Origin of the sequence: Raskinella chloraquaticus (SeqCode), assembly GCF_021731865.1 — a bacterium.
In the GTDB taxonomy this organism is placed as follows: domain Bacteria; phylum Pseudomonadota; class Alphaproteobacteria; order Rhizobiales; family UBA4765; genus Raskinella; species Raskinella chloraquaticus.
This window is the reverse complement of sequence record NZ_JAKFWN010000002.1, coordinates 1-57,423: the sequence shown is the minus strand read 5'-3', so window position 1 is coordinate 57,423 and position 57,423 is coordinate 1. Positions and strand designations below refer to the sequence as shown.

Below are 57,423 nucleotides of genomic sequence, written 5' to 3'. Positions count from 1 at the left end.
ATGGCTGGTCGCCGTCGGCGCCGATGGTCGCGGTTCCCAATCCGCTGCGGGCGGGAAATTTGCGGCGCGGCGAGTCGTTGCTTGCCGGCAAATTCACGGTTGCCGGCCGGATCATCGAGAATGAAGCGAGCGAAGCTCTGGCGCTCGCCCCGCCGACTGCCGATTGGGCAAGCTATATCCATGGCTTTGCATGGCTGCGCGACCTCGCGGCAATCGAGGGCGGCGAGGCGGAGAGCATGGCTCGCCTTCTCGTCGACAGCTGGGTGCGCATGAACGTCCGCAGCAAGGCGTGGACATTGCCGCTCGCGTCAACCCGCCTGATTGCCATCCTCAGCGACGCGCCCCTCCTTCTGGGCGGGGCTGACCGCAGCTTCTATACGCGATTTCGTCACATGATCGCCGATCATGTGGCCTATCTGCGCAACGGGGTTTGGCTTGGGCTTGCAAGTTCAAGCCGCGACGAGATTCTGGCGCTTGTCGCCGTCACCCAGGCACACCTCGTCATCGACCCCCTGCCAGCCTCGCTTGCCTATTTCAGCAAAAAGCTCGAGCGTGTGCTGGGTCGCGATCTCTATACCGATGGCGGTCATGTGTCGCGCAACCCCGAAGCAGTGCTGGAGTTGCTGGTTGCCCTCATTCCCCTGCGCGATCTTTATGTGACACGCGAAGTGCCGCCACCGAGCGGGCTGCTGCTGGCGGTCGAGCGCATGCTGCCGATGCTGCGTTTCTTCAGCCATCCCGATGGGGCGCTGGTGATGATGAACGGCATGGGGCCAACTGACAGCGAGACGCTCGCCAATGTGCTGGGAAGCGATGATGTAGGGGGGCGCCCGGCGCTCGAAGCGCAGGGTTCGGGCTATCAGCGTCTGGAAGCACCCGGCGGTGCCCTCATCCTCGATTGTGGCTTTACGCCACCGGCGCGCAATGCGGCGGAGGCGCATGCCGGCACGCTTGCCTTCGAATTTTCAGCCCAGGGTGAAAGGCTGGTCGTCAATTGCGGCATTCCCGCTTATCAGCGCGCGCCCTGGCGCCATTTCACGCGGCGCACAGCCGCCCATTCGACATTGACCGTCGATGACCGGACCTCAAGCCGGATCATCCGCTTCGCCGGGCGCGAAATTCTTGACGCCGGTCCGACCCATATTCCCGTCGTCAGGGCCAAGGATGGCGAAATCACCATGGTGTCGGCCTCGCATGATGGCTACGCCAAACTCTTCGGCCTCATTCATCAGCGCACCCTGTGGCTCGCGCAGGACGGGCGGCGGCTCGATGGCGAGGACCGGCTGGAGGCGCTGAACGCCTGGTCGGGACGAAACACCCATCCCTTCGCCATCCGCTTTCATCTCCATCCCGATATCCGTCCAAGCCTCGCTGATACCGGTGACACGGTCATTCTTGCCACGCCTGGCGGCAGTTACTGGGCGTTCAGGGTGCCTGGCGGGCGGGTGGAAATCGAGGAATCCGCCTTTCTCGGTGAAATGGGCCGCGCGCCGCGCAGTGCCCAGCTGGTTATTCGTGGCGAAAGCGGGCGCGATGTGGCGATCTCATGGTTTTTTGCACTGCTCAAGGCCGGATCGGCGAGCTAGCTGGCAGCAGCCGGGCGCCCGGTTTGCAACCCGATGACAGCGTGTTAGCGACACAGGATTGGTGAAAGAGGTGGTGATGGCTGATGATTTGGTTGCGCTCAGGCGGGCGATCTTGTCGGTGTCCGACAAGAATGGCCTGCTGGCATTGGCGCTGGGTCTGTCGCAGCGGGGAGTCGAGCTGGTATCCACGGGGGGCACGCGCCGCGCCCTGATTGAAGGCGGGCTCAGCGTTGCTGATGTGAGCGACCTCACCGGGATGGCTGAAATGATGGATGGACGGGTGAAGACCCTGCACCCGGCGATCCATGGCGGCCTGCTGGCAAGACGCGGGCAGGCCACGCATGAGGCAGCGATGGTGGACCACGGGATCCGCCCCATCGATCTGGCCGTGATTGATCTTTATCCTTTCGAGGCGACGCTGGCACGGGGCGCGGCCTATGACGACATCGTCGAGAATATCTACATTGGCGGGCCGGCAATGATCCGCGCCGCAGCCAAAAATCATGACCATGTCGTCGTTTTGACGGATATCGAGGATTATCAGGCACTGCTAGTGCAGATGGATGCCCATCATGGCAGGACGAGCCTCGTCTTTCGCAAGGAGATGGCCGCCAAGGCCTTTGCCCGCACCGCCCATTACGATGCGCGTATCGGCGAATGGATGCATGCGGCGCTGGGCGTCACAGAGCCTTCGCGCCGCGTTTTCGGCGGGCCGCTGATCCAGAAATTACGCTATGGCGAAAATCCCCACCAGCAGGCAGGCTTCTACCGCACTGGCGAGGTTCGCGCCGGGGTGGCAAGCGCCATCCAGCTCCATGGCAAGGAGCTGTCCTACAACAACCTCAACGATACGGACGCTGCGTTCGAATGCGTCGCTGAATTCGACGCTGCCAGCACTGCGGCGATTGTCATCGTCAAGCATGCCAATCCGTGCGGCGTGGCGCAGGGTGCTACTTTGGCGGAGGCCTATCAGCGGGCCCTTGCCTGCGATCCGGTCTCGGCCTTCGGCGGCATCATCGCCGCCAACCGCCCGCTCGACGGCGCGGCGGCGAGCGCCATGATCAAGATTTTCACCGAGGTCATCATCGCGCCGGGTGCTGATGAGGAAGCGCGGCGCATCATTGCCACCCGCAAGGATCTGCGCCTTCTGATCACCGATGCGCTTCCCGATCCCGCCGCCGCCGGCACAAGTTTCAAATCGGTCGCCGGCGGCATGCTGGTGCAGACGCGAGATCATCTCTCGGCGCAGGCCGATGGGCTTAAAGTCGTGACGAGGCGCGCGCCAACGACCAGTGAAACGATCGATCTTGTGTTTGCTGCCCGCGTCGCCAAGCACGTGAAATCGAACGCTATCGTCTATGCGAAGGACGGCGCGACGGTCGGCATCGGCGCCGGGCAGATGAGCCGGGTTGATTCGGCCCTGAGCGCCGTTCGCAAAGCGCGCGATGCGGTGAGCGCGGCTCGTGACGAGGCGTTGTCAACGCGCGGGTCTGTTGCCGCATCCGACGCCTTCTTCCCCTTCGCCGACGGGCTTGATGTCCTCATTCAAGCGGGCGTGACAGCCGTCATCCAGCCTGGTGGATCGATCCGCGACAAAGACGTGATCGCTGCTGCCGATGCCGCCGGGCTTGCCATGGTCTTCACAGGCACCCGTCACTTCCGGCATTGAGCTGACCCGGTCGTGTCAGTTCCCGGCGAGATCCCCCAGCAGACCGGCGGCGACAGCAAGCTTGGCGACCGACAGATCGCCGCCTCCGGCAATGTCGCTCACGGCATTGTGGGTGCGTTCGACCGCCGGGCCGGTGCGTTTTGCCCAGCCTGCCATACCGCCGGCTTTCAGCACCGCGGCCGCGATGCGCCGCGCGGCGGTTGAGAGATCCGACAAAGCGCGATCAAGCGCCAGGCGGCTGTAGTAATCCGGGGTCGCCAGCGTTCCGGCGCGGGCAGCGATCTCACCCAGACGGAAATGGGCGCTGACGGCAAAGAACGTGCGCGCGGCCACGTCCAGATCCTTGCGGGTTGCATCGGCAACCAGCACGACGTCGGGCATAAGGGCAAGGTAGGGCAAGGCGGCGAGCCGTGCAGCGAGCACGGGCGGCACGTGATAGCCGACCAGTTCCGCCTTGCGGGCACTGAACCGCTCGGCATCCGCCTCGGGCAGAATTTTCGCAAGAAAACCAGCGCCCGCATCAACCGCCTTGCCGAAGCGGTCGATCACAATCGTCAATCCCCTGTCGAGCGCAGCGTTGCGCAGGAACCAGACGATGCGATCGATCATGACGCTTTGAATGTCGGCATAAAGGCCGAGTTGCAACTGGCCGGGGATGATCGTGTCGAGACGATCAATGTCGGTGTTAAGAGCCGTGAACTTGAAGGAATCGCGCACTGCAGCGAAGGCTGCGGCGATATCGGCAGCGCTGGCACCGGTCTGGTCGACGATCCGCGGCACCAGCGTTGGCCCTCCGCGATTGATGATCGAGTTCGACAGCATGGTGGCGATGATTTCGCGACGCAGCCGGTGACCTTCAATGAAGCTTGCGTAGCGCTGCGTGAGGTCAACGGGAAAATAACGCGCCAGCTCCTTGCCAAGATAGGCGTCATCAGGCACCGGGCTATCCAGCAGACGGTCAAAGAGCGATAATTTGGCATAGGCCAGAAGCACCGCGAGTTCAGGCCGCGTCAGCCCCTTGCCCTGTCTCGCGCGCTCATCGATCACCCAGTCCTGCGGCAGGTATTCAACGGCCCGGTCGAGCCGTCCCTCCTGTTCGAGATTGCGCATCAGGCGGCGGGCAAAGCCAAGGTCCTCTGCACCACGCCGCTCGGCCAGGGAGAGCGCGAGCGATTGCAGGTAGTTGTTGCGCAGCACCAGCGCGCCAACTTCATCGGTCATGCTGGCCAGAAGCGTGTTGCGGGTCTTCTCGGTCAATTTGCCCGCACGCACGACCGCTCCCAGCGCGATCTTGATGTTGACCTCGACGTCGGAGGTGTTGACGCCGGCTGAATTGTCGATGGCGTCGGTATTGAGCCGGATACCCTGACCTGCCGCCTCGATGCGGGCACGCTGTGTCATGCCGAGATTGGCACCCTCGCCGATCGCCTTGCAGCGCAAGTCAGTTGCAAGGATGCGGATCGCATCATTGGCGCGATCACCCGCTTCCTCATTGCTCTCGCCGGCGGCACGGATGTAGGTGCCGATACCGCCAAACCACAGGAGGTCAACGCGGGCGCGCAGGATGGCGGTCATCACCTCCTGGGGGGTCGCCTCCGCCTTGGCGATATCAAGCAGCGCGCGGATTTCCGGCGACAGCGAGATTGATTTGGCGCTGCGCGGAAAGATGCCGCCGCCCGCACTGATGAGGCGCTTGTCATAATCGGCCCATGAGGAGCGCGGCAGATTGAACAGACGCTGGCGCTCGGCATGGCTTTTGGCCGGGTCGGGGGACGGATCGAGGAAGATGTCGCGGTGGTCGAAGGCGGCCACCAGCCTGATCTTGGTTGACAGCAACATACCGTTGCCGAAGACGTCCCCCGACATGTCGCCCACGCCGGCGACGGTGAAGGGTGTTGACTGGATATCGACATCGCCTTCACGGAAATGGCGCTTCACCGCTTCCCAGGCGCCACGCGCGGTGATGCCCATTTTCTTGTGATCATAGCCAACCGAGCCACCCGAGGCGAAGGCATCGCCCAGCCAGTGGTTATAGCGCGCCGAAATGGCGTTTGCCGTATCGGAGAAGGTGGCGGTGCCCTTGTCGGCTGCAACCACGAGATAGGGATCATCGCCGTCCCAGCGGACGATATTGGGGCGGACAACCGTCTTGCCGCTGACATCGATATTATCGGTGAGGTCGAGGAGGGCGGCGATGAAATCCTGATAGGCGCCCGTGCCCTCGGCAAGCCAGGCCTGGCGGTCCGAGGCTGGTGGCAAATGCTTGGGAACAAAGCCGCCCTTGGCGCCGACGGGAACGATCACCGCGTTCTTCACCTGCTGGGCTTTCACCAGCGCCAGGACCTCGGTGCGGAAATCCTGCGGACGGTCGGACCAGCGGATGCCGCCGCGGGCGATCTTGCCAAAGCGCAGGTGAACGCCCTCGACGCGCGGCGAATAGACGGAAATCTCCACCAACGGGCGCGGGGCTGGAAGCTGATCAAGCTTCTGCGAATCGAGCTTGAAGGCAATCGTCGCCTTGGGCAGGCCGTTGTCGTCGAGCTGGTAGTAATTGGTGCGCAGCATCGATTGAATGACGTTGAGGAAGCGGCGCAGGATGCGGTCCTCGTCCAGGCTGTCGACATGGGCAAGTCGACCCAGAATGCGCGCCGTGATCGCCTCCTGGCGGGCTGAGCGGGCGTTCAGGCTGGCGCCGGGCAGCGGCCCGAAGCGGGTTGAAAAGAGCGCGACGAGATCGGCCGCAACGACCGCATGCTTGACCAGGGTCGCCCACATATAGTCCTGAGAATAGAGGAGGCGTGCCTGCCGCAGATAACGGGCAATGGCGCGCACAAGCGCAATCTCCCGCCAGGAGAGGCCGGCTGTCACCACCAGTTCGTTGAAGCCATCACTTTCGGCGCGACCCTGCCATACAGCCATGAACAGGGCTTCGAGCTTGTCATAATATGGCGCGAAGTCGCTTGTCTGGTCGCTGCCGCGCGACAGGCGCACATCGTGAAGCGTCACCGGGTCCTTGGTGTCGCCCTGCGGCATGATGTCGACCGAATATTCCTCGATTGACTTGAACCCCATCGCTTCGAGCAGCGGCACGCGCGTTGACAGCGCGATCGCCCCGCCGCGATGGAAAAGCTTCAGGCCAAGCTCGTGGGCAGGCGCGCCGTCCGGCTTGTAGAAGCTGATCGCCAGTTCCCTGCCCTCATGCAGACGCTCGAGGATACGGATATCGTCGACCGCTTCAGCGGGCGTATGGATATCGCTGTAGGCGGCACCGAACGCATCCTGATAGCGGGCGCGCAGGGCGCGGGCCCGGGCTGGCGGGTATTGCGCCATGAGATCGTCGGCGAGGCTGTCACGCCAGGTTTTAAGGATCGCCGAGATCGCCGTCTCAAGTGTACCGGCATCGCTGGTGGTGAACGGCACATCGCGCCGGCCGATAATGAAATGCAGTCGGGCGAGCGGGCCTTCGGGATAATCGGCCGTCCACGATGACACGCGCCCGCTCAGCCGTTCTGCCAGCATCTTGCCGATCTCCAGGCGTGTCGTTGTCGTGTAGCGGTCACGCGGCAGGTAGACGAGGACAGACTGGAAGCGGTCGAATTTGTCGGCACGCAGCAGCACGCGCACGCGCGGGCGCTCATCGAGCTGGAGAATGCGCTGGGCGAAGGTCGACAGCGTTTCCTCGTCGATCTGGAACAGCTCATCGCGGGGAAATTGCTCGATAATGTTGACCAGCGCCTTGCCCGAATGGCTCTGCGGATCAAAACCGCTCTGCGAAATCACCTTCTCGACCTTGCGCCGCAGATAGGGGATGGCGTGAGCGGCGCCGGTATAGGCGGTTGAGGTGAAGAGGCCGCAGATACGCAACTCGCCGGTGAGATTGCCCTTGGGGTCGAAAAGCTTGACGCCGACATAATCGAGATGGGTGCGGCGGTGCACACGCGAGCGCAGATTGGCCTTGGTGATGATGAGCGAGCGCGGCTGGCTGAGGAAATCACGCAATTCAGGTGTCATCGTCACCGGTTCGCGGCCCCGTCGCAGCAGGCCGACGGCTGGATCGCGCAGCAGGCCAAGGCCACTATTGTTCATGGGCGCAAGCTTGCTGCGCGCACCGCGGCCATCGACGACGTATTCGCGCAGACCAAGGAAGGTGAAATTATTGCCGATCAGCCATTCGAGAAAATGAATGGCCTCGCTCAATTCGCCGACCGGCAAGGGTGGTGGTACGCGTTTGAGTTCTTCAACGACGCGCTGGACGCGACCCATCATCGGCTTCCAGTCGGTGACGACAAGGCGCACATCGCGCAGCGTGGTTGCCAGCTCATCGCGCAGGCGCGTCAGCGCCGCCTCGTCAAGGCGCTCGATATGGAGATGAATGAGGCTTTCCTGCCGGATATCGGGCGTCTCGTCATCGCTGCCGGCAAGCCGCTTCAAAACGCCTGATTCGCTGCGTCCAACGCGCAGAATAGGATGCACAACAAAGCGGATTTCATGGCCTGCTTCCGTGATCTCGGCCATCAGCGAATCGAGCAGGAAGGGCATGTTGTCGTTGAGGATCTCGATGACCGTCACCGCCGCGAGCGGGCTGCCCTCGGCTCCGGTGTTGAAAACGGAAATCACCGGCTTTCCAGCCGTGCGCTTCTTGAGATTTCGCCAGCTGGTGGCGATGAGGGAGGCGAGGTCCTGCGGCGAATAAACCAGGATGTCTTCGGCCGCAGCTCTCTTGAAAAGCGTTCGGACAAAGGCTGGCGGGGCGTCGCACAGCTTTGCGGCCAACTTGCTGCTGTCGGCGATCAGTTTGACCTTGCTTGCTTCGTCGTCCCGCATGGGAGCCTCCCCTGATATGGCCGTGCTCGCTTCGACAAATGGCGGCCTTCTGCTAGCTCTAGCCGAGAAAGACGGCAGCGGGGAGAGGAAGATGACGGATTCGCAGGATGTAATTGCCCTTGAACTTGGCGGCCAGGCGGCGCTGGATGCCGACATGGAGGGTTATTTCGCCAAGTGCCAGGAGAAACTGGGCTTCATTCCCAATGTTCTGCAGGCCTATGCCTTCGATCTGCAAAAGCTGAAAAATTTTGTCGCTTTCCACGACGAGCTGATGATCGGCCCATCGGGCCTCAGCAAGCTGGAGCGCGAAATGATCGCGGTCGTCGTATCAAGTGCCAATCATTGCTATTACTGCCTGACGGCGCACGGGGCTGCAGTGCGGCGGCTGGCCAAATCACCGGCGCTCGGCGAACAGCTGGTGATGAATTATCGCGCCGCCGACCTTGAGCCGCGCCAGCGTGCCATGCTCGATTTCGCGTGGAAGCTCAGCAAATCACCCGAGTTGATCGAGGAAGCGGATCGCCAAGCGCTTCGCGCTGCCGGCTTCAGCGATCGGGATATCTGGGATATGTCTGCCGTCGCCGGTTTCTTCAACATGACCAACCGTTTGGCAAGCGCAAGCGACATGCGCCCGAACAAGGAATATATGACGATGGTGCGTGATTGAGACAACGCGGCCGCCACGGCGCGGTTGCCTTGGCGGCGATAGACCTCTAATCAGTCCCGCCGTCTTGCCGGGGCTGAACGGGATTTTTGCTTGAACGCGCCTGACCGCCAGATCTCACCGCCCCTCACCCGCGTGGAAGCGGCACGGCAACGTTGGGCGCAGCCCATCGACAGCCCGGGGCGGCGTATCCGCGCCTGGCTCAGCCTGACATTCGCTGATCATGGCTTCATCCGGCCCGTCTACTGGAATGTCGCCAAAGTAGGCGACAAGGTTGTCCGCGGTCCGCAGCCCAACCCCGTGCAGATAGCCTATCTCAAATGGCGCTATGGCATACGAACGATCGTCAATTTGCGGGGAGCGACTGAATTTGGCTCCTACGCGCTTGAGCGGGAGGCCTGCGAGCGGCGGGGCATCAGCCTCGAGAACTGCATTCTATGGTCGCGCGACCCGCCGACCCGCGAACAGATTCATGCCTTCAAAGCGATCATCGAGCGGATTACCTATCCCGCCCTCTTCCATTGTAAATCGGGGGCGGATCGTGCCGGTATCGCCTCGGCGCTTTATCTGATCCTGCGCGAGGGAGTACCGGTCGCAGCCGCAGCGCGCCAATTATCAGGAAACGGCCATATGAAGGCCGGGCCGACAGGTGTGCTCGATGCGTTCTTCGCGCGCTATCTCAGCGACACGCACGAGCAACCGATGGACTTCATGCACTGGGTTGACACCGTCTATGATCAGAAGGCGTTGAAGGCCTCCTTCAAGCCAGCCGCCATCGGCAGCTTCATCGTCGACAAGATCCTGCGGCGTGAATAGGCGTCAGTCGATGCGAAACTGCAGGCGATGGAACGCCGCGTAAGCGCCATCGGCGGCAAGCAGCGTCTCATGCGTGCCGCTTTCAACCACCCTGCCCTCATCAAGCACGACGATGGCATCAGCATCACGTATCGTTGCCAGACGATGGGCAATAATGAGCGTCGTGCGCCCGGCGGTCAGTTTCTTCAAGGCATCCTGCACCAATTGCTCGGACGCAGCGTCAAGCGCTGATGTCGCTTCATCGAGAAGCAGGATCGGCGCGTCCTTGAGAATGGCACGGGCCAGCGCCAGCCGCTGACGCTCGCCGCCTGACAATCGGGCGCCGCCCTCGCCGAGCGGTGTCTGATACCCTTGCGATGATGCCATGATGAAATCATGGGCTGCCGCGGCCCGTGCGGCCGCTTCGATATCCGCCATCGCCGCGCCCGGTCTGCCGAATGCGATGTTGGCGGCGATGGTATCGTCGAAAATCACCGCGTCCTGGCTCACCAGCGCAATCTGCGAGCGCAGGGAGGCAAGGGTTACCGCCATGACAGCCTGTCCGTCGATGGTGATCGAGCCGGCGCTTGCATCATAAAGGCGGGGAATAAGATTGAAGATCGTTGATTTGCCCGCGCCCGACCGACCGACGAGGGCAAGCGTGGTGCCGCCTGGAACCGCAAACGACACATCATCGAGTGCCTGCGTGTTATCGGCGAAGCGATGCGAGACGGCGGAGAAAACGAGGCGTCCGTCGCTGATCGCCAACGGTCGGGCGCCTGGCGCGTCGGTGATGGCTGGCGGGCGATCAATGAGCTGGAAAATACGGTCAAGCGCGGCACTGCCTTCCTGCAAAACGGCGTTGATCGACCCCAAGGAGCGCATGGGCTGGGCAGCGATCAGCAAGGCAGAGACAAACCCGGTGAATTGTCCGATCGTCGATCCGCCTGACGACAGACGCCAGCCGATGAGAATGAGGATGCCCGCCACCGCAAAGCCGCCCAGCGCCTCAAGTATGGGCTCGACGCGTCCAAACTGATTGGCGGCGCTCACGCGCAAATGATGCAGAGCCTCGAAGGAATCGCGGGCACGATGATCGACATAATCCTCCAGCTGGTAGGTTTTCACCATGCGGGCGCCGGACAGGCTTTCGCCGATGATCCCGGCCATCTCGCCCATGCGTTCCTGGGTACGCCGCGCGGTGCGGCGCAAACGCCGGCCGATTTCCGCGACAGGCCAGGCGGCAATCGGCAGGATGAGCAGGCCGACAAGAGATAATTGCCAATCGAGCCAGAACATGGCGCCAACGAGCCCGATGATCATCAGCACGTCGCGAACGAGGCTGGTGATGGTGCGGCTGACGGCATTCTGCACAAAGACGAGGTCGGTCGAGAAGCGCTGGGTCAGGGCGTTCGTCCCCTCGTGGCGCAGATCAAGCAGGTCAGCGCGGATGAGATGCCCGAACATGGCGATCTGCAGGTCACGGACAACGCGGGATGCAACGAGGTTGGTGAGCGCGTTGTGGGCGTAGAGGCTGATGCCCTTGCCGCTCGTCAGCATGATCACCCAGAGCGGCGTGAAGAGGAGGGCTGACGCATCAGCCACGGCGACGCGCTCGAAGGCCCAGTTGATCAGCAGCGGATAACCCGACGTGCTGGCGGCGACACCGGCAATGGCCACCAGGTTGAGAGCAATCCACCCGGAATAGGGTTTCAGCCAGCCATGCCAAAGCCGGCGCAGGGGCGCAGTGGGTGAGGCTTTGTCGGCGGCTGTCGGCGTCATCGCTGCAGGATGCCCTCAAAGGTATAAGGAAGCACGCGCTTTAGCCGAAGCGGCGCCAGCGAACAACCACGCCAGCGCTGGAAAGTGGCGATTGCAACGCATTTGAATGAACGGGTTAGATCAGCTTTAGGGCGCAGCTGGTTTAACCAGGGCTTCAACCTGCGCTTTTCCGCAAGGAAGGATACCTTGTGTCAATGCACCAGATGGATATGACGCGCCTGACGCTGTTGGCGATTGCCGAGGCCGACCAGCTCGGATCCTCGGCGCTGGCAACAACGCCCCCGTTATTCGATACACCTGCCGCAACCACCGCCATCCATCAGCTTGACGCTGCCGGTGCCATCGATATCGTTTTGCATTCTGACTGGGATGGCAATCGCTCGTGGCGTGTCAGGCACATGACCGACCCGGGGCGCGAGGTGGCGCGGCTTATCCGCGACCAGGTTATCTGGAATCGCCTCAAGGTCGATTTGTTGCGATCAGGCGACCCGTTCACACTGCTTGTGAATACCTACAGCGATAATCTCGCACTCACCATGGCCCCCTGACGGAAGCAATCGCGAGGCCTGGCGTCCGATCACCGACCTCAGCCGCCATGGCAAAAACTAGAACGTATAGCCGATCTTTACGCCGGCATTGTTGATGCCGACATTGCGCCGGCAGAATCCTGCATTCGAACCGTGATCGAAGGAGGCGACAACTTTCCAGTTATCGGCAAATTTGTAGGTGAAGGCGAAGGATTCACGAAAAAGGAGACTGCAACCCAGGGCAAGCTGGTTTGATCCGACCCCGGGATTGTTCGGCCCGTCATGGACGAGAGCGTTCCAGCCCAGTTCAAAGGCAAAACGATCATTGAAGTCGAAGGTCCAGACGAGACCGGCATAAGCCTGATTGCGGAAACGGTCGAGGTTGATGTTGCCACCGGCGACGAGGCGCGGGCGAATGACAAAATCAAGAAAGGGATTGCCGGAAGCGTTTCCGTAGCGCGGGCTGAGGATTTCGAGATTGATGTCGGCGCTCTGCTCGGCGCGGTGCAGCAGGGAATGCGCGATACCGCCGAAGCGGGCCTCGAAGCCGGAAAAGGGCGATAGCGCGACTGGCGCCGCCGGTGGCGGCGCAGGCGTGGTGTTCAGAAGGTCGGCTGCATGAACTGGGCGCCCAAAGACCATCAGCTGGCACATCAACAGAACCGCAAAGGCTGTCTTTTTCATTGGTTGCGTATCTCTATCCTGAACTTTGGCCCTGAACCTTGGCACGACGACAAACCAAATGCGGTGATCCGGCTGATCCTTTGCTCATGAAAAAGCACTTTTAGTAGATCGCGCCGGCAACGCAAGAGCAATATGCGCTTTAGCGCCTTCACGGTATGCCGGTGTCGCTGTCAAGCAACACGCCGCTTGAGATACGGCCAGGCTGACCAAACAGCCGGGCTCCGGTCGCGATTTGCCGCCCTTTTTGTTGCGCCGAAGGCTCGATTCATTGTGCTTATTTTGCAACAATTCGCACAAATCTTCCGTTACGTCATAGGTGTGGCATTTCTTGCGCGCTCAATTTACGCTCGTAAGTTGTTATAAATTCTTCAAACTTTTCATCACTTCGACGTTGACGACGATTTCAGCAGTTTTTCCGCGCCTGCCCGGGCGTTTACAATTTCGTAAGAAACGAGGCAATTTCCCCGGATTGGAGTATGGATTTACGAAATTTGTATGCGATCCGATCCATTGCGGTCTTTTTTGCAGGCCGAGACGGTTTCGAAGAGTTTTGAAATGTGTCGATCCGCTTCATCCGGAGTTTTGGTGGTCATGGTGATTGCAAATTTCAGGCAGGGTGGGGGACGGCGCCGGTTCGGTCACCGAAACTGGCTTGTGGCCGGCCTGTGCGCCGTTGTTGCCACGATATCCTCTGCGCAGGCGCAAACGGCCACGGCCCCGCCATCGCGCGAGCAATACGAACAACTCTTTCTGATCACGCTGAAAAACCCGTCGGATCTTGACGCGTCGTTCAGGTTTGCCCAGGTGGCCGCCGCGCTTGACGAGGACGAAGCGGCGATTGGCGCGCTTGAACGCCTGCTCTTCTACAATCCGAAATTGTCGCGCGTGCGGCTCGAACTCGGCGTTCTTTATTACAAGCTCAAAGCCTACGGCCAGGCACGCGTCTACTTCACCAGCGCGGTCGAGGGCGAGGGCGTGCCGGAAGAAGTGCGCGCGCGCGCCCAGGCCTTCATCCAGGAGATCGATCGTCGCGATAATCCCAGCCAGTTTTCAGGCTATTTCCAGTCTGGCGCGCGCTATCAGTCCAACGTCAATGCCGGGCCATCATCGCTGAACGTCAGAGCGCTTGGCTTTGATGCCGTGCTCAATCAGCAATTCGGCCGGCGCAATGACTGGAACAGTTTTTTCCTCGGTGGCGTGCGCCATGTCCAGACCATCGAGAACGGGCGCGGCGACACGCTCGAGACGACAGTGTCGGGCTATATCTCACGCCAGAACCGCAACCCTGAATTCGATATCGGTCTGGTTGAGATTACCTCCGGGCCACGCATCAATGTGGCACCCGATGTTTTTCCCGGTGTGACGGTGCGCCCCTATGGGCTGGTGAATGTGACAAGTCTCGGCCGCACGGGCTACCAGACGGCGACCGGCTATGGCGCGGCCATCACCATCCCGACGCCCTGGGTGAGCTTCGAAGCGGTGGGTGATTCGCGGCGTCGCGCCTTTGAGAATTCAAACAAATTCCCGGTCGCTGGAGAGCAGACGGGCGTGCTGTCGACGGGGTCGCTATCGGCTCTCGTTCCGGTCGTCGACGGGCTCAGGGTGTTTGGTCGTATCGCTTATGCCGATAACGCGACGAATTCGCTCTTTGCCTATAATGCTTTTGTCCAGCAATCCTATGATATCGGCATTCAGTGGGAGTTCCGCGCGCCGTTTATTGATGCCCCCTTGCGCTGGACATTGACACCGACTGTCGGCCAGATCTGGACACGATACGGGCTGCCCAACCAGCTGATTGATCCGGCGACCAACCGTCGGGATCGCGAATTCCGCGTCGGTCTGTCGCTTGATGCGCCGCTTACTGAAAATCTCGGGTTTGCGGCTCAGGTCTTGTTGCAGAACAACGCCTCCACCCTGCCCAATTTCCGCTACCACAATTGGACGGTGGTGGTCGGTCCGACGTTACGGTTCTGAGGGGAAAGACGATGGCAAGCTCATCCATGATTAAAACCCGTCACGCCGTTCTCCTGATGGGGGCGAGCGTGTGTGCGCTTGCCAGCAACGGGTTGGCACAGAATGTCGGCACCACCGGCGCGGTCAATCCGCTCACCCAAAGCACGCCGCCGGGCGGTGGGACAAAACAGGTGACGCTAGGCAGTCAGGTCATCTTCAAGGAGCGCTTTGTCACCTCAGGCGCAGGCTCGCTGCAGCTGGTGTTTCTTGATAAATCGACGCTCAATATCGGCCCCAACAGCGATGTTGTGATCAATGAATACGTCTATGATCCAGCAAAGCGCGACGGCAAAATGAGCATCGGCCTTGCCAAGGGGGCGCTGCGCTTCGTCGGCGGGCAGATCAGCCATAATGGCAATGCCGAAATCAAGACACCGGTCGCCACCATCGGCCTGCGCGGGGCGGTCGCCACCACGTCGTTCAACCCGCAGAGCCAGACGCAGACCACGTCCAGCATCGTTGGCTCTGCGACCGTCACCGGCCTTGCCGGCGGCACGGTGACGATGGTGCAGGGCTATACGACAACCGTTGGCCAGGGCCAGTCGCCCTCGCAGCCAACACGCACCCCCCCGCAGGTGCTGGCAACCGCAACCGGCCAGACGACGAGCCAGTCAGGACAAACAGGCGGCAGCGCCACGCCCCCCAGCGACACCACAGCCAACACGCAGCTGGCAGGCGATCGCTCGCAGTCAAATGTGGTGCTGTCGACGACACAATCGACCAATCAGGTGGCGCAGCAAACCGGCTCCACCAATCAAAGCGTCACCGACACCCGCCAGTCAACGCAGGTAACATCGACGACGACAGCAGCAGCGCCACTTGTTCAAAACATCCAAGCTTCTCTTGCCCCGCGCGCCCTCGCCTACAGTGTGAGTGCGGGAGCTGGGTCCTCTGTCCCTTATCTGACCGCGCTTTTTGTCGGCCCAACGCAAGTTACCACCACGCCCCTTCTTGGTTACAGAGTTGGCGGTGCTGACAATTTAGCCTCCAGCGAAACCATCCGCACCCTGCAGGTCGGCTTTGGCATCACCGGGCGCGGCGCAGCGCAGACCTCGGTGTTCTCGGTCGTGACCGAAGCGTTCTTCACGGCAGGACAGGAAACGATCTATAATGGCGGGATTCAAGCGTCTTCGCGGCAATCAGCAACACAACGAGCAGCCTTCGCGGTTTCAGCTATCTCGTCTGTTCCAGGAAGCGTGCAATTAGCGAGCGATGGCAGCCGCATTCCCGTATCTTTGACCATTGATCAAAACGATTACAATCGCGCCAACCAGCCCGTTGCCGATGTTGCCTCCCAGTTCGGTGGTACCATACCTGGCAATGGACAAAATTATACCTTCACTCAATCAGTTGCTTCGACCTCGGTTCCCGCCAGCCTTGGAGCAAACCGACCAAATCTGTCGCTCGCCGGCTATGCGGGCGGAATCCTGGAGACGGGAACATTTGATGCCTCGGGCAATCGCATCGCCACGCAGTTTGTGACTGTGACGGGACGAAACGGAGATGGCAGCGATGTTGCGCTCGTTTTAGATGGCGGCACATCGCGCGCCTCGGCCGATATTCAACTGGCCAGCCGTACGGCTGGCTCTCGGTTGGTGAACGGCACCTATCAATTTGGCAATCTCAACACGACACAGGCAGCGCGCAGCACCTATATCGACACAAATACCTTTGCCCTTCGTGATCGCACGGTCCGCGATCCAAACACAACGGCCCCCCAAACCGATTCGCCGGCCCCTTACATCAGTTCCACCGGCAGTGGCACCTATCGAAACATTCAATCGGGATTGACCAGCTGGGATACGATCACCGGCACCAATCCGGCAGCGGCACAGGCTGTCATCGCCGCGACCGACATCACGCCTTGCCAGTGCGAATTCACCAAATGGGGCTTCTGGTCAACTCGCGCGGTCCGCGACAATGCTGGTGGCGGCAATGATCAGGAGCGCGGACATCTTCTGACGTGGGTCGCCGGACAATTGTCTGATCGCTCGCTTATCCCGACGACCGGCAGTGCTACCTATAACGGCCACATCATCGGCAACGTGCAATTCGGACCAGGCAGTACCAGCGCGCCTGTGACCAATACGGGCACCAATTACGTCGCGGGCGGCACCTTCAATCATACCGTCAATTTCGGCCAGGGAACGGGCAGTCTCGCCTTCACCTTCGACCAGCGCAATTATGCCGGGACGAGTACGCTGAACTCAGCCAACCGGGCCAATTTCAACGGCAGTTTCGCCACGAGTGGAAGTCCTGTCCCTGCCAGCGGATCGCTCCAGGGCTCGTTCTTCGGCCCCAATACCGGGGCTGGCACCGCACCGCTTGAACAGGGCGGACAATTTACCATCACCGGCACGCCGCCAAGCGGGCCGGGGGTTTACAACGCCGCCGGCATCTTTGCGGCGCGGCGCTAGACGGCGCGCCCTTCTGTCGACGTCGCCTTATTGGCTGGCGGCTGGCTAACCCGGAATGTGGCGATGACCAGGGCGCAGTATTTCACGTTGCTGGAGGATGGAGCCCTTGCGGGTGCCTGGGGCGGCAGGCTTCATCATTTTCTGGCAGCCTCGATCATCGTCAGCCTGCTCATTCTGGTTCTGGCAATCGAGCCTGACCTTGGCATTTCCTCCCGGGTGCCGCCCTTCAGCGAAACCCTCATGCTGATCGTTCTTGGCAGCGAATACGGCTTTCGCCTGTGGGCGGCACCCGACAATCCCCGTTTTGCGGCGATGGGACCTGTCGCGGCGCGATGGATGCATGCCTCATCGGCCGGTGCCCTGCTCGATCTTTATATTCTGGCCGGCATTCTTGCCTTCCTCACGGGCTCTCTTTCGCTTGAACGCGCCACGGCGCTCGCCCTGCCGCGCTGCCTCAAACTGGTGCGTTATTCGCCGATGCTGAGCGCGCTTGGCCAGGCGCTGATGCTGGGTCGCCAAGCCCTCTTTGCCAGCGCCATCATCGTTGGCATGATCGGGATGATCTTCGGCAGTGCGATTTTCCTGCTTGAGCGGGCCGGTCAGCCAGAGGAATTCGGCCATCTGACCAGTGTCATCTGGTGGACGATCAGCACCGTGACGGGTGCCAGCGGCGATGACAGCACGCCCGATACCCGCCTCGGGCAAGTGCTCTATGTCATTCTCAGTATCAGCGGCTTTCTCGTGCTGGCGCTCCCCATGGGCGTCATTGCGTCCGCGTTTGACGCGACATTGGCAAAGCGCAGCTTCGTGGTGACGTGGAACATGGTGGCGCGCGTCCCGCTGTTCAGGAGCCTGCCGGCCGCCGCCATCGCGGCTATCGCCGAGCAGCTCAATGCAGAATCATTTGAAGACGGCGCGGTCATCATCCGTCGTGGCGAACCGGGTGAGCGCATGTATTTCATCCTTGGCGGCAGCGTCGAGGTTGCAACCGAAGGGGGACCGATCCGTCTCGACAGCGGTGATTATTTCGGTGAACATGCCCTGCTCACCGACGAGCCACGGAGCGCGACGGTGAATGCAAAGGGCCGGACGAAATTGTTATCGCTCTCCAAGCGTGATCTTGCAGCGGTAATCGAGCGCGCACCCGGGATCAAGGATGCCTTGCGCCAGACGGACATCGCCAGACGAGGGGCTTGAAGCCGGGCATGCGCTACGCGAACCGATTATACTGGCTGGTGGTCGGCATTCCCTTTGCCCTTATTGTCTTTTTCGAGATCGCCGCACCGCACGCCCTCGCGCCGCTGCGCGATCTGGTATTCGACAGCTACCAGCGCCTGTCGCCGCGACAATGGGATGCGGACGCCCCGGTGCGCATCATCGATATCGATGATGCTTCGCTTACCCGCATCGGCCAGTGGCCTTGGCCGCGCACCCGCATGGCGCAACTGGTCGACAAGCTGTCGGCGATGGGCGCTGCCGTGGTCGCCTTCGACATCGCGCTTGCCGAGGGCGATCGCACGAGCCCTGACCAGATATTGTCGCTCCTGCCGCCATCGGCTGCACGTGACGCGGTGGCGCGCGATATCGTTGATCTGCCGACCAATGATGCGGTGTTTGCTGCGGCCATCGCCGGCAAGCCCGTCGTTCTTGGGGCTATTGCCACCGCCTCGCCGCTCACGATCACCTTGCCGCAAAAGCATGGATGGGTAACGGCGGGCGATGATCCGGCGCAGTTCGTGCCACGGTTCGCCTCTGCCGTTCTGCCACTGCCCGACTTCGCGGCGCAGGCCAGCGGCATCGGCATGCTCAACTGGTTGCCTGATCGCGATCAGACGATCAGGCGGGTGCCGGTCCTTCTCGGAGTTGGCGGAAAATTAGCTCTTGGACTTGCCGCCGAAGCGCTCAGGGTGGCGCAGGGCGTCGATACGGTCATCGTCAAATCATCCAACGCCAGCGGGGAAACCGCCTTTGGCGCTGCAACCGGTGTCAACGCCGTCAAGATCGGGCAATTTGTGATCGATACGGGGTCAAGCGGCGATGTCCGGGTGCGGTTCTCCGCTCATGAACCGCGACGCTTCGTGCCGGCCTGGCAGATCCTCGCCGACGAGATCAAACCAGACGAGATCGAAGGGCGCATTTTCTTCATCGGCTCCAGCGCGGCAGGGCTGCTTGACCAGCGCACCACACCTATCGACGCGACCATCCCGGGTGTCGAAGTTCACGCCCAGCTGGTCGAGCACATCATCGCCGGCGGCCAACTCAGCCGGCCGGACTGGGCGCTGGGCGCTGAAGCGGCGCTGGCTATCCTTTCCTGCGTCATTTTCATGGTGTTCCTGCCGCGCACGCCGGCCATTATCCTTGGCCTTCTCGGGGCTGGCGTTGTTGCTGTGCTGGTTGGCGGCAGCTGGTACCTTTTTCATCAAGGCGGCATCCTCGTTGACCCGGTGGTGCCGAGCGCCTCCGGGGGCGTCATCTATCTCGCCGGGCTATCGTGCCTCTACTGGCAGGAGCAGGCGCAGAAGCGGCAGGTGCGTTCAGCCTTTGAGCGCTTTGTCGCGCCGGCCGTCGTCGAGCGGCTTGCGGGTGATCCAAGCCGTCTTGTCCTTGGCGGAGAGAACCGCACGCTCACCCTCATGTTCTGCGATCTGCGCAGCTTCACCACGCTCTCCGAAGGCATGAGCGCGCAGGAACTTACGCGCTTCATGAATGATTATCTGACGCCGATGACCGACCTTGTCCTCGATCACAATGGCACGGTCGACAAATATATGGGGGACGCCATCATGGCGTTCTGGAACGCGCCGCTTGATGACGACAAGCACGCCATCAATGCAGGCCGGACCGCGCTTTTGATGATCGACCGGCTGGCGGAACTGAACCAGCGCTGGCAGGCGCAGGCAAGCGCCCAGGGGCGACATTTCCCGATTGCCCGCTTCGGTATCGGACTGAACACGGGCGAGTGCTGCGTCGGCAATCTCGGGTCAACCCGGCGGTTCGACTACTCAGCGATCGGGGACGAAGTCAACGTCGCCTCCCGTCTGGAAGGGGCCACCAAATATCTGGGCGTTGATCTGCTGGCGGCGGAGACCACGCACGATCTCGCGCCTGACCTGCCGTGGATCGAAGTCGATCTCGTGCGGCTCAAGGGCAAGGTGCAGGCAACGCGTCTCTTCACGCTGATGGGCAGCGAGGAAGAGGCCGCGCGCGGCGATTTCGCCGCGTATCGTCTTGCCCATCACGAGGTGCTTGACGCCTATCGCGAACGACGCTTCGAGGCCGTCATCGACAAGGCGAACGCGGCGCGCGCGCTAGCACCTTTGCGGCTTGCCGGGCTTTATGACGTCTATAGCAAGCGGGCTACCGCCCTGCTGCTTGCGCCACCACCTGCTGATTGGGATGGCAGTACGACGATGGACGACAAGTAACGCCGCGCGTCGATCACCGCCGCTGTGATTGCAGGGTGGCAATGTTATCCTGCAGGCGGCGGACGACGAGGCGCGTCACGGCAAGCGACATTTCAGGGAATTCGCTCATCAGGCTGAGGAAGATATCCTGGCGCAGGCAAAGCACGCTGATATCCTCAAGCGCGCGGATGGTTGCGGAACGGGGCGCACCGGTAATGATACCGATCTCACCGACGATCGCCCCGCGGCTGACGGTGTTGACGGTCATCGGGCCGTCGGCCGTGTTGATGATGATGTCGGCTCTCCCGGAAATCAGAACATAGGCCGAATCGGATGGATCACCCTGCCTGAACACGACGTCGCCCGCCCGATAGGTCAAACGCTCGCTGGTGAAGGCCAGCAGCTTGAGACGGGCAAGATCGACATCAGCGAACATAGGCACTGCTTGCAGCGCTCCCAATTCGGCACTGTCACTGGCGGCGCGCGCGGCTGGTTCGGGCGTGTCGCGTTCGGCGGCAGCAAGGCCACTGACGACTTTGCCCGCGGCAAGCTCGATGCGCGCATCGAAGCCGGTTGCCGGGTCGCCGGCACGCAGGACGACAAACAGGGACTTGCCCGCCATGCGCCGGCGAAGCCTCTCAAGCAGGGCAGCGCCATCAGGTTCGCTGGCGTTGAGAACGCCTTCGTTGATGATCAGAATATCCGGGCGTTTCATCAGGCAGCGGGCAAGAGCAATGGCGCTGCGCTGGGCGGGGAACAGCAGACGCCCGGCGTGTCCGCAGGGCTGTTCGAGGCCCAGGCGGAAGACGGCGACATCGAAGCCCCGCTTGATCAATAACTGGCGAATGGCGGTTGTCACTTTCTCCGCCGCGCCAGACGCTCCGTAGGTGATGCGTCCAAAGAGCAGGTTGTCGCGCAGCGGCGCGGCCGTGCAATAGCGTTCGCTGTCGTAGAATTCGATGCTGGTTGCCAGGTCACTTGGCGCGCCACGGCGGAACTGGTGACGGGCCAACAGGATCTTGTCGCGCAGCGCGGCATCAAGCAGACCCAGGCGGTGCCGCGGTTCAACGTAAAGGAAAGCGAGCGCCACCAGGCGGTCACGGTCGGCGCTGCTGAACGTGGCGACGGGACCGTCGGTGCGGCCCAGCATGTCGCGGAAATCGTCGAGTTCGTCGGCCGAAATGAAGGAGAATTGCTCGAACAGGAAATGGTCGGACGAGACGCCGGTGAAAATCTCGACCATCGTTACCGCGATGCGCCGGCCGGTCAGCGCCAGGCCTTCGCTTAACCCGCATTGATCAAGCAGCTGGCGGGTGAACGGCAACATGGCGAGGTTGGTGTCACGCATCGCTTCACCGAGAGGAACGCCGAACAGCAGGTTTTCGCCAATGGTCGAATTGTCGTTGTAGGCATCGGCATCGAAGGGTTCGACCAGCGCGGCAAGCCCGCTTTCATCAAGTTGACGGCGCACATCGCCGCGCAATTCCACCATGTGCTCCACGAGCCCATCGCCACCGGACTCAAGCTTGCGGGCCAAACCAAAGCGGAAGACCGCCTCGTCGAGACCAACATCGCGCAGAACCTCGCCAATCGCGTGATCAAGGCCGGCTGCGTCCTCAACGCCCGCCAGTGAATAATCCACACAGTCCGCCGCCACCGCAACACCATGCATGTCGGGCTCGTTGACCCGCTGCTGCAGACTGTAAATGAGATTGTCGCGGATGCTGCCGTCGAAGATGGCGGCATCAGGGATGGCGTGGGCGACGTGGCGCCCGTGGAGCGAGACGGGCAGGGTTGACAGATCAGCACCGTTGATGCGGATCGAGCCTGTGTACAGGCTGAGGCGGCGGCCAAGGATTTGCGCCAGGGTGCGCGCGCCATCGCCAGCCCGCTCAGCCAGCACGACGTGCTTGCCAAGCGGCAAAGTAAGATTGATGCCATCGACCAGAACGTCGTCACTTGCGCTCATCACCTTCAGGCCCTGGATGACGATCGAGCCGTTGATGAGGTCGGGCATGTCGGCGGTTGAGGGGGATGGGACGCTCGGCGCCACGCCGGCGCTGAATTGTTCCACGACCTGCTGGTATTTGACATCGACATCGAGGCGCTGCTGGTCCCAGTCGATGAGTTCTTTCACGGGTGGCGGCAATTCGCGATAGGCGGCAATGACAGCGACCAGCTGACCAATATCGATCTCGCCCCGCAGGGCAGCGACGCCACCCAGCGTGTAAAAGAGGAAGGGCGTCATCTGGGCCAGCAAATTATTGGCAAATTTGACTGCGAATTTGCGGCCGTAGAGCCGGTAGCGGATGGTGAAGAGTTGTTCGAGCATGCCGCCGATGCGCTGGCGCTCAAACGCGCTGGTACCGTGATTGCCGACCTCACTGATGCCGTCCACCACTTCGCCGATACGCCCGGCCAGGGCGCGTGAGCGCAATTGGCGCTCCTTGCCGAGCCGTATCTGCTCGCGGCGCAAGCGCGGGATGACGGCTGCCTGAACAAAGACAATCAGCCCGGCCAGAAATCCAAGAATCGGGCTTTGCAGGAGGATGAAGGTGAGAGCCGTCAGCGCCTGACCACCGAGGAAGACGGGTTGAATGAAGGCATCGCCGACAAAGCCACCGATGGGTTCGACCTCGTCCTTGATGATGGTGGCGGCTTCCGACGCCTTGACGTTGCGCAGAGCCTCGGGCGAGAAGCGCAGCAGGAGCGAAAAAAGATCAAAGCGCAGATATTGCAGCAGACGCTCGCCGAGCGCCCCCTTGCGCATATTGATGATATATTTGAACACGCCGTTGATAACGACAAGCAGCAGGAAGAGCGCGCTCAAGGCAAAGAGATAAGGCAGCCGCGACAGGCTGATGCCGGAGAAAAGCTCGACATGGGCGCCACCCAGAAAACCTGGCAGGGTCAGCGCCAGATGGAACAGAACGGCTTCGGTTTTTCCAGCCGCAAAGGCGCGGCCCTGAATGGCGTCCGAGACGATATATTTCGGCAGATCGAGCGAATAGAAATAGAACGGAAACGACAGAAGCACCACGAGCAGGATAAGCAATTGCTCGCGCCTTGAATGCTCCCAGATATAGGCAAACAATGGTTTCATCGCGCTGCGCTCATGTCCTCAACGTCATCCCTTCGCGCGCAAACAGACTGTCCGGATGCTCGCTCTGCAGCCGCCTTTCGCGCGCGGACAGGTCCTCATCGCTCAGCCGTGGATCGTGATGGACGCAGACGAGCCGCTTGCCCCCTGCCCGCCGCAGGATGTCAAGGCCGGCCTGCCAGGTCGAATGGCCCCAGCCGCGATGCGCCTGATAGTCGACATCGCCGTCCCACATGGCATCATAGATGAGCAGGTCGACATTGGCGCACAGCTTGACGATCTCGTCATCGATTGCCCCCACGCCGTGTTCGTGGTCGGTGATGATGGCGATCGCGGCATCGCTGCTGTCGATCCGAAATCCGCTGGCCCCGTTTGGATGATTGAGCGCGATGGGGCGCACCGTCAGGGCATCCAGGGTGAAGGGGATTGCAGGCGCGATCGTCTGCAGTGAAATCGTGCTGCGCAGATCACCCGGGGCAAGCGGAAAATAGGGCGGCTTGAACAAGGCATCGAGAACATCCGCAGGACTTTCGCCCGACAGGGCGGCAAAGCGCAGATTGATCTTCCGCCCGCTGGCGAACATGGGCGAAAAGCCGGTCAAGCCGAAGATATGGTCCCAATGACAATGGGTGAGCAGAATGTCGAGCGCGGCGGCGTCATCGTCCGCCAGGCTGTGGCCGAGATCGGCAATGCCGGTGCCGGCATCGATGATAAGACGCTGATGGCCGGCGCGGATTTCAAAACAGCATGTCTGCACGCCAAACATGCGGCGCCTGGAAGCGCGCGCCGGCATCGAGCCGCCAACGCCCCAGAAACGGATGGATATCCCGGTCACGGGCCTCTGCTCACATGGTGCCCGTCAACCCGTGTTACCGTTGCATGTGTCATCATCAGTGGTTTCAGGTCCGTGGTCGGAGAAGCAGGCTAGCGGCATCAGTCGACTGTGCCAAACGTAACCGGGTGCGTCGAGAGCATCAATGGCCGGGGCGATGATGCCCGCGCCTGTCATCGCTGTCTTGAATTAACGGGATGGCGGCTTTCGACTGCCTGCGTCGCCTTCAGGCCACGAGCGCGGCCAAAGAGAGTTCAGCCTGGTCGGGGTGCTTCGATGACACTCGGCCATCAGCACCGGCGCCAGAGCCTTTTGCGGCCAGGTGAATAACGGTTGGCCGGAAACAATGCGACAAAACAGGTGCGGGCGTCAGGATCGACGTCCTGACGCCCGCAATGACGATAGGTGCAGGAGTTACTTGTTGTCTTCGGCGAAGATGTCCTTCTTGTAATTATCAGTGAAGAAGAACAGACCGATCACGAAGCATCCGGCAGCAATCACCAGCGGATACCAGAGACCGAAATAGGGGTCGCCAGTCTGGGCGATCATGGCAAAGGCCGTTGCCGGCATCAATCCGCCGAACCAGCCATTGCCGATGTGGTAGGGCAGCGACATACCGGTGTAGCGGATGCGGGTCGGGAAGAGCTCGACCAGGGCTGCAGCAATTGGTCCGTAGACCATGGTTACCAGGATGACGAGATAGGTCAGAACCAGGACAAGCCCGAAGGTCTGGGCGCGGAAGATGTCAAAGAAGCCAGACATCTTCACCAGCTCCGGATTGGGCTGGCCTGCCATCGGATAGCCACCCGCCGCAAGCGCTTCATTGACAGACTTGGTGAAGGCCGCAGGTGTGGTGCGGACCGCGTCCCCCGTCAGCTTGCTCAAATCATAAGCCGGTACTTCGGTATTGCCGACCTTGATTTTCGCGATTGAGCCAGCGGGTGCAGGTTCGACCGAGTAATTCACTGAGTTGCGGGCCAGCAGAGCCTTCGCCACATCACAGGAATTGGTGAATTTGGACGTACCCGTCGGGTTGAACTGGAACGAGCAGTCATCCTTGGCGGCGATGACCGTTACCTTGGTTGTCTGCTGGGCCCGGTCAAGCTGCGGGTTGGCGGTGGCGGTAATGAACTGAAACACCGGGAAATAGGTGAGGACAGCCAGGACCATGCCAGCCAGAATGATCGGCTTGCGACCGATATGATCGGACAGCGAACCAAAGATCACAAACCCTGCCGTACCCAGGATGAGCGACCAGGCAATCAGCACGTTGGCGGTGAAGGGATCAACACGCAAGATGCTTTGCAGGAAGAACAGGGCGTAGAACTGTCCCGTATACCACACGACCGCTTGGCCAGCGACAAGTCCCAAGAGAGCGATGAGCGCAAACCTGGCGTTCTTCCATTGCCCGAAAGCTTCGCTGAGCGGCGCTTTTGACTGCTTGCCCTCATCCTTGATCTTCTTGAAGATCGGGCTTTCTTCCATTTGCAAGCGAATCCACACGGAAATTGCCAGCAGGAAGATCGACAGCAGGAAGGGGATGCGCCAACCCCATTCGGCGAACTCCTTCTCACCGGTCCAGGTGCGAACACCGAGGATGACCATGAGCGAAAGGAGCAAACCAAGTGTGGCTGTGGTCTGGATCCAGCTGGTGAAATAGCCGCGGCGACCGTGAGGCGCATGTTCGGCCACATAGACAACGGCGCCACCATATTCACCGCCGAGCGCCAGGCCCTGCAACATGCGCAGAACGATCAGGATGACGGGCGCCAGCCAACCAATAGCGAAATTGCTTTCGAGCCAGGCATAGGTTGGCAGCAAGCCGACAATGAAGGTCGAAATGCCCATGATCATGATGGTGAGGAGGAAGGTATATTTGCGCCCGACGATATCACCAAGACGGCCAAAGAAGAGGGCGCCGAAAGGGCGTACGAGGAAGCCGGCAGCAAACGCCAGCAGGGCGAAAACATTGCGGGTTGCTTCGGGGAAAGGCGAAAAGAACTGGTTGGCGATAATCGCCGCCAGCGATCCATAAAGATAGAAATCATACCATTCAAAAATAGTACCGGCGGAGGACGCAGCGATAACCTTGCGTTCCTCTCGTGTCATCGGCCGGGCCCGCTCGGCAGCACCCGCCCCGGCGATGGTTGTATCGGTCATGATTAATACCCTCCCTGTCAGCATCCTCGGCCAGCCTTCAGGCTGGATTTTGTTGGCACTCTCCTGCTTGAGGAGCTCTGCGTAAAAATTTTCATACACATATGGAGATATCTTGACAACTATAAACATTTTTAAACAGATACAAACCAATACAAACGATCTTATAACGCCAGTAATATCGCCTATATTGAGCTGGCAGAACGGCGTTATGCTGTGGATGCGATGCGGTGGATGCGATGACAGCGGTTTGGCGACGGGTATGATACGCTGAGGCGGTGTCATCTTGGTTCGATCGGCGTGTACGCGTACCGAAACGAGCAAAACGGGAGAATTCCGCGATGTTGTCTCGACCCTTGCTCACTCTTCACGAGGTTGCAGAACTGTTGAAGGTCAAGGAAGCGACCGTGCGCAGCTGGATTGCGCAGCGCCAGATCCGGGCGATCAAATTCGGGCGGGAATGGCGGGTTGCTCACAAGGATCTTGAGGCGTTTTTGCTGGAGAACGCCACCATGCCGCGACGTTCGGGCGAAGTGTAGAGCCCAAACCCATCCTTTTTTGGTGCACCGCCCGCTGGCAGGAGGCGAGGCGGCGGAGCGACTGAGCACGCCGATCGAGACGCGGCATCACGCGGTCTTAACCATCCTTATCGTTTCCATCCATATCCACGCTTGACCATATCCGCGCTTGACTCTTGGAGCGGGGTGCTGATGATAAGAACGTACCATGAACATTTGATCGTGCTGTCATGACCCTCATGCCAAGACCGTTACCCCATGCCGACCCGGATGCACGGCCCCAATTCACGCTGGCGGGCGAGGCGGTGCATGAGTTCTATGCCGGCACCGGCATCCGGAGCATGGCCATGACAGGCGGGGTCCTGGCCCTGATGCACCTGGCCAAACGCGGCCCGAAGCTGTGGGTTCGCCACGCCGCCCTTGATCGGGAACATGGCGCGCCCTATGCGGCGGGCCTTGCGGAATTCGGTGTTGATCCGGCGCAGGTGATCCTGGTGCGGACGCCTGATGTCACCGGCGCGCTCCAGGCAGGGCTTGAAGGCGCACGCTGCCACGGCCTCGGGGCGGTGATGATCGAATTATGGGGCGAGGCAAAAGCCTATGATCTGACCGCAAGCCGGCGTCTGGTGCTGGCGGCGAAGGCTTCAGGCATCGGCGTTTTCATCACGCGGATGGCCGCCACGCCCCATGCCAGCGCGGCCGAGACGCGTTGGCTGATCCACCCGGCACCATCGCGGGCCTTGGCAGCACGTGCCCCTGGCCACCCGCTTTTTGATCTGACCCTGTTGCGCACCCGCCATGGCCGGGAAGGTCTGCGCTATCTTGTGGAGTGGGACCGTGATGTCCGAGACCTCGTCATCCATTCCGTTGTTACCATCGCCGATTCCCTCATTGACGATCGCACCGGCATTGACGGAACCGCGCCGCTATCTCGGGCTGTGGCTGCCCTTCCTGTCAACCGACCGGGCATGCCGGGCATTGAACCGGCCGCGCAGCGGCACAGCTGATGAGCCGCCCTTTGTTCTCACGCAGAAAGAGCGGGGCGCGCTGCGGATTGCTGCCCTCGACCCGCTTGCCAGGCGCTGCAAACTTGCCCTCGACATGGCCCTTGCCGAGGCGCGCGCCCTGGTCCCGAACCTGATGACAGCGGCCATGGACCATGCCGCTGATGCAGATTATCTGCTGGCAGCTGCGGCGGTCTGCGAGAAATTTACGCCGCTGGTGACTCTCAGGGGAAGAGAGGGCCTCATCCTCGACATTACCGGCTGCGCCCATCTTTTCGACGGCGAGGAAGCGCTTCTGATCCAGGCCCGGCGCAACCTCAATCGCCTCGGGCTGGCGACGCGTGCTGCCCTTGCCAATACTCCTGATGCGGCATGGGCGTTCGCTCGTTTCTCATCCACCGAACGCCTGCCACCCGCCACAGAGGAGAGGGCGGCGCGGGCGTTGCCGGTGGCAGCCCTTGAGCAGGAAAGACATATCACGCTGGCCCTGACGCGGGCGGGGCTCAGAACGCTGGGCGATCTTGCCGACCGCCCGTCTTCCTTGCTGGCGGCACGCTTCGGCGCAGGGCTGGTGGACATCCTGCAGCGGATTCTGGGGCGCGACGATATCCGCATCACGCCGCTTCGGCCACCGCCGGAGATCATGGCAGACAAGCATTTTGCCACGCCCATCACCGCCATGGAGGGATTGCTGGCAGAGCTGGCAAGGCTGGCGGGCGATGTGATGAGCCTGCTGGAGCGGCGCGGCGCGGGCGGGCGGGGGTTTGAGGTCATCTTCTTTCGTGCCGATGGGGCCGTGCGGCGGCTGACAATTGAAACAGCGCAAGCCATGCGCGATGGCGCCCGGCTGATGCGCCTCATCGCACTGAAGATCACCACACTCGCCGATCCTCTCGATCCCGGCTTCGGGTTTGACGCCCTGCGCCTTGCCGTGACATGGGGCGAGACGCTTGACGAGCGTCAGCATCATCTCTCCGGCGGGCAGGTGGCGGATGAGGAGAAGCGCGGTCTTGCCGATCTCGTCGACCGGCTGGTGGCGCGGTTCGGGCGTGACCATGTCCAGCGGTTTGTAGCGCGCGCGACCCATGATCCGGGGGAGGCCGGAGGGGTCGTGCCCTATCTCTCACCGGCCTCTTCCGCCTCCTGGCCGCCCCTTGAGCCCGGCCATCCGCCGCTTCGCCCGCTGACGCTCTTTGAGCGCCCGCAGCTCATCGAGGCGCTGGCCGAGGTGCCAGACAGCCCTCCCCGCAGATTTCGCTGGCGCCGTCAGCTCCACGAGGTGGCCCTTGCGGAGGGACCCGAGCGGATCGCCCCTGAATGGTGGCACAGCCACATCGCTGGCGGCGATCACCCGCCGGCCGTCCGCGATTATTACCGGGTGGAAGATGCCACGGGTCAACGTTTCTGGATTTTTCGCGAAGGGCTTTACGAGGACAGCACCACTCATCCGCGCTGGTTTCTGCACGGGCTTTTTGCATGAAGGATCACCCGGTGCCGCCTTATGCCGAACCGGTCGCGGCAACAAATTTCTCATTCCTGCGCGGCGCCTCTCCTGCCGCCGATCTGGTGCTGACATCGCTGCTGCTCGGACATACCGGTCTTGGCATTGCTGATCGCAACACGCTGGCCGGGGTGGTCAGGGCGTGGTCAGCGCTCAGGGAATTGCGCGCGGGCGGGATCCTGCCTGCGGTGAAGCAGCGCCAGGGAGCGGGGCCGGGCGAATATCATTACATCTCCTCTGCGCTTGATGACGACACGCCGGCGATGGAGGCGTTACGCGCCCAGGTGCGGCAGCGGGCGCAACGCTTCAAACTGGCAACCGGCGTCCGTCTAGCCTTTGGCGATGGCACGCCCGACATCGTCGCCTATGCGCAAAACCGCACGGGCTGGGCGCGTCTGTGCCGCCTGCTGACAACGGGGAACAGGCGGGCTGCAAAAGGCGATTTTCATCTGAGCCTCGGCGATCTTCTGTCGCATGCCGGCGATCTGCTGGTGATCGTCATGCCAGAGCGCAATCTGGCGCCTCTCCCCGCCTTGCTGGCGCAGCTGGGCGATGCCTTCCCCGGCGCGCTCTGGCTTGGTGCCACCATGCCCCGGCGCGGCGATGACCGGCGCCGGCTGGTAAAGCTCAGGGAGAGGGCACAGGCAGCTTGCGTGCCGCTCATTGCCAGCAATGATGTTCTCTATGCCACGCCTGATGCACGCGATCTGCAGGATATTCTCGCCTGTATCCGCCAGGGCATGACGATTGAAAGCGCCGGACGTGCCCTTGAGATCAATGCCGAGCGCCACCTCAAGCATCCAGCCGAGATGGCACGCCTGTTTGGCGATTGCCCGGAGGCGATCAGCGAAACACAGGCGCTTCTTGCCCGTCTTGATTTCGATCTTGGCGAGCTCACCTATGATTATCCCGAGGAACCGGTGCCGCCGGGCTGGCAGGCGCAGAGCTGGCTGGAAGAGCTGACATTGCGCCATGCGGCGATGCGCTATCCAGACGGCGTTCCACACAAGGTGGAGGCCCTGCTGCACCGCGAACTGGCGCTCATCGCCAAGCTTGATTACGCGCGTTATTTCCTCACCGTCTATGACATCGTGCGGGTGGCTGTCGACAAGGGTATTCTCTGCCAGGGGCGGGGCTCAGCCGCCAATTCCGCCGTCTGCTATGTGCTTGGTATCACCTGCGTCGATCCGGCCGAGCATAATGTGCTGTTTGCGCGCTTCATCTCGGAGGAGCGGCGGGAACCGCCGGATATCGATGTCGATTTCGAGCATGAGCGGCGCGAGGAGATCATCCAGCATATCTATGCGCGCTATGGCCGCGAGCGGGCAGGGCTTGCCGCCACCGTCATCCATTACCGGCCCAAAAGCGCCATCCGCGAGGTTGGCAAGGTCCTCGGCCTGTCGGAAGACATCACCACCGCCCTCGCCGGCACGCAATGGGGAAGCTGGGGGTCTGACATCACCCGGGCGCAGGTGAGGCAGGCAGGTCTTGATCCCGACAGTCCGGCAATCGCGCGGGCGGTTGCCTTTGCCAAGCGCCTGATCGGCTTTCCCCGCCATCTGTCGCAGCATGTCGGCGGGTTTGTGCTGACGCGCGGGCGTCTTGATGAGCTGGTGCCGATTGGCAATGCGGCGATGGCGGAGCGCACCTTCATCGAATGGGACAAGGACGATATCGATGCGCTGGGCCTGATGAAGGTCGATATCCTGGCACTTGGTATGCTGACCTGCATCCGCAAGGCTTTCGATCTCATGCGCGATCACCACGGGATCGATATGGCTCTTGCCGATGTGCCGGCGGACGATCCTGATACGTACGCCATGCTGCGGCGTGGCGATTCGATTGGCGTCTTTCAGGTGGAAAGCCGGGCGCAGATCAACATGCTGCCGCGTCTCAAGCCGCGCGTATTCTACGATCTCGTGATCCAGGTGGCGATCGTCCGCCCCGGCCCCATCCAGGGCAATATGGTGCACCCCTATCTGCGGCGACGCTCGGGCGCGGAAAAGGTGAGCTATCCTGCGCCTGCGCCCCAGCACGGGCCGGCGGATGAGCTGCGTGCCGTGCTTGGCAAGACGATGGGCGTGCCGCTTTTCCAGGAGCAGGCGATGCAGCTTGCGATGGTGGCTGCGACATTTTCCGACGTCGAAGCCAACCAGCTGCGCCGCGCCATGGCAACCTTCCGCCATACCGGCACCATTCATCGCTTCGAGGCAATGATGGTGGAGCGCATGGTCGCGCGTGGCTACACACGGGATTTTGCGCAAAACTGCTACAACCAGATCAAGGGTTTCGGCTCCTACGGCTTCCCGGAAAGCCATGCCGCCTCGTTTGCCAAGCTGGTCTATATTTCATCGTGGCTCAAATGCCACTACCCGGACATCTTCGCCGCCGCTCTCCTGAATGCGCAACCCATGGGGTTTTATGCGCCAGCCCAGATCGTGCGCGATGCAAGAGACCATGGGGTGGAGGTGCGCCCTGTCGATGTCAACCACAGCTTCTGGGACAATACGCTTGAACCGGCCGCGCCCGGCCAGCCGGCAGAAACGGGGCGCGCGAGGCTGGCGTTGCGTCTTGGATTTCGCCAGGCGGCCGCCATTCATGAAGCGCAAGCCACACGGCTGACGGCTGGACGGCGTGAGGGCTATGCAACGATCGAGGAGGTGGCACGGCGGGCAAAACTTCATGGGCGACCCATGCGGGCGCTGGCGGAGGCGGATGCGTTTGGCTCACTCAGCCTTGACCGACGCGCCGCGCTCTGGGAGGTGCGGCGGCTGCCTGAAGACGATCCGCTTCCGCTTTTTGCGGTCCAGGAAGCGCGCGAACTGGGGGTCGAACCTGATGCCCGGCTGCCGGTGATGGGGCTTGGCGAGCAGGTCGCCAATGATTACCAGACGATGAGGCTCTCGCTCAAAGCTCATCCGATGGCGTTGCTGCGCCGGTTTTTTCCAGCGCGCGATGTGTGCTCCTGCGCTGAGACTTCGGCACGCAGCGATGGGCGCTTCACGCGGACGGCCGGCCTTGTTCTGGTGCGCCAGCGTCCCGGCAAGGGCAATGCCATCTTCATCACCATCGAGGATGAGACCGGTGTCACCAATTGCGTGTTATGGGCGCGTCAGTTTGAAAGCCTGCGCCGCCCGGTGATGGCGGCGCGATTGATGCTGGTGGAGGGGCGGGTGCAGAAAAGCCCTGAAGGCGTGGTGCATCTGATGGCAAGCAACATCATCGATCGCTCGGCCATGCTTGAACGCCTGTGGGAGGACCATGGCAGCGGCCAGACCCTTACCGCCTCCCTGCTGTCGCCGGGCGATGAGGGCGCGACCCTCCATTCGCCTGCCGGAGCGGGGACGAGCACAGGCGTCCTCCTCCCGCCTCCTCTTCATCTGGCCCCGCCGCCACGCAACCGCCATCCGCGCGATGCCCGGCTTCTGCCAAAAAGCCGCGATTTTCATTGAGGAAGAGCGAATGGGCAGCGCCATCGTTCACCAAAGCCAAATCGAGCGCGGGATATGGCGAGCCGTTTCTCCCGAACCAGGGCTTCGCCCACTGCAGATCGAATGTTGCCTATATAATAGGCACATAAAATTAAATTGCATACAATTTAAGGCTCCAGGATCGCGGGACGTCGCGACAGCGGGCAGAACGGGCACACCATCCTGCTTACCGACAAGGCATAATGCTGTTTTTCATGAAAATAACCTGCCGATTGCCGCAACGCACGGCGAGCGCTGCTTGGCACACGCCTTGCTTCACCAGTCGTGGAAAGGCACGCCCTGATCAAGAGGCTTAACCGGTCTCCGGGGTCGTTGAGTAGCGAGGCCAGGTGAGCACATTCGACCATCTGATTGACCAGCGCTTTGGCGATAATGGCCCGGCATTGACAGGCTCATCGGTGCCGGATGCTGTCGTGGCAATACTGTCGCGGCGGACCATCAGGCGCTTTGAGGCCCGGTTGCCCGACGAAGCGCTGCTCGACGTGCTGGCCGCCGCTGCCCTCAGCGCCTCGTCGAAGTCGGACTATCAGCAGGTCTCGCTGCTGCGCTTGAGGGATGTCGCCCAGCGCACCGCCCTGGCCGCCCTGTTTCCGGCCATGCCATGGATTGGCGCTGCGCCGGTCTTCTATGTTTTTCTCGCTGATGCGCGGCGCCTCCAGCGTCTGGGAGCGATGCGCGGCAAGCCGGTGCGCAATGGCAGTCTTGAAGGTTTTTTCAACGCCAGTGTCGACGCCGCCCTTGCCTTGCAGACGATGATCCTGGCTGCCGAAGCCTGTGGCCTTGGCACCTGCCCCATCTCGGTATTGCGCAACAAGATCGATACCGTCGCCGCTATCCTCTCACTTCCTGATCTTGTCTTTCCGGTTGCCGGCCTGTGCCTTGGCTACCCTTCGGGCGAAGCGCATATCAGCTTGCGTCTGCCACGTCAGATCACAATCCATCGCGACCGCTATGACGATGAAGCGCTCCCCGGGGCGATCGACGATTACGACCGACGCCGCGCCGCGATCCGCGCCATCGCTCCCGACCAGCAACGTGCCAAGGCCCGTTTCGGCGAGGCCGCGTTCTACGGCTGGTCGGAAGACAAGACGCGCCATGCCTGCGAGGGCGAGGGCGCGGCCTTTCCAAAATACCTGCTTGCCCACGGATTTGATTTTTCCTGACGTTTCCCACCCTGACTGAAAGGATATGCGATGATTGACTATCTGACCCGTCACCTTACCCGCCGCGTCACAACCGGCCTTGTGGCGGCAGCCGTTGCGCTGCCGCTCATGGGCCTTGCCGGCATGGTTACCAGCGCCAAGGCCGCGACGCTTGAGGAAATCAAGAAGCGCGGCTACCTGATCGTCGCCACCGAAGACGATTTCCGCCCCTTCGAATTCGTCAAGGATGGCAAGCCAACCGGCTTTGACAATGATCTGGTGGCGGAGCTGCGCAAATTCGCGCCTTTCGAAATCCGCCAGGAAATTCTGCCCTGGACGGGAATTCTGGCTGGCGTCAGCACCGGCAAATATGATGTGGCGATCACGGCGGCGATCATCACCAAGGAGCGTACCAAATCGCTGAGCTTCACCAGCCCGATCGCGGATGCGACGCATTTTTACGTGAAGCGCAAGAAGGACACCTCGATCACGTCGATCAAGGATCTGAGCGGCAAGACGGTTGGCGTGCAATCGGGCTCGGCGCTTCTCGGACGCCTTCCTGAACTGGCAGCGATGCTGGAAAAGCAGGGCGGCAAGCTCGGCAAGGTGGTGGAATATACCTCCTACCCGGAAGCCTATCAGGACCTCGCGCTCGGGCGCACCGATTACGTCGTCAACACTATCATCAATCTGAAGGCGCTGGTCGGCGAAAAGCCGGACGTCTTCGAGATCGGTCAGGCAGTTTCCGGCAAGTCATATCCGGCCTGGGCGATCGCCAAGGACAATACGTCGCTGCAGGCCTTCCTCAACGAGTTCATCGCCAAGCAGAAGGCCAGCGGCAAATTCTACGAGCTGCAGAAGACGTGGTTTGGCGAAGCCTTCACCGATCTGCCGGTATCCTTCGATCCGGAGTTCTGAAACTCCGTGGCTCGTGACCTTTCGCAACCGCAGGAACGGCCATGAGCCTCAATGACGTCCTGGCGATCCTTCAGGGTGCCCTGGCGACAGTGACGCTGTCTGCCATCGGCATCCTGATCGGTCTGCCGATCGGTCTGGGACTGGCCCTCATCCGCTGGGCCAGGGTGCCGGTCCTGTCTGGCATCGTTGCCGTCTATGTCAGCGTGCTGCGGGCGACACCGCTGGTGACCCTGTTGCTGCTGCTCTTCTTCGCCCTGCCCAATATCGGCATCCCGCTCGGGCCGATCTCGGCGGCGATCCTGGCACTGACGATGAACACATCAGCATTCAACTGTGAAGTATGGCGCTCCTCACTCGTCAATTTTCCGAAAGACCAGTACGAGGCAGCGCAATCCTTCGGCATGCAGGCCGGCCAGCGCTTCCGGCGCATCATCCTGCCGCAAATCATTCACGACAGCCTGCCGGGCCTCGTCAACGAAATGTCGCTCCTCATCAAGGTGACGCCGGTGCTGGCTGTTGTCGGTGTCGTCGACATCACGCGGGCAGCGGTCCGCATCGGCGCGCAGACGTATGAACCCCTGCCGCCCTTTCTGGTAGCCGTGGCCATCTATGCGCCCATCGTCTACGCGCTGGTTGCGCTCCAGCGCTTCATTGAAAAGCGGCGTGCTGCGGCGGAGGCGAGCACATGATTCACGATTTCCTCGTGGTGTGGAGCGAGCGAGGCCTGCTGTTGAGCGGGCTTGCCAATACGACCATCCTGTCGGTCCTGTCGGCTATCATGGCGTTGGCATTGGGGATCATTCTGGTGCCCGGGCTGATGTCCAAGCGCAAGGCGATTGCAGCTGCCATGCGGTTTTTTGTCGACGGCATGCGCTGCGTCCCCTTCCTGCTCTTTGCCTATATCGTCTATTATGGCCTGCCCTCGCTCGGGTTGCGCTTTGACAATTGGAGTTCGGGCCTGCTGGCGCTGACGATCTACAATGCCGCCTACATGGCTGAAATCCTGCGCGGCGCCTGGGTGGCGCAACCGCGTGAGCCGATCGAAGCGGGGAGCGCCTTCGGCTTTTCCGATTTTCTGCTTTTCCGCCGCATCATCCTGCCGCCGCTCCTCCTCAATGTCAGCCCGATCATCGGCAATCAGATGATCCAGATCATCAAGGACAGCGCTTTTCTCACCATCATCGCCCTGCCCGAGCTGACCCATGCCGCAAGCTCGATCCAGTCACGCCATTACGTGCCGTTTGCCGCCTTCATCAGCGCTGTTCTGCTCTATTGGGGGCTATGCCTTCTGGTTGAAGCCGGCGTCAGTGTCGTGGGGCGGGTGGCGGAGGCCAGACGTTAGGACAATGTCATGAATGATCCGCAGAAAATCCTCTATATTGCCGGCCTGTCGAAGAGTTTCGGCAAGCTGCAGGTTTTGAGCGATATCTCGTTTTCGGTCGAGCGCGGCGAGACGATCTGCCTGCTGGGGCCATCAGGCTCCGGCAAGTCGACGCTTCTGCGCTGCATCAACTGGCTGGAGCGACCCAATGCGGGGCGCATCTATCTCAATGGCAGCGAGATCGGCGTCACCGGCCACGGGCTGGTGATGAAGGACAGTGAATTGTCCAAGCTGCGCACCCGCATGGGCATGGTGTTCCAGCATTTCGCCCTGTGGCCGCATCTCACCGTGTTGCAAAATGTCATGGAGGCGCCGGTCCAGGTGCAGAAGCGGGCGAAAGCGGAAGTAGAGGCCGAGGCCCTGGCACTCCTTGCCAAGGTCGGCCTGTCGGACAAGCGCGATGTCTTCCCCGCGCGGCTCTCGGGCGGGCAGAAGCAGCGCGTCGGCATCGCCCGCGCGCTCGCCATGAAACCGGATGTCCTGCTGTTCGATGAGCCGACGAGCGCCCTTGACCCCGAGCTTGTCGGCGAGGTGTTGCTGGTGATGCGTGCGCTTGCCAGCGAAGGAATGACGATGGTGATTGTCACCCACGAAATGGCGTTTGCCCGCGATGTCGCCAGCCGTATTCTCTTTCTTGATCAGGGCAGGCTCATTGAAAGCGGGACGCCTGCGGATTTCTTCACCAGGCCGCAGACCGAGCGCGCCCGCCTGTTCATCCAGCGTTACGCCGGCGTTGCAGCCGCCTGACGTTCCGCCAACCGCCTTGAGGTTTACCATGCATCCGATCTTCCACCTTCTGCCTGACGCCCCGAAGCCGGTCGCCCCCTACAGCCATGCGGTGGAGGCAAGCGGCTTCGTGTTCATCACCGGGCAGCTTGCCACCGACCCGGATAATGACAGCCTGCCCGTGCCCGCCGGGATCGAAGCGCAGACGGTCAAGGTGATGGATAATCTGGCACGCGTGCTCAAGGGCTGCGGGCTTGGCTTCGACGACGTCGTGCAGGCGCGTATTTTTCTCACCGCTTTCGACCGCGACTACCCGGCCATGAACACGATCTATGCAAGCTACTTCAAGGCTGATCGGCGCCCGGCGCGCACCACTATCGGCGTCACCGGACTGGCGCGCGGGGGCATCGTTGAAATCGATATGATCGCGGTGCGGAGCTGACAGCCATGGACCAGATCGAAATCCCGGCGCGGCGCGGCAAGGCGGCCCTTGTCGATTTTGGTCAGATCATCACGGTCATCAACACGCATGGCGAGCAGGTTGTCGACACCTGGGCGTTCAGCCGGGCTGATCTTGGCGAATTCATGTCGAACGAGCATACGAGAGCACACTCGCTGCATCTCAGCCCACGCCCCGGCGATATCCTGCGCAGTAATCGCCGGCGCCCGATGCTGACATTGATTGAAGACACGTCGGGCGGTGTCCACGACACGCTTATCGCGGCCTGCGACAGGCATCGCTATGCCTTCCTCGGGGTCGAGGGCCATCATGACAATTGCGAGGACAATCTGTTCGCCGGCATGGCTGAACTCGGCCTCACCCCGCCGGAAGTGCCAAGCCCGCTCAATCTGTTCATGAATATCCCCTGGCAGAATGACGGCACGTTGCGCTTTGCCGCTCCACCGGCGCCTCTGCCCGGCGGCTATGTCCGCCTGCGCGCCGAAATGGATCTGGTCATCGCCTTTTCAGCCTGCCCGCAGGATATTCTGCCAATCAACGGCACGGCCGGGCGCCCCGTCGAAGCCCATTTCACCATCAGCTGAATCGCCGAGAGTAACGCACCATGAAACCATCGCAGCAGAAACAGACCATCGCCGAGGCCAATCGGCGCCGCTATGAAGAACTTCGTGCCGCCGGACAGGAGGCAACGCCCAAAAGTTTACCGAAGGCCACACCGCGCGACAGTGCCGGTATCACCAAAGACATGATCGTGCGCAGCGAAACGGTGCCGGCTGGCTGGTATACGACGCTGACGTTGAAGCGGGGGGAAGCGCTGCGCATCAAGGACCCGTCGGGCGCCGCCAGCGCTGCCCTGATCGGCTGGCGCCAGGAGGATATGAGCGAGCGGCTCAATTGCGCCGATACAGCCAAGATCCAGTGGACGGCAACGATGGCAAAGGGGCGCGTCCTGCTCACCGATATGGGCCGCGTCTTTCTGTCTCTGATCGAAGATACCAGCGGCGCCCATGATCTGCTGATGGGCGCCTCCACGCCGGCGTCAACACAGGCCGCCTACGGCGTTGACTATGCGCGCAACAGCCATGAGAATTTTCTGGCCGCTGCTGCGAAGCTCGGCCTGGGGCTTGGCGACATCCCCGGCTGCATCACCTTTTTCGCGCCCGTTTCGCTCGACAAGGCAGGGCGGTTCAAATGGAACAAGGCGCGCAAGAAGGCAGGGGATTTTGTCGATTTGCGCGCTGAAATGAACCTGGTTCTGGTCGTATCAAATTGTCCGCATCCGCTTGATCCCGCCCGCCCTGCCGGCGCAAACGCCATCGAGCTTGTCCATTACCGGGCGCCCGCTGCCAGTAGCGATGACCCCTGCCGGACCGGGTCGGCGGAAGCGATGCGTGCCTTCACCTTCACCGACCGCCTGTTTGCCTGAGGATTGCCCCATGTCAGAGCTGATCTATTCTTTCGATATTCCCGCCGAGCGCCCGTGGTCCTGCATCATCAAGCGCGGGCAGACGCTGCGCATCATCGACAGCGAAGGCCAGCAGGCGGTTGATGCGCTTCTTTACGATGCAAGCGATATGGAGGAACGCTACAGCGCCCAGGACACCATGCGCGTTCAGGGGGCTGCCTATATCGAACTTGGCACCAGGCTCATATCGAATCGCGGCCGCGTGATGGCGCGGATTACGGCAGACAGCTGCGGGCGCCATGACACGTCTGCCGGCTGCTGCTCGTGTGAGAGCAATGCGGTGCGCTTTGGCGAGGCAACCAAATATCAGCATGCCTGCCGGGAGAACTTCGTCCTTGAGCTGTCAAAATACGGGCTGGGCAAGCGTGACATTCCCGCCAATCTCAATTTCTTCATGAACGTGCCGATCGATCCTTCCGGCAATTTCACCGTTGTCGACGGCATCTCGGCGCCCGGCAATCACGTCGACATCACCATGGACACAGATGTGCTGTTTGTGATTTCAAATTGCCCGCAAGTGAATAATCCGTGCAATGGCTTCAATCCGACGCCGATCAAGGTGACGATCCGTGAGGCTGCCGCAGCGTAGCATGCATCGTTGGCGCCGTTCACCGCTTCATGGCTTTGACCAGGCTGTCGGCAAGGGATAAAAAATCGCCGCGGCGCGGCGAGGTCGCGCGCCACGCAAGCGCCACCTGACGGCTTGGCTGCGGATTGACAAAGGAACGTACCCTCACCGGCGGCTTGCCGCGCAATTCGGTATCAAGGGCGATCTCCGGCAGCAGCGTCGAGCCATAGCCATTGGCAACCATATGAATGATGGTGGCAAGGCTCGCCACCCCCGGGCGTGGGCGCGAAACGTCATCCGCTCCGCAATAGGCAAGGGCCTGATCACGCAGGCAATGCCCCTCATCCAGCAGCAGAAGCGAGTCCGCCTTGATGTCGCTCAGCTGCGCCGGCTTGTCCTCCCCGCCATCAGGTGCGGTCACCAGCAAAAGGCGGTCATCGAAAAGATCCTTGATCTCCACCCTGTCATCGGCAAGGGGGCGCGACAACAGCACAGCGTCCAGCTGCCCCGCGAGAAGCTCGTCCGTCAGATAGCGTGTCTGTGCCTCGCGCAGATGCAGCACGAGGGCAGGGTAGTCGCGGCGCAGCAGCGGCAAAGCCCGTGGCAGGATGTAGGGCGCCAAAGAGGGAATGACGCCAAGACGCAACGCTCCGGTCAGGAGGCCGTTATGATGCTGTGCCAGATCAACCAGATCGCGCACATTTGCCAGAATGGTTCTTGCCCGCGCCTCGACGTCCTGGCCAAGAGGTGTCAGCGTCACCATGTGACGGCCTCGTTCGACGAGTGATGCGCCCAGGGCCTTTTCCAGTTCCTGTATCTGCAGGGAGAGCGCTGGCTGGCTGATCGCGCATTCATCCGCCGCCCGCCCGAAATGACGGTGGTGAGCGAGCGCGGCGAAATATTTTAGCTGTTTGAAAGTCGGCGTCATGATTTGAAAAACTTATGAACGATGAGGATTATTACAATTAGACATTATGACGTCGACACGTCAAAAGAGAACGACAACAAATGGGAGACGACGACATGAAACGCACACTGACGACGACGGCGGGTGCGCCGGTAGCCGACAACCAGAATTCACAGACCGCCGGTCCGCGTGGTCCGGTGCTGATGCAGGACTACCAGCTGCTGGAAAAGCTGGCGCACCAGAACCGTGAGCGTATCCCCGAGCGCGTCGTTCACGCCAAGGGTTCGGCGGCCTTCGGTACACTCACCATCACCCACGACATCAGCAAGTACACGAAAGCAAAGATTTTCTCCGAAATCGGCAAGAAAACCGACACGTTGCTGCGTTTCTCAACGGTGGCGGGCGAGCGCGGCGCGGCAGATGCCGAGCGCGATGTCCGTGGCTTTGCGCTGAAATTCTACACCGAGGAGGGTAATTGGGATCTTGTTGGCAACAACACGCCCGTGTTCTTCGTCCGCGATCCCTTGAAATTCCCCGACTTCATCCGCACCCAGAAGCGCCATCCCACCACCAATATGCGCTCGCCGACCGCGATGTGGGATTTCTGGTCGCTGTCGCCTGAATCGCTCCACCAGGTGACGATCCTGTTTTCCGATCGCGGGCTGCCGCAGGGCTATCGCCATGTGAACGGCTACGGGTCGCATACCTATTCCTTCATCAACGCCGCCAATGAACGCCATTGGGTCAAATTTCACTTCAAGACCCAGCAGGGCATCAAGAACTGGACCAATGCTGAAGGCAATGCGGTGATCGCCAATGATCGCGAGAGCGCCCAGCGCGATCTTTACGAGGCGATCGAAAAGGGAGATTTCCCGCGCTGGAAAGTCTGCGTCCAGATCATGAGCGAAGAGCAGGCGGAGAAGACGTCCTACAACCCCTTCGATCTCACCAAGGTATGGCCGCATGGTGAGTTTCCGCTGATCGATGTCGGCGTGCTCGAACTCAACCGCAACCCGAAGCATTATTTCGCCGAAGTGGAGCAATCATCCTTCTCGCCTTCAAACATTGTGCCGGGCATTGGCTTTTCTCCCGACAAAATGCTTCAGGCGCGCATCTTCGCCTATGCGGATGCCCATCGCTACCGCGTCGGCACGCATTATGAGAGCCTGCCGGTGAACGCTCCGCGCAACAAGGTCGACCATTACCATGCTGATGGCTCGATGCTGGCGAGCGTGCCCGAGCGCGGGAACGCCTATTACGAGCCCAACTCGTTTGCAGGGCCCGTCGAGGACAAGTCCGTTGGCGAACCGCCGCTGAAGAACGAGGGCGCCATCGACCGCTGGAACCATCGCGATGGAAACGATGATTACAGCCAGCCGCGCGCGCTCTTCCGTCTCATGAGCAAGGCGCAGCAGGAAGCGCTCTTCGACAACATCGCCGCAGCGATGCAAGGCGTGCCCGCCGAGATCATCGCCCGCCAGGTGGCGCATTTTACCAAGGTCGATCCGGCCTACGGCGCTGGCGTTGCCAAGCGTGCGGGGGCTAGCGTCCAGGCGGCAGCTGAATAACGCTTAGCAGGGTCGATGACCAGAGGGCCGCCGGGGTCAGCTCCAGCGGCCCTTTGCGGCGCGCTCTTCGACATTTATACGCATTTGCTAAAAATTGAATCGTGCACTTCACGGAGAGGAAATTTATCTGCGCTATCCCCGAAACGGTGCAGGGGATCACGCATGAAAATGTCATTAGGCTCGTTCATTCGACGTTTTGCGGGTGAAAGCGGCGGCAATGTCGTCATGACCTTCGGGCTTGTTACAACAGTGCTGATCGGTCTTGCCGGCGCCGCCGTTGACTACAGCACAACCGCTCGCATCCGCTCCAAATTGCAGGCGGCGGTTGATTCAGGCGTTCTGGCGGCGGCCCTGTCTTTTTATACCGCCAATGCTGACACGGTTGTACACGCCCACGTCGATCGCAGCATCCCCAACGGCATCACCCCGACGATTACGATCGCCAAGACTGATAACCGCATCACGGCGACACTCACCGGTGACGTCCCGACCACCCTGCTGGGCGTTATGGGCATTTCGTCGCTGCCGATCCGGATCACCTCGACGGCTGTCTACGGAACCGGCAACGCTGAGGTGATCCTTGTCCTCGACACGACCGGATCAATGGCCGGCAGCAAGATCAGCGGCCTGCAGCAAGCCGCCAATGATTTCGTCACCACGCTGTTTTCGTCGCCAAACGCCGCCAACTCGCTAAAAATCGGCATCGTTCCCTTCACCGATTACGTCAATATCGGCACGCAATATCGCACCGCTTCCTGGGTCTACGGGGCAAGCGATTACTCGACGACCTCCAACCAGTGCTGGGATACCTATCCTTCCGCCACCTACACCAATCCGCGGCCGCGCTCGGGAACCTGCTATAATGACGGGCAGCCCTACACCTGCACGTGGACTGATTATGACGTCACCCTGGGCGCAGCCGTGCAGCAATGCGGGCCTGTCACCGCCAATTTTACATGGAATGGCTGCGTCGGATCGCGCGCCTCGCCGCTTGATCTCGGCGATACCGTCACCGCCGCCAATCCCGTTCCCGCCATCCTCAACGTTGGCTGCAGCGCCCCCTTGCAGCGCCTGACGAACGACCGCAACGCGCTGAAGACGAAGATTGATGGTCTGGTCGCCAATGGCAACACCTATATCGCCCCGGGCGTCCTGTGGGGCTGGCGTCTCCTGTCGCCCAACCAGCCCTTTGCCGATGGTGCAGCCTTTGACGGCAAGACGCGCAAAATCATGGTGGTGATGACGGATGGCGCCAACACCAAATCGCCGAATTATCCTGACCATGAGGGTGGCGACGTGGCGCTTGCCAATGAACTGACGACCAAGACCTGCGCCAACGTCAAGAGCGCCGGTATCGAGGTCTATTCGGTCGCTTTCAGCGTCACTGACACGACGATCAAGACCATTCTTGCCAATTGCGCGTCGGTGCCGCCCAATTACTACGATTCAACGACGGTGAGCGATCTTCAGGCAGCCTTCCAGAAGATCGCCAATGACATCAACAATGTGCGGCTGACGAATTGACCACCGGACGTGGTCAGTCAACCCAGTCAAGCGAGCGCTGGACAGCCTTCGTCCAGCGCCGCTGCAGGTGATCGCGCCGAGCTGGTTCCATCTGCGGGTCAAAGCGCTTGCCAACGCCCCAATTGGTGATGATGTCATCGCCTGAGTGCCAGTAGCCGACCGCAAGCCCGGCTGCATAGGCAGCGCCGAGCGCCGTCGTCTCGATGATGTGCGGGCGCACCACCGGCACGTTCAGGATATCGGCCTGGAACTGCATCAGCAGACCGTTCACCGCCATGCCGCCATCCACCCGCAACTCACTGATGGCGACGCGCGAATCGGCGGCCATGGCGTCGATCACCTCGCGCGTCTGATAGGCGGTTGCCTCCAGAGCCGCGCGGGCGATGTGCGCGCTCGTCGCATAGCGCGTCAGCCCGCAGATAATGCCGCGCGCGCTGTCCTGCCAATGCGGCGCATAAAGCCCGGAAAAGGCCGGAACGACATAGACATCGCCATTATCGGCAACAGAGGCGGCGAGCGCCTCGATATCGGCGGAGCGATGGATGAGTTTCAGATTATCGCGCAGCCATTGCACGAGCGCGCCGGCGATGGCGACCGCGCCTTCCAGCGCGTAAATGGCCGGCGCCTCGCCGATCTTGTAGGCCAGCGTCGTCAACAGGCCGTGCCTGGAAACAGAGGGCGCCTCGCCTGTGTTCATCAGCAGGAAGCAGCCAGTGCCATAGGTGTTCTTGGTGGTGCCGGGCGCAAGGCAGGCCTGGCCGAAGAGGGCGGCCTGCTGATCACCCAGCATGCCGGCAAGCGGGACCCCGGCAAGCGCCCCCGCGCATTCGCCGTGGAGAGCGCTTGATGACACGATGACCGGCAGGCAGGCGCGCGGAATGTCGAAGAGGGTGAGGATATCTTCATCCCAGGCGAGCGTATGCAGGTTCATCATCTGGGTGCGCGAGGCATTCGTCACGTCCGTGATGTGGCGCCCGCCCGCAACGCCGCCTGTCAGGTTCCACGCAAGCCAGCTGTCGATGGTGCCAAAGAGGATATCGCCTGCTTGCGCCCGCGCCCGCGCGCCGGGGATATGGTCCAGCAGCCAGCGCAGCTTCAGGCCGGAGAAATAGGTGGCAAGCGGCAGGCCGGTCTTTTTCCGCAACCGGTCCTTGCCGCCCTCAGCCGCGAGTGCCCCCACCAGCTGATCGGTGCGCGTATCCTGCCACACCAGCGCATTGTGCAGCGGCTGGCCGGTGCGGCGGTCCCACAGCATCGTCGTCTCGCGCTGATTGGTGATGCCGATGGCGGCAAGATCGCGCGCTTTCAGGCCAGATTTGCGCAGGGCAGCGGCGATGAGCGTTTTCGTGTTGCGCCAGATTTCCTCTGCGTCATGTTCGACCTGGCTCGGCTGCGGATAGATCTGCCGGTGCTCCTTCCGGGCGCTGGCGATGACCCGCCCGCTGCGGTCGAAAACCATGAAGCGGGTGCTGGTCGTCCCCTGATCGATGGCGCCGACATAGGCGGTCATGGTTGAGCCTCCGGTTGAGCGCACCCTGCGGCGCGGCGTTTTATGTTGTCAATCGCCGGCGATGATCGGCGCGGCCGCGCCGCCTATTTCATGCGGAAGCGATTGCGCAGCGCCAGACCCAGCAGGAAAAGGAGGACGATGCCGGCGAGCATCTGGCCGGCGCTGACCACATGCGCCAGCGGCGACAGGGTCTCAAGCGTCGTGGCGAACACCTCCTTGCGCAGCGGCAGCAGCGCAAAGAGATTGGCGAAGCTGAGCCCCATGGCGGTGTGCTGGGCAAGCGCGCTGTAATCCGGCCCGCCGAGCGGCCACAGCACCATCAGCCCCGCCGCCCACAGGGCCAGCATGGCCTGAAGCGGGCGCAGGATCGACCAGCCATAGGCGCTCAGTCCGCCATAAAGGCGCGAGACGAGATGGCGCGGAAAGCCGGCAATCACCTCGCGGCATCGGAGTTCCCTGGTAAAAAAGACATGCTCGTCCTCATGCTTTTTCAGGCGCTCCATCTCCTTCTTCAGATGTTCATAAGCGTAGAGATGCGCTTGCGCTTGTTCTGTGTTCTCAGGGATCGGCGGCCAGGTGACGCCATGCCATTCGCTCGCCTCATGGAGATCAGCACCGCGCAGATCGGGCGGGTCGGTTTTGAACTTGCAGTCTGCGAAGCTTGTCCTGCCTGTGAATGAGGTGTTGATGAAATGAGCCTGGCTAGAAAAAATGACGCCGGCGAAATTGGCCGCGTCAGAAAAGGTGACGCCGTCGAAATCGCCCGAGTCAGAAAAGGTGGCGCCGAAGAAAAGAGAAAAGTGAGAAAAGGTGACGCCTACGAAATCGGCCGCGCCAGAAAAAATGGCGCCCTCGAAAGTGGCCCAGTTAGAAAAAATGGCACCGTTGAAACTGACCGTGTCGGAAAACAGGAAGCCTGCGGCGCTAAAAATACACAGAAAATCCGTATTGCGGAAGTCGATAGGGCCTTCAGGAAGTGCCTTGTTGCGGCGAGCATTGAACGTCAAGAGAAGACCGGCCTTTTCCTTGTCGCTGTAGGGCTTTAATTCCTCAGGCGAAAAGCGGGGCTTGCCCTCGCCATCCTTGAGACCTGCCAGCCTCTGTCGCTCATCGTCATCGATCAACCCGGCCATGAAACGGTTCCATGTCCGGCGGTTTCTGATGTGAAGGTTACTATCCAAGGGCTTCGCTCCCCTCGGCTGCTCGCCATGGAGCGTCGCCAGCACATACCATGGGTTGTCATTGGCCTGGCGCCGGGCGCGTTTGGCTGGCGGGGGATTACTCATGATGCGCTCCTCAAGCCACCAGCCTAGCGCAGATTGCCGGCAGGTCGACTCCACCGCTGGCGCGCGATCGCGCAAATTACCGCTTCAGAACCGGCGCTGCTATAGTTAGGTTCGGGCGCCAGGCGGCAGGAGCGGGTGATGACGGATAAAACGGCGCGGCTCGGCGTTGATATCGGCGGTACGTTTACCGATGTCGTCCTGGAGATCGGCACGGCGCGCTATTCGGCGAAGGTGCTCACCACCTATGCAGCCCCCGAGGAGGCGATGATCGCCGGCATGCATATGGTCTGCGCCAAGGCCGGCCTCACGCCCTCATCGATTGGCCAGATCATCCACGGCACGACGCTGGCGACCAATGCGCTGATCGAGCGGCGCGGCGCGCGGACGGCCCTCATCACCACCAAAGGGTTCCGCGATGTGATCGAGATGCGGACCGAAAGCCGCTTCGAGCAATATGACCTCAACCTCACCCTTCCCGAGCCGCTGCTGGCGCGCAACCGTCGCTATGTGGTGAACGAGCGCATGGATGCGCGCGGCCAGGTGCTGATTTCCCTTGCGCGCGCCGAAGTCGAGGCCCTTGCCGACACCTTGCGCGCGGCGCGCTACCAGAGCATCGCCGTTGGCCTGCTGCACGCCTATGTGAATGACAGCCATGAGCGGCTCATCCATGAAGTTCTCGCCGCCCGCCTGCCCGGCGTCATGGTGTCGCTGTCATCGCAGGTATCGCCCCAGATGCGCGAATATGAGCGCTTCAACACGACGATTGCCAACGCCTATATCAAACCGTTGATGGCGTCCTATCTTGAGCGGCTCGCCGGTCGTTTGCGGGCGGAGGGCGCGGATTGTCCGGTGTTTCTCATGCATTCGGGTGGTGGCATCATCGATATCGCGACGGCGGCCGCATTCCCGGTGCGCCTCGTTGAATCCGGGCCGGCGGGCGGCGCTGTGTTTGCTGCTGATATCGCCGCGCGCCATGGCCTCGACAAGGTGCTCTCCTTCGACATGGGCGGCACGACGGCGAAAATCTGCCTCATCAAGAACCAGACGCCGAAGACGGCACGGGTCTTCGAGGTGGCACGCACCTACCGCTTCAAGAAGGGGTCGGGCATGCCGATCTCGATCCCGGTGATCGACATGGTGGAGATTGGCGCCGGCGGCGGATCGCTTGCCCATATCGACGGGCTGAAGCAGATCCGCGTCGGGCCGGAAAGTGCCGGCTCCGAGCCCGGGCCAGCCTGTTACGGGCGCGGCGGCACGCGGCCTGCGGTGACTGATGCCGATCTCCTCCTCGGCAAGCTCGAGGCGGCGCATTTCGCCGGCGGGACGATGACGCTTCACCCCGAGCAGGCAGCGCGCGCCCTTGACAGCGTGCTGGGGGAGCCTCTTGCCCTCACGACAATGGAGGCTGCCTTCGGCCTTGCTGAAGTGGTGGATGAAAACATGGCGAATGCCGCCCGCGTCCACGCGGTGGAAAATGGCGAGGATCTGAGCCAGTACACCATGATCGCTTTTGGCGGGGCGGCCCCGCTCCATGCGGCGCGGCTGTGCGAGAAAATCGGCGTCTCGCGCTGCCTCGTCCCGCCAGGGGCTGGCGTTGGATCGGCGATCGGCTTTTTGCGGGCGCCGTTCAGCTTTGAAGCAAACCGCACCGCCTACATGAAACTCTCGGCGTTCGATGCCGGCATGGTCCGCCGGCTCTTTGCCGAGATGGAGAGCGAGGCTACCCGCTTCGTGCGCCTATGCGCGCCAACCGCCCGGATCGCGGCTGAATTCAAGGTCTATATGCGCTATGCCGGCCAGGGCTGGGAGATACCGGTCACGCTGACGCCAGATGACGTCAAGGCGGCAGATGCTGCGACGTTCCTTGCCCGCTTCACGGCTGATTATGCGAATCTGTTCGGGCGTACCGTTGCCGGCATGGATGTCGAGATCACGGTGTGGTCGGTCAACGCCGCCACGCCCTCACCTGGCATCACCAGGGTCGAGGCGGTGCGGGCAGGCGGGGCGCCAGCGCGCAGCGATGAGCGCACGCTGTTTGATGCTGCGCTTGGCCGGTCAGGCCCTGCAGGCGTGTTTTCCCGTGCGGCTTTTGCTGCCGGTCATCGCATCGCCGGGCCGGCGGTCATCACCGAGGATGAAACGACCATCATCATACCGGCAAGCCGTTTCGCGACCGCGCTCGCTGACGGCTGCATCGACATCACCATCACAGAAGGGTGAACCCATGAGCCTCGCGACAATCGCCTATCAGGTGATGTGGAACCGGCTGATCTCGGTCGTCGAGGAGCAGGCGCAGGCGCTGGTGCGCACGGCCTTTTCGACCAGCGTGCGCGAAGCCGGCGATCTCTCCGCTGGCGTCTACAACGAGCATGGCGACATGCTGGCGCAGGCCGTCACCGGAACGCCCGGCCACGTCAATGCCATGGCTGACGCGGTGCCGCATTTCATCCGCCGCATCGGCCGGGACAATATCCATGAGGGCGATGTCTACATCACCAATGACCCTTGGGAGGGAACCGGCCATCTGCACGACATCACCGTCTGCACACCCTCGTTCCATCACGGGCGACTGGTGGGGTTTTTCGCCTGCACCGCGCATATCGTCGACATTGGCGGGCGCGGCTTCGGGGCCGACGCCAATTCCGTCTATGAGGAAGGGCTCTATATCCCGATCATGAAGCTGATGGTGCGCGGCGCGGTCGATCAGACGCTCATCCGGCTCATCCGCGGCAATGTGCGTGAGCCTGATCAGCTGGTCGGCGACATCTACGCCCTCGCCACCTGCAACGATATCGGCCATCGGCGGCTCAGCGATATGATGACCGAATTCCAGCTGGCTGATCTCACCGGTATTTCCGAATTCATCCTCACGAACTCGCGTGAAGCGACGCTGGCGCGCATCGGTGCCCTGCCGAGGGCTGAAGCCAGCGGCAGCATGATGATCGATGGGTATGACAGGCCGATCCTTCTGGCCGTCAAGGTGTCGTTCAACGGTGACCATGTGTTGTGCGACTGGGAGGGCACCAGCGGCCTTGACAAGAAGGGGATCAACGTCCCTCTGGTCTATACCAAGGCCTATTCCTGCTATGCGCTGAAATGCGCGATTGCGCCGGATATTCCTAACAACACGGCGTCTCTGGCGCCCTTTCATGTCACCGCACCCGAACATTCCATCGTCAACGCCCTGCATCCGGCGCCTGTCGCGCTGCGCCACATCATCGGCCATATGGTGCCCGATACGGTCTATGACGCGCTGGACAAGATTTTGCCCGCAGTGGTGCCGGCGGAAGGGGCGGGCTGCCTGTGCAATTTCCAGCTCTCGCTGCGCCCGCGCAGCGATCAGCCGGCGGCGGAGGGGGCGGGGCGGGCCGAAGTGCTGACCTTCAATTCCGGCGGGACCGGTGCCCGCCCGACGCTTGACGGCATGTCGGCGACCGCCTTTCCTTCAGGCGTGATGACGATGCCGGTCGAGGCCACCGAACAGGTTGGCCCCGTCATCATCTGGCGCAAGGAATTACGCCCCGACAGCGGCGGGGCGGGGCAGTTTCGCGGCGGCCTTGGCCAATACATGGAGGTCGGCGCGCGCGAGGGACATGAATTCGATTTTCAGGCGATGTTCGACCGCGTCCACCATCCCGCCCGCGGGCGTCGCGGCGGAGCGCCAGGCGCGCCCACCACCATCGTTCGTGATGACGGGACGGCGATGAAGGGCAAGGGCAAACAGTTCGTGCCGAGCGGCCGACGTGTTGTCATGGCCTTTCCGGGTGGAGCCGGGTATGGCGATGTGACACGCCGCGACAGAGCCGCCATCCGCCGCGATCTGGCGCTGGGTTACATTTCGGAAGACATGGCAAGAGCGCTTTACGGTCTGTCGGACACGGACATCGCCATGGTGATGGCGGCTTCGCTGAAGGGCGAGATCGGCTAGAGCAGATTGCGCTGAAGCGGCAGCGAAGACTGTTCTTGTCTTATGGCTTTCACATGCTGTTATCGGAAAAACCGGTTTTCACTTTTCCGCAGCATGCTCTCAAGAGCGCCCGGCGCTTGCGAGCCTCGCACGACGGTGTCGTGGCGCTTGTTCAGCGCAACTCTGACGCCACTCGTGACGAGCAGCGGCAGGGTATTGCGTGATGAAAGTGAAGCGTGCGGGCTGGCGAAAAGAACAGAACTCAGCCAGCCGGCGCGCGGACGATTGCCTTGTATATCAGGTCTTCCAGGGTCGAGACATTGGTCTCAGCCCTGAAAGATAGTTTTAGCCGGCAAGGTCAGATTAGATATTAGCGAACTGCAACAAGCTGGTCCGCCGCAGATTTGCCCGTGCGACGATCCGCAACAAGTTCATATGAAATCTTCTGTCCGTCATTGAGCCCCGGCAGACCGGCGCGTTCGACCGCAGAAATATGCACAAAAACATCCGGTCCACCGCCATCGGGCTGAATAAAGCCAAAGCCCTTTTGCGAATTAAACCACTTAACCGTACCTGTAGCCATAATAGTCTCCTCATGACCTTGCCTGGGCTTAGCATATCCCAGACTGTGGCTATTAGGCCGGCTTCCGGCCGCTAGCAAGCGGCTCTTTGCAATCGGGGCTATTTTTTCGTCAGGGAACAAACGACGGTTTTATGAAAACAGGTCGGATAGCCCGTCCAGAATCGCTCCAAACGCAGCGTTTTGACGAGAAATAGTGCGCCTAAACTCGATCAGGGCGCGGTATCAGCGCGGTTTAATGCTTTGCCTGCCATGGTTAATAAAAATCGCCGGTGCGATCAAAAATCCGCGAACTGATCGGCCAACCCTGCTCTATCGCCGGGTGGCGCCGGCATCGGTCGCGCTCGGCGGCAAGCCGACAATGCCACCAAGCACGCCTGAAATGCCGGGATTGCGGCCGAAGGTTCCGCACAGCGCTTCCTTGGGATCAGAGCCGAGGAATTCACCAACGCTCGCTGCACTGGGAAGCGCCAAAGCGGGGCGCTTGATCGGATCATCGCCCGTCACCAGCAAATAGGAGAAATCCCCGCCGAACTCGGCGGCAAGCGCATAGGCGTCGGCCTCCTCGGAGGCCCGCGCCCGCGTGGTGATGACGTCAGCGCCGCGCGCCCAGGTCATGGCCGCGAGCTGGCGCTTGGTGCTCGTCACGGCCTGTGCTTCCACCGACAGACCGCCGAGGCCGATCGGCAGGCGGGGAACGCGCAGCGGCACGCCGATGACCGCGCCCGCGACCGAGCCGCCAATGCTGGCGATGCTGGAGACGCCTGCGGCTGCTACATCGGTCGGGCTGAGGGCGGTGACGAATGACTGGACCGTCAGATCGGCCGGCTCGGATGACAGCACCACGCGGAAGCGCTCGCTCAAGCCCGCGCACAGCGCCCGATTGATGGTGTTGCTGACAAGCGCGTATTGTTCGGCGCTCAACCCGGAACTGCGGGCCGCATCGGAAATCACCACCGGCAGGAGGTTTACCGTGCGGGCGGCGAGAACGGGTTCCTTGCTGACGCGGAATTTGGTCTGGGTGAGTACCCCATCGCTGCGCTCAAGCCCCTCGTAAGACGACAGCGAACCGCTACGCGTTAGCGGTGATTGCGCGCATGAGGCGGCAAGCAGGGCGGCCTGAAGCGCAATTGACAGCCGCATCCAGCGATGGCTCGAGCGGACACTGGCGCACCTTACAAACCAAGGCCGCCTGCCACCAACTCTCATGCGGTTATCGCGCAAGCCCGTTTCCTTTCAGCCAACGCCCTGTCTCTATCTATCCACCCAAACGGCGTTGGGAAGCAAGGTCATGTATCGGCGCCGGACCTGTATCGGGGTGCGACAGTTGCGCCCGCCTTCACGGCGGGCCTGAGGGGCCGATCCTGGAATGATCAGGCCGGGCGGGCCAAGCAGGCGGAGCCGGGTTCACTGTGCAGGAAGCCTGATCGACTGACCACGACGCCGCCCCGACTGCCTGTGCGAACGAGTCCGAGGTTCGCCATGTGACAAAATAATTGCAATATTACAATTATTGTTGTATTATTGCAGTATGGAAGACCATCTCGCCGTTGAAATGCTGGGCGCGCTGGCGCACGAGCATCGCATCAAGATATTCCGTCTTTTGGTCATGGCAGGGCCATCTGGCGTTCCGTCTTCGGATATTGCCGCAGCCGTCGGGATCAGCCCCACCGGAGCGTCGTTCCACCTCAAGGAGCTAGATCGTGCCGGGCTTATCGTATCAACCCGGCATGGGCGGTTCATCCGCTACGCCGTGCAGTTCAACGGCATGAACCAGCTTCTGACTTATCTGACCTGGGATTGCTGTCAGGGGCAGCGGGAGCTGTGCGGCTCGGTCTTCAAGACATCGACCGCGTGTGCCTGATGGGGCGTTGTGCTCTTACACCACGACTTATCTCTGAGGCATCGCGACAGCACCCTTGCGCGCAACCATCGTCGGCTCCGATACGTTTGCAGGCAGCAATCTTGCCAAGGTCCCGCTCTTCGTTTTGGCCCAGCTTATCGGCACCCTCGGCCTTGGCCGGATTGTGCTTCCGCAAACCCGCAGGAGAACGCAAATGACGATTACCATATTTCACAATCCCGCCTGTGGCACTTCCCGCAACACGCTGGCCATGATCCGCCAAAGCGGTGAAGAGCCGCAGATTGTCGAATATCTGAAGACGCCGCCAAGCCGAGAAGATCTGATTGGTCTGATCCGCGCCATGAACATCACCCCGCGCGATCTTCTGCGCCAAAAGGGGACCCCTTACGATGAGCTGGGTCTCGGCGATCCCAAGTGGAGCGATGACGAACTCATAGACGCCATGCTTGGAAACCCGATTCTTATCAATCGTCCAATTGTCGTCACGCCGATTGGAGCAAAGCTTTGCAGGCCGTCCGAAGCGGTGCTCGACATTCTGCCCAATCCGAACATCGGAGTGTTCACGAAAGAAGACGGCGAGATCGTCACAGACCAGAAAGGCGAACGCGTTGTCTGACCTCGAACTTACCCTGCCCAACATTCTCAGCGAGGCATTGCCAACGCCCGATACAAGCGCACGACGAAAACCGCTGCAATCATTGCATAAACCTCGCATTTTGCTGCTCTACGGCTCTGTAAGGTCGCGATCTTACAGCCGCCTCCTGACGCAAGAGGCCGCGCGCCTTCTTGAACACCTCGGAGCCGAGCCGCGCATCTTTAATCCGAGCGGGCTTCCGTTGCCCGATGATGCGCCTGACGATCACCCGCGAGTGCAAGACCTCCTGGAACTGGTGGCCTGGTCGGAAGGCCAGGTCTGGACTTCGCCCGAGCGCCACGGCGCGATGAGCGCAATCCTGAAAGCCCAGATCGACTGGATACCCCTTAACTCTGGCGCGACAAGGCCGACACAAGGCAAGACGCTCGCGCTCATGCAGGTCAGCGGCGGCTCACAATCCTTTAACGCGGTCAATCAGATGCGCATTCTCGGCCGCTGGATGCGCATGGTGACCATCCCTAACCAGTCATCTGTCGCCAAAGCCTTTCAAGAATTTGACGACGCCGGACGCATGAAACCATCCGCCTATTACGATCGCGTCGTCGATGTGATGGAGGAACTGGTCAAATTCACGCTTCTCACCCGCGATGTCTCGGATCACCTGACCGATCGCTACAGCGAACGTGTGGAAACGGCCGCGGAGTTGTCGGCGAGGGTCAACCTGACCCGCGCCGTCGATGTGAAAGGAACATTGTCGGGAACCCAAAAGCTGAGTTAAGGCATGCCACAAGAGGAGCGCGCCAGCCGCATCGACGCGATCGTCAAGCTGGAGAGGCACGAGCCGGTCACCCTCGAGAGGCTGCAAGCGGGCGCTGTTCGACAAAGTTGCCGCCGTCAATGACTTCAGGAACACCTACGTCGCGCATAGTGAAAAAGAACTAAGGGACGGAAAATTGGCATCGCAGAATTTGAAGTCATGGGTAGTGGCGTTGTCAGCGGTTGCTTCGCAACAGAAGGGATAGGTTGCTCCTCCCGGCGACAGCTTTTCGGTTCAAAAGTGGGAAAAGGGGATAAATGCCGGTACGCAAGCGCGGGAACAGTCTGGAGAAATGGGAAGTCGCCTTGATAAAGGCTATGGTTGCCAAGGGCGACTGGCCAAACGATCAGGACATTCTAGCATATTTTACTCGCCCGACGCGCTCGATCAATCACAGGGCAATCGGTGAAATCAGAAGAGGGCAGAAACACGCTGCTGTTAAGGCCGCTTCAGCAGAAGCCCTTGCCGATTTTTTGGCGATATGGCCGGACATCGACCCTCAGACTGGCCTGAGTATTCGTGGAGACGAATTGCTCATCAAGGCGCGAGAAGCGATGATCGCAGCCGTTCACATTTTCAACGGCGCAGGTCTAACATTCCGCGCCGAGCTTTTCATTGTGACGAGCATCATCGCATGGACCTATCTGCTGCACGCGTGGTTTCGGCGCGAAGGCATCGACTACCGCCACGTCAAGGCAGGCGGAACGGTGCAGAAGACCAAGCAAGGCGAGAATTGTTATTGGGAGCTTGGCAAATGCTTGCGTCATGCGCAGTGCCCTATCCCAGCCGGTGCAATAAAGAATCTCGACTTCTTGATTGAGCTGAGACACGAGATCGAGCATCGCTCAACGAGCCGCCTTGACGATGCGGTGAGCGCCAAATTGCAAGCCTGCTGCATCAACTTCAACGAGGCCATCAAGTCACTATTCGGCGCTCAGTATGGGCTTGAACGGCGATTGCCGATCGCACTCCAATTCGTAACATTCAGTTCGGACCAACGCGCCGTATTAAAGAAGGCGAGTTCTCTGCCGCCAAACATCAGCACGATGATGGAGACTTTTCACAATAGCCTAAGCCCAGCCGAGCAGGCTGACCCGCAATTCGCCTACCGGGTGGCATTTGTTCCGAAAGTGGGGAACCGGGCTTCCAATGCAGATTTGGCCGTAGAGTTTTTGAAAGCCGACTCAGAGGAGGCGAAAGAGATCAACCGAGTTCTGCTGAAGGAAGTTGAGAAGAAGCGCTATACACCTACACAAGTCGTTGAAATGATGAACGGTGAGGGCTTCCCCAACTTCAAGATCAACCACCACACCGAACTGTGGCAGGCGCTGGACGCCAAGAGCGCGGCGAAAAATTTCGGCTGTGCTGGCGACTACAAAGGGACATGGGTCTGGTACGACGCTTGGGTTGCTGGGGTGCGCGCGCACTGCCAAGAGCAGGGCGAAAAGTACCGATGAGAACAACTGCTCTTGCCCACCAAGGAAAGCCCGTTCGTCCGCTTCCCTCCTCGCCGCCTTCGCTGGGTGCGAAGGCGGCTCCGAGGAAAGCGAACTCTCTCTGGCGAGGCCTTCTATTTATCTCCGATAGGGGCGAAGAAATCGCGCAAGCGTCTGCCATCAAGCGGCGACAACGAGCACTGAAGCCCAGATCATCCTACTGACAAGCGCCGAAGCGTTCCGGGGTATGCCGGGATCAAATGTGGGGCGGAATGTAGGGCGCCAAAGCGCGCGCCTCAATTATTCCATACAAAACAATAGTTTACAGGAGTGAATGGCGGAGAGGGAGGGATCACCCAGCAACTCTCTGAGCGCGAACGCTGGGATCGCGTGAACAAAGCACTGCTAAATCCAAGCATTTCCTCGTATGCGTACCTTTACGCCCAACGCGCTTCGCCAATCCCCAATCATCTACAGTTGTTATGGCGGCGCCACATCTCTGCGTCATGTCCCGCAGGCACATTCGAACACGGGTCGCCCGCTTTATAGCCCCGCAAGTCGTTGTAGCGGGCGATCTGTTCAGCAGTTAGCACGGGTAGCGTATCGAGATGCCGCGTCAGATGGACGAAGCGCAGCTGCGCGCGGGCTTCGGCCGCGTCGCCGATCAGGTGGCGCAGATGCTCCGGGGTCAGGCTTCTCCCGCGAAAAGCGTCCTCGATCGCGGCTTCAGCTGCAATGAAGCGCCTGCCCGCCTCCTGTGCCTCGGCTTTCATCCGCGCGAACAACGCTTCCAGCGTCGTCACCTGTGCTGGTGTTAGGCCGATCTGCTCCTTCAACTCCAAAAGATGCGCTGGCCCCGGCACGCCATTCAGTTCGGCGGCAAGGGCAAGGCCCCAACCGCGGCCGGCGCGCAGGTCGTCGAGATCGGCTTCGGACAAGCTCTTGATCTCGCGACTCTCCCTGCCAGCGTACGGAGAGTGACCGTGATGCTGGGCTGCTGCTCCTATGGGAATGACCATGGCGCAAAGAGCGAGAACAAGGCGGATCATAGCGACACTCCTCAGGCAGGGTTTGTCCCCCTCGCATGTGCGGGTCGAGCCGCATATGATTACAATCATGTCTGAATCTTTTAAGCCAATCTTTGCCGATGCTGCCTCGCGCGATTTTGCCGCCGGTGAGTCCTTGTTCCGCGCCGGAGACGCGGTGGTGTCGATGTTCCTGCTACGCGCCGGGCAAGCTGAGCTTGTGCGTCACACGGGCCACGGTCAGAAGATGATCCTCCAGCGTGCCGGCTCGGGGCAGATCCTCGCCGAAGCGTCGGCTTGGTCCGAAGTCTACCACTGCGATGCAGTGGCGGGCGGGCCTTGTAGGGCGGCAGTTCTGTCACGCCACGTTTTCAAGAAGCGGCTGAAGTCGAACCCCGATATGGCAGACAGCTGGGCGAGAAATCTTGCGCGGGCGGTTCAGGCGGCGCGCCTCAGGGCCGAAATCCGCTCTCTGCCACGGGTTGCGGACCGTCTGAGCGCTTGGCTCGCGGAAGGGAATCAAATGCCAGATAAAGGCCGCTGGCAAGACGTGGCAGCTGAGCTTAGCGTCACACGTGAGGCGTTATACCGCGAGCTATCCCGCCGTCGAACCGTGCACACCAAACGCTGACGATCTGTCAGACCATGGATGCACCAGGCTTCGCATGGAATTGCGAACCGTCTGGTTCGAGAGGTAAAGCGCAAAGCTTCGGGCGCTTTCAACGAACACTTTCGTGGCAGAAAGCATCGTAGCAAACTTCTGCGTATTGGCGGAG

The 57,423-nt window shown here is 61.2% G+C and carries 43 protein-coding genes; 31 read left to right on the top strand and 12 right to left on the bottom strand.

Annotated elements, in window-relative coordinates; genetic code table 11:
• Positions 1 to 1,586 (top strand): heparinase II/III family protein (locus ACINK1_RS01560; protein WP_395759944.1); only part of this gene is annotated, 1,586 nt, incomplete at its 5' end.
• Between the two features lie 76 nt (positions 1,587 to 1,662).
• Positions 1,663 to 3,255 carry a bifunctional phosphoribosylaminoimidazolecarboxamide formyltransferase/IMP cyclohydrolase gene (gene purH / locus ACINK1_RS01555; RefSeq protein WP_395759943.1) on the top strand — a complete coding sequence of 531 codons (1,593 nt, stop codon included), beginning with the start codon at positions 1,663 to 1,665 and terminating at the stop codon, positions 3,253 to 3,255.
• A 15-nt stretch (positions 3,256 to 3,270) separates the two neighbouring features.
• Here purH and ACINK1_RS01550 read toward each other — a convergent pair whose 3' ends face one another.
• Positions 3,271 to 8,079, bottom strand: a complete 4,809-nt coding sequence (locus tag ACINK1_RS01550; protein WP_376802291.1) for an NAD-glutamate dehydrogenase — start codon at positions 8,077 to 8,079, stop codon at positions 3,271 to 3,273.
• Positions 8,080 to 8,170: 91 nt separating this feature from the next.
• On the opposite strand from ACINK1_RS01550, the gene ACINK1_RS01545 reads away from it, so the two are divergent.
• Together ACINK1_RS01545 and ACINK1_RS01540 are read left to right on the top strand one after the other, a co-directional pair.
• Positions 8,171 to 8,746, top strand: coding sequence for a peroxidase-related enzyme (locus ACINK1_RS01545; RefSeq protein WP_376802293.1), 576 nt, complete (start codon positions 8,171 to 8,173; stop codon positions 8,744 to 8,746).
• Between the two features lie 90 nt (positions 8,747 to 8,836).
• Positions 8,837 to 9,559: a tyrosine-protein phosphatase gene (locus ACINK1_RS01540; protein ID WP_376802295.1), complete on the top strand. Its 723-nt coding sequence runs from the start codon at positions 8,837 to 8,839 to the stop codon at positions 9,557 to 9,559.
• Between the two features lie 3 nt (positions 9,560 to 9,562).
• Here the strand turns inward: ACINK1_RS01540 and ACINK1_RS01535 are convergent, their stop codons facing one another.
• Entirely contained in the window at positions 9,563 to 11,320 is a 1,758-nt protein-coding gene (locus tag ACINK1_RS01535) for an ABC transporter ATP-binding protein (RefSeq protein ID WP_376802297.1), read from the bottom strand.
• 194 nt (positions 11,321 to 11,514) lie between these two features.
• Here ACINK1_RS01535 and ACINK1_RS01530 point away from each other — a divergent pair, with 194 nt between their 5' ends.
• Complete coding sequence (locus ACINK1_RS01530) at positions 11,515 to 11,868, top strand: hypothetical protein (RefSeq protein WP_376802914.1); 354 nt, start codon at positions 11,515 to 11,517, stop codon at positions 11,866 to 11,868.
• A 57-nt stretch (positions 11,869 to 11,925) separates the two neighbouring features.
• Here the strand turns inward: ACINK1_RS01530 and ACINK1_RS01525 are convergent, their stop codons facing one another.
• Positions 11,926 to 12,531: an acyloxyacyl hydrolase gene (locus tag ACINK1_RS01525; RefSeq protein ID WP_376802301.1), complete on the bottom strand. Its 606-nt coding sequence runs from the start codon at positions 12,529 to 12,531 to the stop codon at positions 11,926 to 11,928.
• A gap of 591 nt (positions 12,532 to 13,122) precedes the next feature.
• Between ACINK1_RS01525 and ACINK1_RS01520 the strand changes: the two genes are divergently transcribed.
• From ACINK1_RS01520 to ACINK1_RS01505, 4 genes are all read left to right on the top strand, one after another.
• A complete protein-coding gene (locus ACINK1_RS01520) occupies positions 13,123 to 14,505 on the top strand; it encodes a hypothetical protein (RefSeq protein WP_376802303.1) in 1,383 nt (460 codons plus the stop codon).
• A gap of 11 nt (positions 14,506 to 14,516) precedes the next feature.
• Complete coding sequence (locus tag ACINK1_RS01515) at positions 14,517 to 16,961, top strand: FecR domain-containing protein (RefSeq protein ID WP_376802305.1); 2,445 nt, start codon at positions 14,517 to 14,519, stop codon at positions 16,959 to 16,961.
• A 63-nt stretch (positions 16,962 to 17,024) separates the two neighbouring features.
• The gene (locus ACINK1_RS01510) at positions 17,025 to 18,158 is read left to right on the top strand and encodes a cyclic nucleotide-gated ion channel (RefSeq protein WP_376802307.1); all 1,134 of its coding nucleotides are present in this window, start codon (positions 17,025 to 17,027) and stop codon (positions 18,156 to 18,158) included.
• An 8-nt stretch (positions 18,159 to 18,166) separates the two neighbouring features.
• Positions 18,167 to 20,386, top strand: coding sequence for a CHASE2 domain-containing protein (locus ACINK1_RS01505; protein WP_395759942.1), 2,220 nt, complete (start codon positions 18,167 to 18,169; stop codon positions 20,384 to 20,386).
• Between the two features lie 13 nt (positions 20,387 to 20,399).
• Here ACINK1_RS01505 and ACINK1_RS01500 read toward each other — a convergent pair whose 3' ends face one another.
• The 3 genes from ACINK1_RS01500 to ACINK1_RS01490 all read right to left on the bottom strand — a co-directional run bounded on the left by ACINK1_RS01500 (position 20,400) and on the right by ACINK1_RS01490 (position 26,406).
• Entirely contained in the window at positions 20,400 to 23,468 is a 3,069-nt protein-coding gene (locus ACINK1_RS01500; RefSeq protein ID WP_376802309.1) for a cyclic nucleotide-binding domain-containing protein, read from the bottom strand.
• A gap of 10 nt (positions 23,469 to 23,478) precedes the next feature.
• Complete coding sequence (locus ACINK1_RS01495) at positions 23,479 to 24,300, bottom strand: MBL fold metallo-hydrolase (RefSeq protein ID WP_376802310.1); 822 nt, start codon at positions 24,298 to 24,300, stop codon at positions 23,479 to 23,481.
• Between the two features lie 411 nt (positions 24,301 to 24,711).
• Positions 24,712 to 26,406: an MFS transporter gene (locus ACINK1_RS01490; protein ID WP_376802345.1), complete on the bottom strand. Its 1,695-nt coding sequence runs from the start codon at positions 26,404 to 26,406 to the stop codon at positions 24,712 to 24,714.
• A gap of 389 nt (positions 26,407 to 26,795) precedes the next feature.
• Here ACINK1_RS01490 and ACINK1_RS01485 point away from each other — a divergent pair, with 389 nt between their 5' ends.
• From ACINK1_RS01485 to ACINK1_RS01425, 13 genes are all read left to right on the top strand, one after another.
• Entirely contained in the window at positions 26,796 to 26,993 is a 198-nt protein-coding gene (locus tag ACINK1_RS01485; protein WP_376802311.1) for a helix-turn-helix domain-containing protein, read from the top strand.
• A 218-nt stretch (positions 26,994 to 27,211) separates the two neighbouring features.
• Positions 27,212 to 27,979 carry an ImuA family protein gene (locus ACINK1_RS01480; RefSeq protein WP_376802312.1) on the top strand — a complete coding sequence of 256 codons (768 nt, stop codon included), beginning with the start codon at positions 27,212 to 27,214 and terminating at the stop codon, positions 27,977 to 27,979.
• Positions 27,882 to 29,456, top strand: coding sequence for a Y-family DNA polymerase (locus ACINK1_RS01475; protein WP_376802313.1), 1,575 nt, complete (start codon positions 27,882 to 27,884; stop codon positions 29,454 to 29,456). Before ACINK1_RS01480 ends, ACINK1_RS01475 begins: the two co-directional genes overlap by 98 nt.
• The gene (locus tag ACINK1_RS01470; protein WP_376802314.1) at positions 29,453 to 32,929 is read left to right on the top strand and encodes an error-prone DNA polymerase; all 3,477 of its coding nucleotides are present in this window, start codon (positions 29,453 to 29,455) and stop codon (positions 32,927 to 32,929) included. The genes ACINK1_RS01475 and ACINK1_RS01470 overlap by 4 nt, the downstream gene beginning before the upstream one ends.
• 368 nt (positions 32,930 to 33,297) lie before the next feature.
• On the top strand, positions 33,298 to 34,131 hold the full coding sequence (locus tag ACINK1_RS01465; RefSeq protein WP_376802315.1) for a nitroreductase family protein: 834 nt from the start codon (positions 33,298 to 33,300) through the stop codon (positions 34,129 to 34,131).
• A gap of 30 nt (positions 34,132 to 34,161) precedes the next feature.
• Positions 34,162 to 35,028, top strand: coding sequence for a transporter substrate-binding domain-containing protein (locus ACINK1_RS01460; RefSeq protein ID WP_376802316.1), 867 nt, complete (start codon positions 34,162 to 34,164; stop codon positions 35,026 to 35,028).
• A 41-nt stretch (positions 35,029 to 35,069) separates the two neighbouring features.
• Complete coding sequence (locus tag ACINK1_RS01455) at positions 35,070 to 35,717, top strand: amino acid ABC transporter permease (RefSeq protein WP_376802317.1); 648 nt, start codon at positions 35,070 to 35,072, stop codon at positions 35,715 to 35,717.
• Positions 35,714 to 36,370: an amino acid ABC transporter permease gene (locus tag ACINK1_RS01450; RefSeq protein ID WP_376802318.1), complete on the top strand. Its 657-nt coding sequence runs from the start codon at positions 35,714 to 35,716 to the stop codon at positions 36,368 to 36,370. The genes ACINK1_RS01455 and ACINK1_RS01450 overlap by 4 nt, the downstream gene beginning before the upstream one ends.
• Positions 36,371 to 36,379: 9 nt before the next feature.
• Positions 36,380 to 37,156: an amino acid ABC transporter ATP-binding protein gene (locus tag ACINK1_RS01445; RefSeq protein ID WP_376802319.1), complete on the top strand. Its 777-nt coding sequence runs from the start codon at positions 36,380 to 36,382 to the stop codon at positions 37,154 to 37,156.
• A gap of 28 nt (positions 37,157 to 37,184) precedes the next feature.
• Positions 37,185 to 37,577 (top strand): RidA family protein, encoded by a 393-nt coding sequence (locus tag ACINK1_RS01440; RefSeq protein ID WP_376802320.1) that lies wholly within the window; start codon positions 37,185 to 37,187, stop codon positions 37,575 to 37,577.
• A 5-nt stretch (positions 37,578 to 37,582) separates the two neighbouring features.
• A complete protein-coding gene (locus ACINK1_RS01435) occupies positions 37,583 to 38,179 on the top strand; it encodes a DUF1989 domain-containing protein (protein ID WP_376802321.1) in 597 nt (198 codons plus the stop codon).
• 20 nt (positions 38,180 to 38,199) lie between these two features.
• Positions 38,200 to 39,021 carry an urea amidolyase associated protein UAAP1 gene (locus ACINK1_RS01430; protein WP_376802322.1) on the top strand — a complete coding sequence of 274 codons (822 nt, stop codon included), beginning with the start codon at positions 38,200 to 38,202 and terminating at the stop codon, positions 39,019 to 39,021.
• 10 nt (positions 39,022 to 39,031) lie between these two features.
• Complete coding sequence (locus tag ACINK1_RS01425; protein ID WP_376802323.1) at positions 39,032 to 39,649, top strand: urea amidolyase associated protein UAAP2; 618 nt, start codon at positions 39,032 to 39,034, stop codon at positions 39,647 to 39,649.
• A 19-nt stretch (positions 39,650 to 39,668) separates the two neighbouring features.
• Here ACINK1_RS01425 and ACINK1_RS01420 read toward each other — a convergent pair whose 3' ends face one another.
• Entirely contained in the window at positions 39,669 to 40,556 is an 888-nt protein-coding gene (locus ACINK1_RS01420; protein ID WP_376802324.1) for a LysR substrate-binding domain-containing protein, read from the bottom strand.
• A gap of 95 nt (positions 40,557 to 40,651) precedes the next feature.
• On the opposite strand from ACINK1_RS01420, the gene ACINK1_RS01415 reads away from it, so the two are divergent.
• A complete protein-coding gene (locus tag ACINK1_RS01415; protein ID WP_376802325.1) occupies positions 40,652 to 42,103 on the top strand; it encodes a catalase in 1,452 nt (483 codons plus the stop codon).
• 162 nt (positions 42,104 to 42,265) lie between these two features.
• A complete protein-coding gene (locus tag ACINK1_RS01410) occupies positions 42,266 to 43,627 on the top strand; it encodes a pilus assembly protein TadG-related protein (RefSeq protein WP_376802326.1) in 1,362 nt (453 codons plus the stop codon).
• Between the two features lie 13 nt (positions 43,628 to 43,640).
• Here ACINK1_RS01410 and glpK read toward each other — a convergent pair whose 3' ends face one another.
• Complete coding sequence (glpK, locus tag ACINK1_RS01405; protein WP_376802327.1) at positions 43,641 to 45,137, bottom strand: glycerol kinase GlpK; 1,497 nt, start codon at positions 45,135 to 45,137, stop codon at positions 43,641 to 43,643.
• Positions 45,138 to 45,220: 83 nt separating this feature from the next.
• Positions 45,221 to 46,423 carry a pentapeptide repeat-containing protein gene (locus ACINK1_RS01400; RefSeq protein ID WP_376802328.1) on the bottom strand — a complete coding sequence of 401 codons (1,203 nt, stop codon included), beginning with the start codon at positions 46,421 to 46,423 and terminating at the stop codon, positions 45,221 to 45,223.
• 138 nt (positions 46,424 to 46,561) lie between these two features.
• On the opposite strand from ACINK1_RS01400, the gene ACINK1_RS01395 reads away from it, so the two are divergent.
• Both ACINK1_RS01395 and ACINK1_RS01390 read left to right on the top strand, forming a co-directional pair.
• Positions 46,562 to 48,643 (top strand): hydantoinase/oxoprolinase family protein, encoded by a 2,082-nt coding sequence (locus ACINK1_RS01395; protein ID WP_376802329.1) that lies wholly within the window; start codon positions 46,562 to 46,564, stop codon positions 48,641 to 48,643.
• A 4-nt stretch (positions 48,644 to 48,647) separates the two neighbouring features.
• Positions 48,648 to 50,351 (top strand): hydantoinase B/oxoprolinase family protein, encoded by a 1,704-nt coding sequence (locus tag ACINK1_RS01390; RefSeq protein WP_376802330.1) that lies wholly within the window; start codon positions 48,648 to 48,650, stop codon positions 50,349 to 50,351.
• A gap of 349 nt (positions 50,352 to 50,700) precedes the next feature.
• Here ACINK1_RS01390 and ACINK1_RS01385 read toward each other — a convergent pair whose 3' ends face one another.
• Positions 50,701 to 50,913, bottom strand: coding sequence for a cold-shock protein (locus ACINK1_RS01385; RefSeq protein WP_376802331.1), 213 nt, complete (start codon positions 50,911 to 50,913; stop codon positions 50,701 to 50,703).
• A 309-nt stretch (positions 50,914 to 51,222) separates the two neighbouring features.
• A complete protein-coding gene (locus ACINK1_RS01380) occupies positions 51,223 to 52,053 on the bottom strand; it encodes a DUF3313 domain-containing protein (protein ID WP_376802332.1) in 831 nt (276 codons plus the stop codon).
• Between the two features lie 388 nt (positions 52,054 to 52,441).
• Between ACINK1_RS01380 and ACINK1_RS01375 the strand changes: the two genes are divergently transcribed.
• The 4 genes from ACINK1_RS01375 to ACINK1_RS01360 all read left to right on the top strand — a co-directional run bounded on the left by ACINK1_RS01375 (position 52,442) and on the right by ACINK1_RS01360 (position 55,643).
• Positions 52,442 to 52,774 carry a helix-turn-helix transcriptional regulator gene (locus tag ACINK1_RS01375; RefSeq protein WP_376802333.1) on the top strand — a complete coding sequence of 111 codons (333 nt, stop codon included), beginning with the start codon at positions 52,442 to 52,444 and terminating at the stop codon, positions 52,772 to 52,774.
• Positions 52,775 to 52,967: 193 nt separating this feature from the next.
• Positions 52,968 to 53,390, top strand: a complete 423-nt coding sequence (gene arsC, locus ACINK1_RS01370) for an arsenate reductase (glutaredoxin) (RefSeq protein WP_376802346.1) — start codon at positions 52,968 to 52,970, stop codon at positions 53,388 to 53,390.
• Positions 53,391 to 53,412: 22 nt separating this feature from the next.
• Positions 53,413 to 54,147: an arsenical resistance protein ArsH gene (arsH, locus tag ACINK1_RS01365; RefSeq protein WP_376802347.1), complete on the top strand. Its 735-nt coding sequence runs from the start codon at positions 53,413 to 53,415 to the stop codon at positions 54,145 to 54,147.
• 296 nt (positions 54,148 to 54,443) lie between these two features.
• The gene (locus tag ACINK1_RS01360) at positions 54,444 to 55,643 is read left to right on the top strand and encodes a DUF3644 domain-containing protein (protein WP_376802334.1); all 1,200 of its coding nucleotides are present in this window, start codon (positions 54,444 to 54,446) and stop codon (positions 55,641 to 55,643) included.
• A 446-nt stretch (positions 55,644 to 56,089) separates the two neighbouring features.
• Here the strand turns inward: ACINK1_RS01360 and ACINK1_RS01355 are convergent, their stop codons facing one another.
• Positions 56,090 to 56,671, bottom strand: a complete 582-nt coding sequence (locus ACINK1_RS01355) for a Spy/CpxP family protein refolding chaperone (protein WP_376802335.1) — start codon at positions 56,669 to 56,671, stop codon at positions 56,090 to 56,092.
• 67 nt (positions 56,672 to 56,738) lie between these two features.
• Here ACINK1_RS01355 and ACINK1_RS01350 point away from each other — a divergent pair, with 67 nt between their 5' ends.
• Positions 56,739 to 57,278, top strand: a complete 540-nt coding sequence (locus tag ACINK1_RS01350; protein ID WP_376802336.1) for a Crp/Fnr family transcriptional regulator — start codon at positions 56,739 to 56,741, stop codon at positions 57,276 to 57,278.
• Positions 57,279 to 57,423: the final 145 nt, after the last annotated feature.

Excerpts from the sequence above, each read along its gene's own strand:
- ACINK1_RS01510 (WP_376802307.1), top strand. The coding sequence starts at position 17,025 with ATGACCAGGGCGCAGTATTTCACGTTGCTGGAGGATGGAGCCCTTGCG.
- arsC (WP_376802346.1), top strand. The coding sequence starts at position 52,968 with ATGACGATTACCATATTTCACAATCCCGCCTGTGGCACTTCCCGCAAC.
- ACINK1_RS01440 (WP_376802320.1), top strand. The coding sequence starts at position 37,185 with ATGCATCCGATCTTCCACCTTCTGCCTGACGCCCCGAAGCCGGTCGCC.
- ACINK1_RS01485 (WP_376802311.1), top strand. The coding sequence starts at position 26,796 with ATGTTGTCTCGACCCTTGCTCACTCTTCACGAGGTTGCAGAACTGTTG.
- ACINK1_RS01450 (WP_376802318.1), top strand. The coding sequence starts at position 35,714 with ATGATTCACGATTTCCTCGTGGTGTGGAGCGAGCGAGGCCTGCTGTTG.
- ACINK1_RS01545 (WP_376802293.1), top strand. The coding sequence starts at position 8,171 with ATGACGGATTCGCAGGATGTAATTGCCCTTGAACTTGGCGGCCAGGCG.
- ACINK1_RS01390 (WP_376802330.1), top strand. The coding sequence starts at position 48,648 with ATGAGCCTCGCGACAATCGCCTATCAGGTGATGTGGAACCGGCTGATC.
- ACINK1_RS01420 (WP_376802324.1), bottom strand. The coding sequence starts at position 40,556 with ATGACGCCGACTTTCAAACAGCTAAAATATTTCGCCGCGCTCGCTCAC.
- ACINK1_RS01535 (WP_376802297.1), bottom strand. The coding sequence starts at position 11,320 with ATGACGCCGACAGCCGCCGACAAAGCCTCACCCACTGCGCCCCTGCGC.
- ACINK1_RS01410 (WP_376802326.1), top strand. The coding sequence starts at position 42,266 with ATGAAAATGTCATTAGGCTCGTTCATTCGACGTTTTGCGGGTGAAAGC.
- ACINK1_RS01530 (WP_376802914.1), top strand. The coding sequence starts at position 11,515 with ATGCACCAGATGGATATGACGCGCCTGACGCTGTTGGCGATTGCCGAG.
- ACINK1_RS01385 (WP_376802331.1), bottom strand. The coding sequence starts at position 50,913 with ATGGCTACAGGTACGGTTAAGTGGTTTAATTCGCAAAAGGGCTTTGGC.
- ACINK1_RS01435 (WP_376802321.1), top strand. The coding sequence starts at position 37,583 with ATGGACCAGATCGAAATCCCGGCGCGGCGCGGCAAGGCGGCCCTTGTC.
- ACINK1_RS01400 (WP_376802328.1), bottom strand. The coding sequence starts at position 46,423 with ATGAGTAATCCCCCGCCAGCCAAACGCGCCCGGCGCCAGGCCAATGAC.
- ACINK1_RS01525 (WP_376802301.1), bottom strand. The coding sequence starts at position 12,531 with ATGAAAAAGACAGCCTTTGCGGTTCTGTTGATGTGCCAGCTGATGGTC.
- ACINK1_RS01500 (WP_376802309.1), bottom strand. The coding sequence starts at position 23,468 with ATGAAACCATTGTTTGCCTATATCTGGGAGCATTCAAGGCGCGAGCAA.
- ACINK1_RS01375 (WP_376802333.1), top strand. The coding sequence starts at position 52,442 with ATGGAAGACCATCTCGCCGTTGAAATGCTGGGCGCGCTGGCGCACGAG.
- ACINK1_RS01430 (WP_376802322.1), top strand. The coding sequence starts at position 38,200 with ATGAAACCATCGCAGCAGAAACAGACCATCGCCGAGGCCAATCGGCGC.
- ACINK1_RS01455 (WP_376802317.1), top strand. The coding sequence starts at position 35,070 with ATGAGCCTCAATGACGTCCTGGCGATCCTTCAGGGTGCCCTGGCGACA.
- ACINK1_RS01395 (WP_376802329.1), top strand. The coding sequence starts at position 46,562 with ATGACGGATAAAACGGCGCGGCTCGGCGTTGATATCGGCGGTACGTTT.
- ACINK1_RS01470 (WP_376802314.1), top strand. The coding sequence starts at position 29,453 with ATGAAGGATCACCCGGTGCCGCCTTATGCCGAACCGGTCGCGGCAACA.
- glpK (WP_376802327.1), bottom strand. The coding sequence starts at position 45,137 with ATGACCGCCTATGTCGGCGCCATCGATCAGGGGACGACCAGCACCCGC.
- ACINK1_RS01380 (WP_376802332.1), bottom strand. The coding sequence starts at position 52,053 with ATGCGGCTGTCAATTGCGCTTCAGGCCGCCCTGCTTGCCGCCTCATGC.
- ACINK1_RS01445 (WP_376802319.1), top strand. The coding sequence starts at position 36,380 with ATGAATGATCCGCAGAAAATCCTCTATATTGCCGGCCTGTCGAAGAGT.
- ACINK1_RS01460 (WP_376802316.1), top strand. The coding sequence starts at position 34,162 with ATGATTGACTATCTGACCCGTCACCTTACCCGCCGCGTCACAACCGGC.
- ACINK1_RS01355 (WP_376802335.1), bottom strand. The coding sequence starts at position 56,671 with ATGATCCGCCTTGTTCTCGCTCTTTGCGCCATGGTCATTCCCATAGGA.
- ACINK1_RS01415 (WP_376802325.1), top strand. The coding sequence starts at position 40,652 with ATGAAACGCACACTGACGACGACGGCGGGTGCGCCGGTAGCCGACAAC.
- ACINK1_RS01360 (WP_376802334.1), top strand. The coding sequence starts at position 54,444 with ATGCCGGTACGCAAGCGCGGGAACAGTCTGGAGAAATGGGAAGTCGCC.
- ACINK1_RS01425 (WP_376802323.1), top strand. The coding sequence starts at position 39,032 with ATGTCAGAGCTGATCTATTCTTTCGATATTCCCGCCGAGCGCCCGTGG.
- ACINK1_RS01515 (WP_376802305.1), top strand. The coding sequence starts at position 14,517 with ATGGCAAGCTCATCCATGATTAAAACCCGTCACGCCGTTCTCCTGATG.
- ACINK1_RS01520 (WP_376802303.1), top strand. The coding sequence starts at position 13,123 with ATGGTGATTGCAAATTTCAGGCAGGGTGGGGGACGGCGCCGGTTCGGT.
- ACINK1_RS01480 (WP_376802312.1), top strand. The coding sequence starts at position 27,212 with ATGCCAAGACCGTTACCCCATGCCGACCCGGATGCACGGCCCCAATTC.
- ACINK1_RS01505 (WP_395759942.1), top strand. The coding sequence starts at position 18,167 with ATGCGCTACGCGAACCGATTATACTGGCTGGTGGTCGGCATTCCCTTT.
- ACINK1_RS01490 (WP_376802345.1), bottom strand. The coding sequence starts at position 26,406 with ATGACACGAGAGGAACGCAAGGTTATCGCTGCGTCCTCCGCCGGTACT.
- purH (WP_395759943.1), top strand. The coding sequence starts at position 1,663 with ATGGCTGATGATTTGGTTGCGCTCAGGCGGGCGATCTTGTCGGTGTCC.
- ACINK1_RS01550 (WP_376802291.1), bottom strand. The coding sequence starts at position 8,079 with ATGCGGGACGACGAAGCAAGCAAGGTCAAACTGATCGCCGACAGCAGC.
- ACINK1_RS01350 (WP_376802336.1), top strand. The coding sequence starts at position 56,739 with ATGTCTGAATCTTTTAAGCCAATCTTTGCCGATGCTGCCTCGCGCGAT.